Annotated in this window: 45 protein-coding genes and 1 pseudogene; 25 read left to right on the top strand and 21 right to left on the bottom strand. The window is 61.4% G+C overall.

The annotated features are described in order from the left end of the window. The 3 genes from BMZ46_RS28650 to BMZ46_RS28640 all read right to left on the bottom strand — a co-directional run. A partial coding sequence (locus BMZ46_RS28650) for an Ig-like domain-containing protein (RefSeq protein ID WP_074692301.1) occupies positions 1-3,572 on the bottom strand: 3,572 nt, incomplete at its 3' end. Positions 3,573-3,812: 240 nt separating this feature from the next. Beyond that, entirely contained in the window at positions 3,813-4,208 is a 396-nt protein-coding gene (locus BMZ46_RS28645; protein WP_074692298.1) for a YbaN family protein, read from the bottom strand. 10 nt (positions 4,209-4,218) lie between these two features. Next, complete coding sequence (locus tag BMZ46_RS28640; RefSeq protein WP_007958400.1) at positions 4,219-4,806, bottom strand: UPF0149 family protein; 588 nt, start codon at positions 4,804-4,806, stop codon at positions 4,219-4,221. Between the two features lie 277 nt (positions 4,807-5,083). On the opposite strand from BMZ46_RS28640, the gene recQ reads away from it, so the two are divergent. The 3 genes from recQ (at position 5,084) to BMZ46_RS28625 (ending at position 9,685) form a co-directional block, all read left to right on the top strand. Next, positions 5,084-7,213: a DNA helicase RecQ gene (gene recQ / locus BMZ46_RS28635; RefSeq protein WP_074692296.1), complete on the top strand. Its 2,130-nt coding sequence runs from the start codon at positions 5,084-5,086 to the stop codon at positions 7,211-7,213. 134 nt (positions 7,214-7,347) lie between these two features. Next, positions 7,348-7,782, top strand: coding sequence for a MarR family transcriptional regulator (locus BMZ46_RS28630; protein WP_039765478.1), 435 nt, complete (start codon positions 7,348-7,350; stop codon positions 7,780-7,782). Between the two features lie 127 nt (positions 7,783-7,909). After that, positions 7,910-9,685, top strand: a complete 1,776-nt coding sequence (locus BMZ46_RS28625; protein WP_074692303.1) for a motility hub landmark protein FimV — start codon at positions 7,910-7,912, stop codon at positions 9,683-9,685. Between the two features lie 6 nt (positions 9,686-9,691). Here the strand turns inward: BMZ46_RS28625 and BMZ46_RS28620 are convergent, their stop codons facing one another. Continuing rightward, positions 9,692-11,893: a patatin-like phospholipase family protein gene (locus BMZ46_RS28620; RefSeq protein ID WP_074692293.1), complete on the bottom strand. Its 2,202-nt coding sequence runs from the start codon at positions 11,891-11,893 to the stop codon at positions 9,692-9,694. Positions 11,894-11,964: 71 nt separating this feature from the next. Between BMZ46_RS28620 and BMZ46_RS28615 the strand changes: the two genes are divergently transcribed. Then, positions 11,965-12,252, top strand: coding sequence for an Rdx family protein (locus BMZ46_RS28615; RefSeq protein ID WP_039765482.1), 288 nt, complete (start codon positions 11,965-11,967; stop codon positions 12,250-12,252). Here the strand turns inward: BMZ46_RS28615 and BMZ46_RS28610 are convergent. Then, complete coding sequence (locus tag BMZ46_RS28610) at positions 12,246-13,139, bottom strand: DMT family transporter (protein WP_039765484.1); 894 nt, start codon at positions 13,137-13,139, stop codon at positions 12,246-12,248. The two genes, BMZ46_RS28615 and BMZ46_RS28610, sit on opposite strands and share 7 nt — an antisense overlap. 72 nt (positions 13,140-13,211) lie before the next feature. Next, the gene (locus BMZ46_RS28605; protein WP_039765486.1) at positions 13,212-13,976 is read right to left on the bottom strand and encodes an AraC family transcriptional regulator; all 765 of its coding nucleotides are present in this window, start codon (positions 13,974-13,976) and stop codon (positions 13,212-13,214) included. A 133-nt stretch (positions 13,977-14,109) separates the two neighbouring features. Between BMZ46_RS28605 and BMZ46_RS28600 the strand changes: the two genes are divergently transcribed. Next, entirely contained in the window at positions 14,110-14,925 is an 816-nt protein-coding gene (locus BMZ46_RS28600) for a UDP-2,3-diacylglucosamine diphosphatase (protein WP_039765488.1), read from the top strand. A 14-nt stretch (positions 14,926-14,939) separates the two neighbouring features. On the opposite strand, the gene BMZ46_RS28595 is transcribed toward BMZ46_RS28600, so the two are convergent. Next, complete coding sequence (locus BMZ46_RS28595) at positions 14,940-15,530, bottom strand: HD domain-containing protein (RefSeq protein WP_039765489.1); 591 nt, start codon at positions 15,528-15,530, stop codon at positions 14,940-14,942. Positions 15,531-15,554: 24 nt separating this feature from the next. Beyond that, positions 15,555-15,866 carry an Mpo1-like protein gene (locus tag BMZ46_RS28590; protein ID WP_039765490.1) on the bottom strand — a complete coding sequence of 104 codons (312 nt, stop codon included), beginning with the start codon at positions 15,864-15,866 and terminating at the stop codon, positions 15,555-15,557. Positions 15,867-16,033: 167 nt separating this feature from the next. Here BMZ46_RS28590 and BMZ46_RS28585 point away from each other — a divergent pair, with 167 nt between their 5' ends. Continuing rightward, entirely contained in the window at positions 16,034-17,095 is a 1,062-nt protein-coding gene (locus tag BMZ46_RS28585; RefSeq protein ID WP_011332998.1) for an AraC family transcriptional regulator, read from the top strand. Here the strand turns inward: BMZ46_RS28585 and BMZ46_RS28580 are convergent. Further along, positions 17,052-18,506, bottom strand: coding sequence for a TrkH family potassium uptake protein (locus BMZ46_RS28580; protein ID WP_039765494.1), 1,455 nt, complete (start codon positions 18,504-18,506; stop codon positions 17,052-17,054). The two genes, BMZ46_RS28585 and BMZ46_RS28580, sit on opposite strands and share 44 nt — an antisense overlap. A 121-nt stretch (positions 18,507-18,627) precedes the next feature. Here BMZ46_RS28580 and BMZ46_RS28575 point away from each other — a divergent pair, with 121 nt between their 5' ends. After that, complete coding sequence (locus BMZ46_RS28575) at positions 18,628-19,194, top strand: nitroreductase family protein (RefSeq protein WP_074692290.1); 567 nt, start codon at positions 18,628-18,630, stop codon at positions 19,192-19,194. A 107-nt stretch (positions 19,195-19,301) separates the two neighbouring features. On the opposite strand, the gene BMZ46_RS28570 is transcribed toward BMZ46_RS28575, so the two are convergent. From BMZ46_RS28570 to BMZ46_RS28545, 6 genes are all read right to left on the bottom strand, one after another. After that, positions 19,302-20,642, bottom strand: coding sequence for a sensor histidine kinase (locus BMZ46_RS28570; protein WP_074692287.1), 1,341 nt, complete (start codon positions 20,640-20,642; stop codon positions 19,302-19,304). Positions 20,643-20,709: 67 nt separating this feature from the next. Continuing rightward, positions 20,710-21,159, bottom strand: coding sequence for a Spy/CpxP family protein refolding chaperone (locus BMZ46_RS28565; protein WP_007958371.1), 450 nt, complete (start codon positions 21,157-21,159; stop codon positions 20,710-20,712). A 136-nt stretch (positions 21,160-21,295) separates the two neighbouring features. Beyond that, on the bottom strand, positions 21,296-21,973 hold the full coding sequence (locus tag BMZ46_RS28560) for a response regulator transcription factor (protein WP_007958370.1): 678 nt from the start codon (positions 21,971-21,973) through the stop codon (positions 21,296-21,298). 7 nt (positions 21,974-21,980) lie between these two features. After that, entirely contained in the window at positions 21,981-22,391 is a 411-nt protein-coding gene (locus BMZ46_RS28555; protein ID WP_039765500.1) for an SH3 domain-containing protein, read from the bottom strand. Positions 22,392-22,512: 121 nt separating this feature from the next. After that, complete coding sequence (locus tag BMZ46_RS28550; protein ID WP_039765503.1) at positions 22,513-22,812, bottom strand: YciI family protein; 300 nt, start codon at positions 22,810-22,812, stop codon at positions 22,513-22,515. Position 22,813: 1 nt separating this feature from the next. Then, on the bottom strand, positions 22,814-23,410 hold the full coding sequence (locus BMZ46_RS28545) for a septation protein A (RefSeq protein ID WP_011333003.1): 597 nt from the start codon (positions 23,408-23,410) through the stop codon (positions 22,814-22,816). Positions 23,411-23,497: 87 nt separating this feature from the next. On the opposite strand from BMZ46_RS28545, the gene BMZ46_RS28540 reads away from it, so the two are divergent. The 8 genes from BMZ46_RS28540 (at position 23,498) to arfB (ending at position 31,192) form a co-directional block, all read left to right on the top strand. Continuing rightward, the gene (locus BMZ46_RS28540) at positions 23,498-24,361 is read left to right on the top strand and encodes a PHP domain-containing protein (RefSeq protein WP_074692285.1); all 864 of its coding nucleotides are present in this window, start codon (positions 23,498-23,500) and stop codon (positions 24,359-24,361) included. A gap of 13 nt (positions 24,362-24,374) precedes the next feature. Further along, positions 24,375-25,004, top strand: coding sequence for an L-threonylcarbamoyladenylate synthase (locus BMZ46_RS28535; protein ID WP_039765617.1), 630 nt, complete (start codon positions 24,375-24,377; stop codon positions 25,002-25,004). Between the two features lie 120 nt (positions 25,005-25,124). Next, positions 25,125-25,823: a segregation and condensation protein A gene (locus BMZ46_RS28530; RefSeq protein WP_170844946.1), complete on the top strand. Its 699-nt coding sequence runs from the start codon at positions 25,125-25,127 to the stop codon at positions 25,821-25,823. Positions 25,824-25,834: 11 nt separating this feature from the next. Next, the gene (gene scpB, locus BMZ46_RS28525; protein ID WP_074692282.1) at positions 25,835-26,854 is read left to right on the top strand and encodes an SMC-Scp complex subunit ScpB; all 1,020 of its coding nucleotides are present in this window, start codon (positions 25,835-25,837) and stop codon (positions 26,852-26,854) included. A gap of 2 nt (positions 26,855-26,856) precedes the next feature. Next, positions 26,857-27,048, top strand: coding sequence for a DUF1289 domain-containing protein (locus BMZ46_RS28520; RefSeq protein WP_007958358.1), 192 nt, complete (start codon positions 26,857-26,859; stop codon positions 27,046-27,048). Positions 27,049-27,202: 154 nt separating this feature from the next. After that, positions 27,203-28,420: a 23S rRNA pseudouridine(2605) synthase RluB gene (gene rluB / locus BMZ46_RS28515; protein WP_007958356.1), complete on the top strand. Its 1,218-nt coding sequence runs from the start codon at positions 27,203-27,205 to the stop codon at positions 28,418-28,420. Positions 28,421-29,269: 849 nt separating this feature from the next. After that, positions 29,270-30,688: an amino acid permease gene (locus BMZ46_RS28510; protein ID WP_039765508.1), complete on the top strand. Its 1,419-nt coding sequence runs from the start codon at positions 29,270-29,272 to the stop codon at positions 30,686-30,688. Between the two features lie 90 nt (positions 30,689-30,778). Beyond that, on the top strand, positions 30,779-31,192 hold the full coding sequence (gene arfB / locus BMZ46_RS28505; protein ID WP_011333010.1) for an alternative ribosome rescue aminoacyl-tRNA hydrolase ArfB: 414 nt from the start codon (positions 30,779-30,781) through the stop codon (positions 31,190-31,192). Here arfB and BMZ46_RS28500 read toward each other — a convergent pair. From BMZ46_RS28500 to phhA, 6 genes are all read right to left on the bottom strand, one after another. Then, a complete protein-coding gene (locus BMZ46_RS28500) occupies positions 31,189-32,376 on the bottom strand; it encodes an MFS transporter (RefSeq protein ID WP_170844945.1) in 1,188 nt (395 codons plus the stop codon). The genes arfB and BMZ46_RS28500 overlap by 4 nt on opposite strands. 95 nt (positions 32,377-32,471) lie before the next feature. After that, entirely contained in the window at positions 32,472-32,651 is a 180-nt protein-coding gene (locus BMZ46_RS28495; protein ID WP_011333012.1) for a hypothetical protein, read from the bottom strand. A gap of 73 nt (positions 32,652-32,724) precedes the next feature. Further along, positions 32,725-32,856 carry a hypothetical protein gene (locus tag BMZ46_RS29640; protein ID WP_007958347.1) on the bottom strand — a complete coding sequence of 44 codons (132 nt, stop codon included), beginning with the start codon at positions 32,854-32,856 and terminating at the stop codon, positions 32,725-32,727. A gap of 334 nt (positions 32,857-33,190) precedes the next feature. After that, positions 33,191-34,384 (bottom strand): amino acid aminotransferase, encoded by a 1,194-nt coding sequence (locus BMZ46_RS28485; protein WP_074692280.1) that lies wholly within the window; start codon positions 34,382-34,384, stop codon positions 33,191-33,193. Further along, a complete protein-coding gene (locus BMZ46_RS28480; protein WP_003222798.1) occupies positions 34,384-34,740 on the bottom strand; it encodes a 4a-hydroxytetrahydrobiopterin dehydratase in 357 nt (118 codons plus the stop codon). The genes BMZ46_RS28485 and BMZ46_RS28480 overlap by 1 nt, the downstream gene beginning before the upstream one ends. Positions 34,741-34,850: 110 nt before the next feature. Beyond that, entirely contained in the window at positions 34,851-35,642 is a 792-nt protein-coding gene (phhA, locus tag BMZ46_RS28475; protein ID WP_011333014.1) for a phenylalanine 4-monooxygenase, read from the bottom strand. 280 nt (positions 35,643-35,922) lie between these two features. On the opposite strand from phhA, the gene BMZ46_RS28470 reads away from it, so the two are divergent. The 10 genes and pseudogenes from BMZ46_RS28470 to BMZ46_RS28425 form a co-directional block, all read left to right on the top strand. Beyond that, on the top strand, positions 35,923-37,488 hold the full coding sequence (locus BMZ46_RS28470; protein WP_039765517.1) for a sigma-54-dependent phenylalanine hydroxylase transcriptional regulator PhhR: 1,566 nt from the start codon (positions 35,923-35,925) through the stop codon (positions 37,486-37,488). Positions 37,489-37,847: 359 nt separating this feature from the next. Next, on the top strand, positions 37,848-38,588 hold the full coding sequence (locus BMZ46_RS28465) for a flagellar basal body rod protein FlgF (RefSeq protein ID WP_007958343.1): 741 nt from the start codon (positions 37,848-37,850) through the stop codon (positions 38,586-38,588). 45 nt (positions 38,589-38,633) lie between these two features. Continuing rightward, on the top strand, positions 38,634-39,419 hold the full coding sequence (gene flgG, locus BMZ46_RS28460; RefSeq protein ID WP_039765524.1) for a flagellar basal-body rod protein FlgG: 786 nt from the start codon (positions 38,634-38,636) through the stop codon (positions 39,417-39,419). A gap of 53 nt (positions 39,420-39,472) precedes the next feature. Further along, positions 39,473-40,168 carry a flagellar basal body L-ring protein FlgH gene (gene flgH / locus BMZ46_RS28455; protein ID WP_039765527.1) on the top strand — a complete coding sequence of 232 codons (696 nt, stop codon included), beginning with the start codon at positions 39,473-39,475 and terminating at the stop codon, positions 40,166-40,168. A gap of 27 nt (positions 40,169-40,195) precedes the next feature. Further along, positions 40,196-41,284 carry a flagellar basal body P-ring protein FlgI gene (locus BMZ46_RS28450; protein WP_074692277.1) on the top strand — a complete coding sequence of 363 codons (1,089 nt, stop codon included), beginning with the start codon at positions 40,196-40,198 and terminating at the stop codon, positions 41,282-41,284. An 11-nt stretch (positions 41,285-41,295) separates the two neighbouring features. Beyond that, positions 41,296-42,588 (top strand): flagellar assembly peptidoglycan hydrolase FlgJ, encoded by a 1,293-nt coding sequence (flgJ, locus tag BMZ46_RS28445; RefSeq protein WP_039765530.1) that lies wholly within the window; start codon positions 41,296-41,298, stop codon positions 42,586-42,588. Positions 42,589-42,609: 21 nt separating this feature from the next. Beyond that, complete coding sequence (flgK, locus tag BMZ46_RS28440; protein ID WP_039765533.1) at positions 42,610-44,655, top strand: flagellar hook-associated protein FlgK; 2,046 nt, start codon at positions 42,610-42,612, stop codon at positions 44,653-44,655. Between the two features lie 13 nt (positions 44,656-44,668). After that, positions 44,669-46,240, top strand: a complete 1,572-nt coding sequence (locus BMZ46_RS28435) for a flagellar hook-associated protein 3 (RefSeq protein WP_074692274.1) — start codon at positions 44,669-44,671, stop codon at positions 46,238-46,240. A 117-nt stretch (positions 46,241-46,357) separates the two neighbouring features. After that, complete coding sequence (locus tag BMZ46_RS28430; protein WP_074692271.1) at positions 46,358-49,951, top strand: glycosyltransferase; 3,594 nt, start codon at positions 46,358-46,360, stop codon at positions 49,949-49,951. 103 nt (positions 49,952-50,054) lie between these two features. After that, positions 50,055-50,773, top strand: a pseudogene (locus tag BMZ46_RS28425) (IS3 family transposase); the annotation flags it as partial.

The raw sequence follows: 50,773 nt of genomic DNA, 5'->3' as shown, positions 1-50,773 counted from the left end.
CCTTTGTTGTCGACGGGAGTATCGGGAGCGATGGGAGTAATGCCGTCGTAGATTTGCACACGCTGATTGGCGACGGCCGTACCGGTAATGGTCACACTGGTATCGAACGTGATGCCATTGGGTGGTACTTCGCCCAAGGAATCGGTGATGGATTTGATGGTCGGAGCCGAAGCAACCGCCACGGTAAAGGCTCGAACCGCAGACTCCGGTTGAGGGCCATACAGCGCCTTGACCTTGATGTTATGGGCTGTGGCGCTCAGGCCGTTCAGCGTTTTGGTCCATTCCCCTTTGTTGTCGATGAGAGTATCGGGAGCGATGGGAGTAGCGCCGTCGTAGATTTGCACACGCTGATTGGCGACGGCCGTACCGATGATGGTCACACTGTTATAGAAAGTGATGTCGTTGGGTGGGACTTCACCCAAAGCGTCGGTGATGGATTTGATGGTCGGAGCCGAAGCAGTCGCCACCTTGAAGATTCGAACTGCGGATTCGAGTTGGTCGCCATAGGTTGCCTTGGCTTTGAGTGTGTAAGTTTTCAGGCTCAGGCTCGATAGCTTGATACTTCCCGCGCCGCTTGCATCCAGAAGTATCGGGTTTCCAATCGCCGTAATTCCGTCGTAAAGCTGCACAGTCTGGTGACTATCCGCATGAACCGATACCGTGACCTCAGTAAAATAGGTTGTGTCGTTGTCATCAACCGGGCCGCTGGCGTCCGTAACGGCTGTAATGCTTGGCTTCGTAGCGACTGCAATTGTAAAGGTACGCGGATCGCTGACCTTGTCATCGGCGTCGTATTGGGCAATTGCCTCTACCCGGTGCAAACCCTCAATCAAATCCACCGTCAGTGTCCATTCGCTGCTGGCATCCACCTTTGGCATACCTTTGGGTACACCATTGATTTGAACATCGACTTTCTCGGCCCGAGTGGCTGTCCCTTCGATCGTCAAACGCTTGTCGTAGGTCTGACCTGCCTCAGGAATGACCGTACCCGATGGCGTTTTCACGGTGGTGATGACAGGCGTGACGTACTCGTAGTGCTGGCGGATGACCAGCGGCAGTTTCGGGAAAACGATGGCGGCATCTTCATCCGTGCTGTTATCGAAAATGACCTTGCAAACCACGGTGGCGTTGGAGCCGTGCAGCAGCTTCAGCAATTCCGTTTTGAGCAGGGTTTCATTCAACCCTTGTGTGAGCTGTGTTGAGTTCACTTCACGCGCGGTGAGTAGATCGATTCTATAGTCGCCCGTGCTGGCCTGGCCTTCGATATACAGCCAGATCAACTGCTTGAGGGCAATGAAAGGCCATGCCTTGACCAGAACCTTCGCGTTCCCGGCGAGCTCCATTACCAGCAGTTCACCTGCCGCTGCTTCTGGAACCTCGGGCCGCGGCAGTTCCGTTTCAGGATTCGGGAAGTTGAGAACCTTCAGCGGAAGGATTTCCGAGGGGGTCCACAAGCCATAGCGTTGGACGTCGTAATTGACCGCTACCTCACGGTTGATGTTGGCCCCGACGAAGGAGGGCGGCAGGTGGAATCTCACGGTGCCGGTGGCCTCGGCGGGTTTCTCCACGTCTTCCGAAGTCCCGGCGCCTGGCGAGCCCCGCCATTTCAATCCGAGTATGTCGAGCAGGGCGTCCATGGACGGGTAGCTGCAATCGATGTCCACGCCATTGATGGCGTGCATCGGATTCAGAGTGCCGCCAGGGGCCTGGGCGACCGTAGGCGGCGGTAATTTGCCCAGGGGAATGCCAACCAGCACCTCAAGAGGGTCTGAATAGCTGTATTTTCCGGTGGCCGCGTGCAGCAACGTGTAGATGACTTTCACGTAGTAGCCGATATTGGCCGAGACATATTGTTTGTCCACCCGGAATCGTACTGGTTGGCCAACTGTCGCCAACGTGATCGGCACGCAGCCGGATGTACTGCCGTAAAGGTTGATCCCGATCCAGCGGAAGGTGAGCGTATCGCCCTTGACCCAGTTCACTGGCAAGACCCGCACATGAACCAGCTTGTCAGTTTGCGAGGGGTCGATAATGTCATCCGGAGCCTCTTCAACTTTGGGTGCCGGATGCGTTGCCTGCCATGATCCCACGTTGACCCGCAGGAACTCGGACTCACTGGTGCCGTACTGGCCGGGATCATCGTTGAATACCCGGTATTGAAGTTTGAGACTGCCGTTTTCCAGGACTTTGACGTGCTCGCCCATGACGTAAATCGTCACTTCGCCTGCCTTCTGCTCTTCGCCCGATACGGTGTGTTCTTCTTCATGCAGGTAATCATCACCGTTGGATTTTTTACCCAGCCAGATCACCGTCAGGAAATCGCCATTGTTGATGGCGGGATATCTGATTACCACCGATGCCGCTTGTATCAGGGCGGGCAAAATGTTCCCGACCACTTCGCTGATGGCAGGTGCCGGCAGCAATGATGGATTGCCGATCACAGTGGCGAACGTACGCCTGGAATAAAGTGTCGGGCTGCCATCCTGTTTACGTAACGCATAAGAGGCATCGAGGGTGCCTTGTGCGAAGAGTTTGACGAATGCGTACTCAACCGGGATTTCATGAATATAAGGCGGGGTGCGTACTATGGCTTCAACGGTGAACGTTCGAGGTGGTCTGTCGGGAATCGGGGTGCCGATCACCGTGAACTTGAGAGTGTCACCCGCCGCGTAGACGTCGCCGGCCTTGATCAGTACCTGCAGGGTGACAGGGTTGGCGTCCAGGTCGGCAAGAATGATTTTTCCGTCATCTGCTTCCTTGATGATGAGTGCATTGAGGCGCGATACCCCGGCATCGACCTGCACGGAAGTGGACTTTGACCACTTCACACTCCAGTTATAAACGAGATCGCAGATGTTGTAGTGGATGATCAATGCGGCGCTGTCGCCGGCCGTCAGGATATCTTCGGGCCGGGCCATGACGATAATCTCTACGGTGCCATCCACTTCTGCCTGCGTCAAAATATGAGGCGGAAGAAACACGCTGCCCCACTTCACGAGGATGATGTCGCCCTCGGCGATGTTTGGATAACGCGTGATGATCAGGGGCACGCCGCTATCAAGCCATGGTTTGGTGACGCCGTTTTCGATGACATCTTGCGGTAGCCCGACGATAGGCAGCGCCGAGTGCCAAGGTTCAAAGGGCTCCTCATCGTCACCGGCCGGGTCGTCTACTTCCAGCAACAGCGTCAATGTGGCCGATGGGTCGTCGGGTTTGGTTTCGCCTGCCCGGGTCAATACGTAATGGCAGGTGAAAAGGCGGCCTGGTACAAGCCCGTCCGTGCGTACGAAAAAGAACCATCTCCGATCGAGGTCCTCATCCTTGACCTTGAGTTCGCCGACCTTTTTGTCATTCAGGATGACTTCCAGCAAGTCACCAATCGCCATATCCGGGTAAGGGTCGATAACGGCAAACAGCCCTGCCTCGTTCGCTTCGTATGCTTTTCTGTTGATTCCCCCGTCGGCACCCGGCACCGGGATGACCATGTCGGCGAAGTAGGGTGGGTACAATCCCGAAGACGGAGCGAACAGTTCATTACGACTGGGGAACAAGGACCGGCGGAAAGTGAACATGATCAACTCCATCCGAAGGGAAATACCAATGGCGTCAAGGGTTTCTGGTTTTGGACGCGAAGGCCGGCGATTACAGGATTACCGGGCATGAACGCACATCTGGACGTTCGAGCTGTGGATCCGGGACTGGAGTGATTTAAGGCGTGAAGCGAGGGAATTGTCGACTGTCAGAAATAACAGGTCGGCAAGCGTTTCCGATGAACGGTTCGTTGCTTTGAAAAGCTTGATGGCAGGGTGAGATCAGGGTTTGGACAACGTCTTCTGCCGCAAGATATAAACCGTCACCAGCACCGCACTGGTCAGCATGAACCCCCGCGCCCATGGCAGCGGCACCAAATAGCACGAGAACAGAATGCTCGCCCACATCAACCCGATCGCGTAGACCTTGCCCTTGAGCGGAATGCCGTTGCCATCGAGGTAGTCGCGGATCCATGGTCCGAGCCGGGGATGCTCGACCAGCCATTGATAGAAACGCGGAGAGCTGCGGGCGAAGCAGGCGGCTGCCAGCAGCAGGAAGGGTGTAGTGGGGAGAACAGGCAGGAAAATCCCGATCACCCCCAATGCCACGCTCAGCCAGCCGATGGCCAGCAGGATGTAGCGCAACATCAGGGAGCGGTTGCCTATGGGATTGTCCATAGGCCGGATCTTAGTGGTGACGTGGCTTGAGGATCGCCGGTTTTTCGTCGGGCGCCTGGCACAGCAGGTACAGCGCGGTCAGGGCTTCCGGGATCTGCACGATCATGTCGTCCATCAGGTTGGCGTCCTTGGCGATGTCTTCGAACTCGGGCTGTTCGTCGAACAGGCCCGAACCGACCATGATCGGCAGGAGCATTTCGCTGACTTCTTCTTCGGCGGTTTCGAACCAGGCCGCTTCGCGCAGGAACACGCCTTCCATGAAGCCGATGCACCAGCCGCGCAGTTCGGAATCGTCCGGGTCGTCGCCCAGGTCCAGTTCGCATGGCAGCTCGAACTCTTCGTCCGACGCCAGTTGGCGGGCGATGTGGGCCTTGAGTCCGATCAGCGTGGCTTCGATCTCTTCACGCTGCGCTTCGCTGCTGTAGTGCGGCTCTTCGGCGAACAGGGCGTCGATCCACTCACGATCCGGCACCACGTCGGCGCAGATCGACAGCGCAGTCAGGTAGCCGTGAGCGGCCACGTAGTCCAGCGCCTCTTCATGCAGCTCGTCGGCGTCGAGGAAGACTTGCAGGCGGGTTAGTTGCTCGGCGAAGGACATTAAAGGGCTACCTTGGGGGAATAAACAATGCGGGAATTCTAGGCCTTCTTGAGCCCTCAAGCCAGCCGCACGGCAGATTTGCCCGCACAAGCTTCTTATCGGCGGTGCCCTTTGCCGGGGAGGGCTCGGGTATACTGCCGCGCTTTGCGATCCCTGCCGGTGTCGCGGCTGATTATGTAGGGCGCGATGCAATGCGCGCTTACGTTTTGTTTAAAGCAGTCTCGGCTGTCTTGAACCAGCCTGTGCAGGGATGTTTCGGTGGATTTTTGGAGTTTTTATGCTCGAACAGGCTCAACGCGTCCTCAAGGACATCTTCGGCTACGACAGTTTCCGTGGCCGTCAGGGTGCAATCATTGAGCGCGTGGCCAGTGGCGGTGATGCCCTTGTCCTGATGCCGACCGGCGGCGGCAAGTCCCTGTGCTTCCAGGTGCCGGCGCTGTTGCGCGACGGCCTGGCGGTGGTGGTCTCGCCGCTGATCGCGTTGATGGACGATCAGGTCGCCACCCTCGAAGAGCTGGGCGTGGCCGCCGCCGCGTTGAACTCCACCCTGAGCGCCGAACAACAGCGCGACCTCGCCAACCGGATCAAGCGCGGCGAAGTGAAAATGCTGTATCTGGCGCCGGAGCGCCTGGTGCAGCCGCGCATGCTGTCGTTCCTGCAAGGCTTGAACATCGCGCTGTTCGCCATCGACGAAGCGCACTGCGTATCGCAATGGGGCCACGACTTCCGTCCGGAATACCTGCAACTGGGGCAGTTGGCGGAAATGTTCCCCGACGTGCCGCGCATCGCCCTGACCGCCACCGCCGACAAGCGTACCCGCGAAGAAATCGTCACTCGCCTGCATTTGCAGAATGCCGAGCGTTTCCTGTCGAGCTTCGACCGGCCGAACATCTTCTACCGCATCGTGCCCAAGGAGCAGCCGCGCAAGCAGTTGCTGGCGTTCCTCGCCGAGCGGCGCAGCGATGCCGGCATCGTTTACTGCCTGTCGCGCAAGAAGGTGGAAGAGGTGGCCGCGTTTCTCACCGAGCAGGGCTTCCCGGCGCTGCCGTATCACGCCGGTCTGCCCAACGATCTGCGCGCCTATCACCAGAAGCGCTTCCTCAACGAGGAAGGCCTGATCATGGTCGCCACCGTGGCGTTCGGCATGGGTATCGACAAACCCAACGTGCGCTTCGTCGCTCACCTCGATCTGCCGAAATCCCTTGAGGCGTATTACCAGGAAACCGGACGTGGCGGCCGTGACGGTCTGCCGGCGGACGCGTGGATGGCCTACGGTCTGCAAGACGTGGTGATGCTCAAGCAGATGCTGCAGAACTCCGAAGGCGACGAGCGCCACAAGCGTCTGGAGCAGCACAAGCTCGACGCCATGCTCTCGCTCTGCGAAGAAACCCGCTGCCGCCGTCAGGCGCTGCTGGCCTACTTCGACGAAGACATGCCCGAGCCGTGCGGTCACTGCGACAACTGCACCGACGGCGTGCAGACCTGGGACGCCACCGAGCCTGCGCGTCAGGCGCTGTCGGCGATCTACCGCACCGGCCAGCGTTATGGCGTCGGCCATCTGGTGGACGTGCTGCTGGGCAAGGACAACGAAAAGGTCCGCAGTTTCGGCCATCAGCACCTGTCGGTGTACGGCGTCGGCAAGGCGCTGAGCGAGAGCGAATGGCGCTCGCTGTTCCGTCAGTTGGTGGCCCGTGGTCTGGCGGATGTCGATCACGAAGGCTATGGCGGCCTGCGATTGAGTGATACCTGCCGGCCTTTGCTCAAGGGTGAAGTGACCCTTGAACTGCGCCGCGACCTCAAACCACAGATCACCGCCAAGAGCGGCAGCAAGAGCCCGGCCAGTCAACTGGTGCGCGGCGAAGAACGCGAACAGTGGGAAGCCTTGCGCGCCCTGCGGCGCAAACTGGCGGAAGAACACGGCGTGCCGCCGTACGTCATCTTCCCCGACTCGACCCTGCTGGAAATGCTCCGCAGCCAGCCGACCTCGCTGGCGGACATGGCCCGGGTCAGCGGCGTCGGCGCGCGCAAGCTGGAGCGTTACGGCGAGGCCTTCCTCGAAGTGCTCGGCGGCGAGGCCGAGGCGCCGAAAGTGGTGGCCGACGTGCGTCACGAACTGATCACCCTGGCCCGCGCCGGCATGACGCCGTTGCAGATCTCCGGTCAATTGCAGTGCTCGGAAAAGAACGTCTACGCCATGCTCGCCGAAGCCATCGGCAAGCAGCAGCTGTCGCTGGAACAGGCGCTGGATCTGCCGGAAGACCTGATGGGCGAAGTGCAGGATGCTTTCCTCGACGGCGAAGGCGAGTTGCCGTCGGTCGCCGAAGTGGCCGAGCTGTTTGCCGGTCGAGTGCCTGAAGGTGTGCTGTATTGCGTACGGGCTGCGCTGCAATCCGAGTTTGAAATGTGAGAGGGCGTTTGTGCCAACCGCTATACCGATGTAACGATTCAGTACAGGACGCCTCTTGCCTATAGCCAAATGTCATGCTTAGCTGACTAATAATTAGTTTTTCTCTATTTGTTCAGTCTAATCATGAGTGTTTTATGCCGTTAACCGATCAACACCGTTTTGGCATGCAATTGGCCCAGATGTCCCGTGGCTGGCGTGCCGAACTGGATCGCCGGCTGGCCGGTCTGGGCTTGTCCCAGGCACGCTGGCTGGTGCTGCTGCATCTGGCGCGTTTCGAAGAGGCGCCGACTCAGCGGGAGCTGGCGCAGAGCGTCGGCGTCGAAGGGCCGACCCTGGCCCGTCTGCTCGACAGCCTGGAAAGCCAGGGCCTGGTGCAACGCCAGTCCGTGATGGAAGACCGCCGGGCGAAAAAAATCGTGCTGTGCGCACCGGCCTTGCCGCTGATCGAGCAGATCGAAACCATCGCAACACAATTGCGCAAGGAATTGTTCGAAGGCGTCGACGAGGCGGATCTGAAGGTCTGCATGCGGGTTCACGGGCACATTCTGGCTAACCTGGAAAAGTCTTGAGGCATAACCGCGTGCCGTTTTTTTGAGAGATCGCGCTGGGCGGACTATAAGAACTACTGGGCAATATCGTGTTCGTACCGGATGTGCGAACGCATAGAAGTCGGTTTTGCTTATTCAAGGGATGCTCATGCTCGGAAGTCGGCACGTGGTAAAGCGTTGCGCCAACTCGCTGCTGGTGGCCGGTGTTCTCACCTGGTCCACCGCCTCATTGGCGCTGGGGCTCGGTGACATCACCGTGCATTCAGCCCTCAATCAGCCGCTCAAGGCTGACATCGCGCTGGTGGATGTCGGGGGCGTCAGCGAAAGCGAACTGGCGGTTCGTCTGGCCTCGGCGGACGAGTTTGGCCGCGCCGGCGTCGAGCGCGTGTTCTTTCTCAACAACCTCAAGTTCACCCCGATCCTGCGCGGCAATCGCAACATGATCCGGGTGACTTCGACCAAACCGGTCAACGAACCCTTTCTGAATTTCCTGGTGCAGCTCGATCAGCCCAACGGCCACCTGCTGCGCGAATACACCGTGCTGATCGACCCGCCGGGCTCACCGGGAATTGTTCCGGCCACCGACGAGCCGACGGCGCGCGCGCAATCCTCGGAATTCCCGACCCCCGAGACTCCCACCGCAACTACGCCGGCCAAACCTGCTGCGCCGGTGCAGCCACCGGCTCCGGTCGCCGACGCGCAGGCCGAGCAACTGGCGGCGAGCATTCTGCAGAACCAGCAACTGCAAAAAACCATCGATGCATTGAACGTGAAGCTTCAGGCGCAGGAAGTGCTGATCGCTGACGGCAAGAAACAGCTCGGTGATTTGCAGGCCCATCTGATTGAAGTGCAACAGGCGCCGCCGGCACCTGTCGCACCCGTGGCGCCTGTGCCTGCGCCGGTCATTGCCCCGGTTGAGTCCCCGGAGGATTCACTCAACTGGCCGCTGCTCGGCGGACTGCTGCTGGTACTGGGATTGCTGGTGGCAGGGCTGTATGTGCGTCGGCACCGCCAGCAGGAACAAGGGGCTGAGGCGCCGACACCGTTCCTGCCGGTTCGAAACGAACCCCCGGTCGACGACGCCGAACCGATGCAGCCGAGTGCCGTTCACAGTGCTGTCGAACATCGCGAGGAACACGCCAACGGTGATGTGCTGGAAGCGGTCGGCATTTATCTGGCCTACGGACGCTTGGGCGAGGCTGCCGGTCTGTTGCGCGATGCGTTGCAGCGGGAACCGGAGCGCATCGACCTTGGCGTGCAGTTGCTTGAAGTGCTGGGGCGGCAGGGCGACACGCCGATCTATGACGAGCAGGAAAACCGCCTGCGCCAGCTCGGGGTCGAGGATCAGCGCTTGCAGGAGATTCGCGCCCGCTACCCGAAACTGGCCAGCGCCGCACCTCTGGCGGCAGCGGCTCCGGTGATTGCTGCGCTGCCGATCGAACCCCCTGTGGAGCCGGAACCCGAAGACAATTTCGAACTGAACCTGGATCAGCTCTCGATGGCGTCGAGTTGGGATCTTGAGGAGACTCGCTCCACCACCGACGCACCTGAACAGGCGCCATCAACGCTCGGCTCCGATCTGCAGGTACTGCCACAGGATTTCGAACTGCCGGAAACCCTGCCCGACGACGCTGAAACCGCCGAACTGGAATGGATCGCCGAGCCGGAAGCGCAGCCGCTGGACGAGGACTTTCTCAACGAATTTGGCGATCCCGGCACGTCGCTCTCGCTGGAGCCACTGGAGCTGCAGGCGCCGGAATCCGAACCCTCGGACGCCGCAAACGCCGGCAAACTCGAACAGGCCCAGACCTGCATCGACGACGGCGATCTCGACAGCGCCATTGCCTTGCTCAACGAACTGCTCAAGGAAGCCGACGAACCCCTCAAGCAAACGGCGCGCACGCTGTTGGCGGGGATTCGCTGAGCGCCGTCAGAAGGTCTGCCCGAGGTTCAGGTACACCGCCTGCTCATCCGCATCGTTCAGTCCATAGCTGAAGTTCAGCGGCCCCAGCGGCGTATCGAAGCCGATGAACACGCTGGCGGCGTTGATGTAGCCACTGTCGAACTCGTTGTCGTTGTTCCACGCCCGGCCGCGTTCCAGCGAGGCGCCGGCGTACAGCGGGAAGTCCAGCGGCAGGTACGAGCGCGGGGTGAGACGGCGGTAATACACCGCGCGCATCAGACTGACGTTCTGCCCGGAGATGGCGTCCTCGCGGAAACCGGACAGTTGCCGGGCGCCGCCGAGCAGGAAACTGGAGGTCACCACGTTGGCATCGTCCAGCGTTCGACCGTAACGACCGCCCAGGATCAGCGTATCCGGGCCGCTGCTCATGGCCTTGTCCAGTTTGAATTCCCACTGCCGGTAGCGCGTGTCGGAACCCAGGCTCGGCTCGAACTGCACCAGGGTCAGGCCGATGTCTTCGCCTTCGTGGGGGTAGTAGACGTTGTCCAGCGAGTCGAAGGAGTACTTCAGCGCATAGAACCCTTCGTTGAAGTTTTCGCTCGGCAGGTCCTGATCGCCGATCCGTACATCGGCCTTGCCCCAAGCCTCGCCGACGCCGAAACGCACTTCGCCGCTGTTGCCGATCTGCCGGCCGACATTCAGGCCGAAGCCGTAGCGCTCGACGCGATACTGGGCAATCGGATCGTTGTCCAGAACCGAGTCGACGTTCTGCGCGGCGAACGATGCATAAGGCGCCACGAAGTAGCGAGAGCCCACGTCCAGCGGTTGATAGAACTCGCTGTATAACTCTTGTTTATCGCCGATCTGTGCCCGGGTCAGCCATTCCGCGCCGAGCCGGTTGATGCCGTTCATGCGGTAACTGGCGCCGAGGTTGAAGGCGCTGTCACCGCGCATGTCGTCCGACAGGCTGAGGCCGACCCGCAGGTAATCGGTGCCGGTGCGCTTGCCGCGCGCGCTGATCACCAGCGTGTGATCCGTGCCCTTGTGCACCACGCGGTATTGCACCTGCTCGAAATAATCGAGGCCGTACAGGGTGCCCATGTCGGTTTGCAGGCGACCCAGATCCAGCGGTTCGCCGATATGCTGGCGGATGTAATAGCGGATCACGTCATCGCCGACTTTCGAGTCGTTCTCGACCTTGATCGCAGTGATGATCGGCGTGCGCTGGCCCGGCGCGCGGGCAGCGTTGAGTTCGGCGTCCTGCGACTGCACGGGTTTGAGACGCGCGAGGCGCACGTTCAGGGCCTGGGTTGCGCGGTAGCCGGCGTCAATCATCTCCTGGCCGCGACCGAAATCGGTGGAACCGAAACTCGCCAGCGGCGGCTGGATCAGCACGTCGTCGGGATGCAGGGTCGCCAGTTGCTCTTCGGAGTTGCGTCGGGTCATCAGGGTGATCGACTGGTTCAGCACATCGACCACGGTCACCAGTTGCTTGCGGTTGCGCAGTGGGGTGCCGATGTCGACCACGATGGCCACGTCGACGCCCATTTCCCGCGCCACATCGAGGGGAATGTTGTCGGTCATGCCGCCATCCACCAGCAATCGGCCGTCGAGTTCGACCGGGGCGAATACCGCCGGGATCGACATGCTGGCGCGGATCACCTGGGGCAGATGGCCCTTGCGGAACACCACTTTTTCGCCGTTGGCGATGTCGGTGGTCACGGCGTGGAACGGGATCGGCAGTTTGTCGAAATCCCGGGTGTCGCTGGTGTGGGCCAGCAGGCTTTCGAGCAGCAGCGCGAGGTTCTGGCCCTGGATCACGCCCAAGGGCAGGCCGAGGCTGCCGTCGTCGCGAAAGCTCAGCTTCTGTTTCACCAGAAAATCGCGGTCGTCCTGCTTGCGCCGGAACGGTACGTCTTTGCGGGGCGGGGCGTCGGACAATGCCTGCTGCCAGTCGATGGTCAGGGCGAGTTTTTCCAGCTCGTCAATCTTGTAGCCCGAGGCGTACAACCCGCCGACCACCGCGCCCATGCTGGTGCCGGCAATCGCATCGATCTTGATACCTTGCTCTTCCAGCGCCTTGAGCACGCCGATGTGCGCCAGGCCACGGGCCGCGCCGCCGGACAGCACCAGGCCGACTTTCGGGCGTGTGGCCTCACTGGCATGGACGCTGACACCAGCGAACAGGGGTAGGAAACCAAGCAACAGGCAGATCAGCAGACGACGCATCGTGATTCTCGGGGCGAGCGATAAAGCCGGCTATTATAGCGGCGCCCTCTGGCTCAGGAGTTTCAGCAATCATGACCGTCACAAAACCGGAAATCGTCATCACCTATTGCACGCAATGCCAGTGGCTGTTGCGCGCCGCGTGGCTGGCGCAAGAGCTGCTCAGCACTTTCGGCGACGATCTCGGCAAAGTGTCCCTGGTGCCGGGCACCGGCGGGATATTCCACATCACCTGCAACGACGTGCAGATCTGGGAGCGCAAGGCCGACGGCGGTTTCCCCGAAGCCAAGGTGCTCAAGCAGCGGGTGCGCGACCGGATCGACCCTGACCGCGACCTCGGCCACAACGACCGTACTCAGTGAGAGGCGGCTTCGGCCGCGACGGTTTTCTTGTCGCTGCTGCCTGACAGCCGGCTCGACACCACGATGGCGACGATGATCAGTGCGCCGCCGATCAACATGCGCAGGGTCGGATCTTCATCGAACAGCAACCACGCCACGGTAATCCCGTACACCGGCTCCATGGCGAACACCACCGCGGCGGTGCGCGCCTTGATCACCGCGAGACTGGCGACGAACAGACTGTGGGCGACGCCGGTGCAGAACACCCCGAGCAGACCGATCCACAACCAGTCGATGGCCCGTACTTCGCTCAGTTGCGGCGCCGCCACCGGCAGCAGACACAACGCCACCACCACGTTCTGACACAGCGCTGCCTGCACCGCCGGGATGCGTCCTGAGCTGGCTCGGTTGGTCAGGGACAACAGGGAAAACAGCAGGCCGGACAGGATCGCCCAGAGCAGGCCGGTGGTCGCGCCGCTGGCCAGATCGAAGGCGGGGGTCACCAGCACCAGTCCGACACTGACCAGCACCACCAGCACGATTTCATTGATGCGGATGCGCTCGCGAAAGATCAGCCCTTCGAGGATCACCGTGAAGGCCGGGAAACTGGCGAAACCCAGGGTCGCGATGGCAACGCCCGCGACCTTGACCGCAATGAAGAAACTCACCCAATGCCCGGCCAGCAGCACGCCGCTCAGGGCCAGGCGCCGCCAGTCGACGGCCTGCAGTTTCTGCCAGCTACCCTGTTGGGCGAAACGGGCGAAAAACGCCAGGGCCAGCACGGCAAACGCGGCGCGCCCGAACACGATGACGGCGGGCGTTGCGGCCGCGAGTTTGCCGAAGACGCCGGTCAGGCCGAACATCAGTGCGCCGATATGCAGGGCGCCGAGGGCGGTACGGGGAGTCATTGCAGTCCTTTTTCCAAACACCATTACAGGCACACATTGAAGCGTGTAACGACGGAAAAGTCTGTCGGCAGGCTATCGACTTTTGTCGTCAGCCTCGCGTCGCAATTGTGTAGGAGACGTACCGAACTCACGCAGGACGGCGGCCGAGAACGCGCTTTGCGAGTTGTAGCCGACCCGGCTGGCCACTTCACCGACGGGCAGCGTGGTGTTGCGCAACAGCGCGACGGCTTTGTGCAGCCGGCGAGTGCGAATGTAGTCCATAGGCGTTTGCCCGCATTCGGCGACGAACCGCGCATGCAACCGGGCGCTGGACAATCCGGCGACACGCGCCAGATCCGCCACTTGCAGCGGATAGGCCGCGTACTGCTCGATGTGCGCGTCGAGTGCCGCGTAGGGCAGGCGGCGCGCGACGATCTCGGCGGGTGGCACGTGGTTCAGGCTCGCCAGCAGCAACACCGCGCCCTGTTGCGCAATCAACGGATCGTCCACCGGACTGTTCGCCAGCCAGTTGACCAGTTGACCTTGCCCGGCATCCAGCGACAACCGCGCGGCGTTGTCCAGCAGACGGCGGCTGGCATCGGCGTGATTGCCCAGCGAGCGCGTCAGCCATTGTGCGTCCGGCACATCCAGCACCAGACAACGGCTGCCCTTGGGACTGCCGCACGCGTGATGCGCGCCGGCGGGGATCACCACGAAGCTCTGCTGCAAGACCTGGCTGCCGTGCCCTTCGACTTCAAAATCCAGCGCGCCGGACAGGCCGAACACCAGTTGTGCGTGGTCGTGGCTGTGGGCGATCAGGTCGTGGCTGTAATGGCGCAGGGTCAGGATCGGTTGCATGGCGGTCTCCGGGCGAGCCGCCAGTCTACACCGGCACAGGGGGCGACGCGTTTGTCACACGACTGACGCACACCTGTCATGGTCGATTAACCGGGCGCGCGCACAGTGGCGAAAACATCGCAGAGGGTTGCCCATGACCAGCGCCGAGCTCGCCAGACCCAGCCGTAAACAACGGGTTCGCACCCTGTGGATCTCCGACGTGCACCTGGGCACGCGGGATTGCCAGGCCGAGCATCTGTCGCAATTTCTCAAGGGCTACCACGCCGACAAGATCTACCTGGTCGGTGACATCATCGACGGCTGGAAACTGCGCGGCGGCATGTACTGGCCCCAGGCGCACACCAACGTGATTCGCCGCTTGCTGACCATGAGCAAGCGTGGCACCGAGGTGATCTACGTCACCGGCAACCACGACGAATTCCTGCGCCGCTATTCGAAACTGATTCTGGGCAACATCCAGCTGGTCGACGAAGCCGTCCACGTCACCGCCGATGGCCGGCACCTGCTGGTGATTCACGGTGACCAGTTCGACGTGATCACCCGTTACCACCGCTGGCTCGCGTTCCTCGGCGATTCGGCCTACGAATTCACCCTGACCCTCAACCGCTGGCTCAATCACTGGCGGGCGAAATACGGTTACGGCTACTGGTCGCTGTCGGCCTATCTCAAGCACAAGGTGAAGACCGCAGTCAGCTTCATCAGCGACTTTGAAGAAGCCATCGCCCACGAATGTGTGAAACGCGAGTTGCACGGGGTCGTCTGCGGGCACATTCACCACGCCGAGATCCGCAAGGTCGGCGAGGTGGATTACCTCAATTGTGGCGATTGGGTGGAGTCGTGTACGGCGCTGATCGAGCACTGGGACGGCACGATCGAGTTGTATCGCCTGGCCGATGCGCAGGCGCGAGAGGCCGAGTTGAAAGCGGCGAAGGTTGCCGAGCTGGTCTGAGTTTTCAAATCGATTCAGGCCGGGCTGTGCTCTTCCATCGCCGCCTTGTAGATCGAGTTCTTCGGCTGGGCAAACAGCCTTTCCATCATCGGCTCGAAGAAGCTCAGCGGCAGGGTGTCGTACTCGGGGTCGAACGCCGCCGCGTCGTATTTGGCGCAGAACTCCGCGGTCGCCAGAAACTGCGGGTGCTCGCTGAACTGCTCGCGCAGGTGCCGATCCATGCCCAGGTGATGGAAGAAGTAGTAGCCCTGGAAGATCCCGTGCTTTTCCACCATCCACAGGTTCTCGGCACTGACGAACGGCTTGAGGATGGCGGCGGCAATGTCCGGGTGATTGTAGGAACCGAGGGTGTCGCCGATGTCGTGGAGCAGGGCGCAGACCACGTATTCCTCGTCGCGCCCGTCGCGAAAGGCGCGGGTCGCGGTTTGCAGCGAGTGGGTCAGGCGATCCACCGGGAAACCGCCGAAATCGCCTTCTAGCAGTTTCAGGTGGGCCATGATCCGGCCCGGCAACTGACGGGCATAGGCGCTGAAATCCGCCGCAATGATCGCCCAGTCGTCCGGTGTGCCGTCCTTCATGTGGGTGAAACGGGCATTGGCATTCATCGGCAATCCTCTTGGTCGGAATTTCTAGAACGGCACGCGGCCCAGGATCATGTCGCGGTACATGACGAAGTCGCCGAGCAGGCTGTAGAACGGGTGCTGGAAGGTGGCCGGGCGGTTTTTCTCGAAAAAGAAATGGCCGACCCAGGCAAAGCTGTAGCCCGCCAGCGGCAACGCAAGTAAAAGCAGCCAGGCGCCCTTGGCGATGGTCAGGGCGAGAATGAAGATCACCAGCGTCGTGCCGATGAAATGCAGGCGACGGCAGGTGCTGTTGCTGTGCTCGCTGAGGTAATACGGGTAGAACTCGGCGAAGCTGTTGAAAGGCTTGATGGTTTCCACGACTGCGATCTCTGTGGTTATTGTTCTGATTGCAAGTTGTTCGGCGGGTAGCTTATTTGAGTCTAGAGTGATCAATGGCGTCGGCCAGTGACAATCGGCGCCACTTTACTATCCTTGGGAAATCGGCCGTAGTATGCGGCTCACCATGTCATCCAAGAAAAAACGCCATGAGCGAACGAACGACATCTGCAAGCTGGGCGATGGGGATTGTCAAGGCACTGGAAATGGACGGCCTGGATTGCCGGGTTCTGTTCAGACAGCTGGGGCTCGACTACGCGGCGCTGGAGGATCCGGACGCGCGCTTCCCACAGGATTCCATGACCCGACTCTGGCAACGGGCGGTCGAGCTGTCCGGGAATCCGGCGATCGGCCTGAACATGGGCAAGGTGGTGCGGCCGGCTTCGTTCCATGTCGCGGGCTATGCACTGATGTCCAGTAATACGCTGGCGGAAGGTTTTCAGCGTCTGGTGCGTTATCAGCGGATCATCGCCGAAAGTGCCGACCTGAGTTTTCGCCTGCTCGATGAAGGTTATGCGCTGATTCTGACGGTGCATGGCGATCACCTGCCGCCGACCCGCCAAAGTGCAGAAGCCTCGCTGGCCTGCGCACTCGCGCTGTGCGGCTGGCTGACCGGACGCACGCTGCACCCGCGCAAAGTGCTGGTGCAGGGCGACGAGCCGGATGATCTTGAACCCTACAAACAAGCCTTCCATGCACCGCTGGTGTTCAACGCGCCGTATGACGCGCTGATCTTCGAGCGGGCCGACATGGAGGCGCCACTGCCCACCGCCAACGAGGCGATGGCGCTGCTGCACGACCGGTTCGCCGGGGAGTATCTGGCGCGTTTTTCCGAAAGCCGCGTGACCCACAAGGCGCGTCAGGTGTTGTGCCGCCTGCTGCCGCAGGGCGAACCCAAGCGCGACACGGTGGCGCAGACCCTGCACCTGTCCCAGCGTACCTTGCAACGACGCTTGCAGGAGGAGGGCACCAGTTTTCAGCAGTTGCTCGATGACACCCGCCGCGAACTCGCCGAGCAATACCTGGCGCAACCGAGCATGACCTTGCTGGAGATTGCCTATCTGTTGGGGTTTGCCGATCCGAGCAATTTCTTCCGCGCCTTCCGTCGCTGGTTCGACACCACGCCCGGCGATTACCGGGCGCGGTTGCTGGAGGCGCCGAAGGCGATCAGTGACGCCAGAACGCCGGAATACACAGTACAAACACCGTAATGATCTCCAGTCGGCCGAGCAGCATGCCGAACGACAGAATCCACTTGGCCGCATCCGGCAGGCTGGCGAAGTTGCCGGCCGGGCCGATGGTCTCGCCCAGGCCCGGGCCTACGCCGGACACGGTGCTGGCGGCGCCGGTCAACGCGGTCATCCAGTCCACGCCCAACAGCGACAGCAGCAGGGCGATCACGCAGATGGTGATCGCGAAGAAGAACGAAAAGGTCAGAATCGAACGAACGATTTCTTCGTCGAGGCGATGACCGTTGTACTTCTGCTTGATCACCGCACGCGGGTGAATCAATTGGTTAAGGTTGGCCTTGAGCAAAATGTAGGCGACCTGGAAACGGAAGATCTTGATCCCGCCCGCCGTCGAACCGGAACAGCCACCGACGAAGCCCAGATAGAAGAACAGCATCAGCGAGAAATTGCCCCACAGGCTGTAGTCCCCCAGCGCAAACCCCGTGGTAGTGACCACCGACGTCACGTTCAGCGCCACATGGCGCAGCGCGTCCAGCCAGTGCAGGTTGGTGGTCCACCAGTACCAGGTGCCGAGCACCAGCCAGGTCGCCAGCAACATGCCGAGCAAACCCTGCACCTGTTGATCCTTGATCAGCGCCCGACGGTTGCCGCGCAGCGTCGCCACGTACAGGGTGAACGGCAGACTGCCGAGAATCATCACCACCACCGCGACCCAGTGCACCGCCGGTTGCGTCCACTTGGCCAGGGACTGGTCGGAGGTCGAGAACCCGCCGGTGGAAATCGCTGACATCGCGTGGTTGATCGCATCGAACGGGCTCATCCCGGCCCACCAGAACGCCAGGCTGCCGAGAATCGTGATGCCGACGTAGGCCGCCACGATCAGCCGCGCCACCATGTGCGAGCGGGGCATGACCTTTTCCGAGCGGTCCGAGGATTCGGTCTGGAACAGCCGCATGCCACCGATGCGCAGCAGCGGCAGGATCGCCACCGCCATGCCGATGAAGCCGATACCGCCGATCCAGTGCAGCAGCGAGCGCCACATCAGGATGCCGGGGGACATGTCGTCCAGGTGGTTGAGCACGGTCGACCCGGTGGCCGTGATGCCGGACATGCTTTCGAAGAACGAGTCGGTGTAGCTGATGTGCTGGGTCAGCAAAAACGGCAGTGCGGCGAAAATGCACACCACCAGCCAGCTGCTGACGGTCAGCAGGTACATGTCGCGAGGGCGCAGGTGAATGTGTTCCGGGCGACCGGGAATGACCAGCGCGAGGCCGGCGACGAAGGTGATCATGCTCGCCCAGAGGAACGACGGCAGATCGCCGGTGCGCTCGAAAATCACCAGGGTGGCCATGGGCACGACCATGGCGACGGCCAGGGTGATCAGGAAGATGCCGATGATGAAACCAATGATCCGTAAGGTCGGCAACGCCATGAAGTCCGCTCGGGCTGATGTGGGAAGGGCGCCATTCTACCTGCGGTGCAAGGCATGTAAACCGACGCGTCTGGATCACTTGCAGCTAGAATAGCCGGACATTTTTTTCAGGAGGTGGCCGATGCAGGCTCTCGACGCTTTGCTCAACCGTGTTTCCGTTCCACGACTGATCGATCCGGCCCCCACTGCCGCACAGCGCGAAGTGCTGTTCGCCGCCGCGACCCGCGCACCGGATCACGGCCATTTGCAGCCGTATCGCTTCCTGACCGTCGAAGGCGCGGCGCGTGAGCAGATGGGCGAGTTGCTGGCCGAAGCTGCACAGATGCAGGAAGGCGAAGTCACCGAAGCGATGATTGACAAGGCTCGCAACGGCCCGCTGCGGGCGCCGCTGGTGGTCGTGGTCATCGCCAAGTTGCAGGATCACGTCAAATACCCCAAGGCCGAGCAGTTGCTGGCCGCAGGCTGTGCGGCGCACGGGATTCTGCTGGCGGCTTACGCGCAGGGGATTGGCGCGGTGTGGCGCACCGGTGATCTGGCTTATTCGAAACATGTCGCCAGGGGTTTGGGCCTGACGGATGACGAAGAGGTGATTGCGTTTCTGTACCTCGGCACGCCGCAGAAAGAACCGCGGGTGGCGGAGAAGGTTGATTTGGCGGAGTTTGTCAGCGCCTGGCCGGCAAAGGCCTGACAACTAAATAAATGTGGGGCCGAGCCTGCTCGCGATAGGGGGCAGCCAGTCACATCACCATTGACTGACAAAAAGCTATCGCGAGCAGGCTCGCTCCCACATTGGTTTCACGGTTGGACAATTGCCCCCGGTACGAGAGGCAATTCAAGACTCGCCACAAATCCGCCCTGCGGGTGATTGGCCAGCACCAGCGTCCCGCCATGCCGCTCCGCCGCCCGCCGGGCAATCGCCAGTCCCAGGCCATGACCCGCAGCAGTCTGCCCCGGCGCCCGATAAAACGGTTCGCCCAACTGGCTCAGATGTTCAGCCTGCACCCCCGGCCCGTGGTCACGCACGCTGACCACGATCCGCTCGCCCTGACGTGACGCCTGCATTTCAATCGACTGCCCGACCGGGTTGAAGCGCTGGGCATTGCGCAGCAGGTTGTCCACGGCTCGTTCGATCATGGTCGGCCAGCCTATCAGATTAAGTGCCGGCTCGGCCTCCAGACGCACGGTCTGCTCTGGCGAACCCAATTGAGCGTCTTTTTGCAGGGTGGCGAGCAGGGCATTCAAATCCACCCCTTCGGCGCTGGCGTTGTCGGCATCGACTCGCGCCAGCACCAAGATTTCACTGATCAACGCTTCCAGCCGATCACACTCGCGGGTCAGGCGCGGCCAGAGTTTTTCCCGTTCTTCGGGGCTCGCCCGTTCGGCCAGTGCCAGTGCGATGCGCAGGCGTGCCAGCGGTGAACGCAACTCGTGGGACACGTCGCGCAGCAACTGGCGCTGACTGCCGATCAGGCTTTGCAGGCGTGCGCCCATGCGGTTGAAGTCGTTGGCCAGCACGCCGAACTCATCGCGGCGGTTGGCCAGTTGCGCCAGGCTGTTCTGCTGATAGGTGGTCTGGCCGAGGTCATGCACCGCGCCGCGCAAACGGCTGAGCGGGCGAGTGATGGAAAACGTCACCAGCAGGCTGAACAGGGTCAGCACCACCAGCGCGATACCCAGTGCACTCAACGGCCAGAGCAGGCTTTCGCGGTGCCAGGCGTCGAGTTCCGGGTGCGGGATGCGGTAGATGAAGAGGTAGGTGTCGCCGCTTTTGTCGCTGGTGAATTCGTCGGTCAGACGGCGCCAGGGCAGGCGTCGGTCATCGTTGTTCTGCCGCGCCTCGAAGGCTGCCGCACGCCGGGGGAAGGTGCCGCGCACCACCGGGTCGCCGCTTTCGTTCAGCACTTGCACGTCGATGTGGTACTGGCGTTTGCGCTGTTCGAGGATGTCTTGGGCGGCGTCTTCGCCTTGGGCTTCGTAGGTCTGCGTCCATTCGGCGGCAAGGGTGTTGAGGCCCGGATGGCGGCTGAGGATCCACGCGTCCTGGTTGAGCATGTGCCCCAGCAGAATGGAAAGCCCTGCAACCAGAGCGATGGCCAGCCAGAAGCTGGCGAGGATACGCCAGAACAATGAACGCACAGAAAATCCTCAAACAAAGAAAACCCAACGGAGGTGAGCCGTTGGGTCGGGGCGTGACGCTAGAACATTATTGCGCCTTTTGCGGCTGTTGCGCTTTCCAGGCTTTGAACTCGGCCCATTCGGCGCGACGTTCGGCCTGTTTCTTCTGGATCTCGTCGAATTTCTTCTGTTGATCCGGTTTCAACACGGCGCGGACATCGGATTCGGCTTTCTTGTGGTTGGCCGCCATCTCGTCCTTCATGGCTTTCTGGTCGGCTGGCGAGAGTTTCTCCAGGTATTTTTCGACCGTCTGCTTACGCTCGTGCATCTGCTCGCCCATGATCTTGCGGATCTGCTCGCGCTGTTCGCGGGACAGGTCCAGCTGGCTGTACGGGCCTTTGCCGTGCATGCCGTGCATCTGACCGCCATGGCGCGGGCCGTCCAGCGGGCCACCCATCGGGCCGCCATCCTGTGGCATGGCCATGGCGACGGTCGGCAGGGCAGCGGCGAACATCAGAGCGATAAGAGTCTTGCGCATGGTGAATCTCCTTTGTCTCGTTCCCGGTACGTTCCGGATGAGTACAGATTACGGAGATCAAGGTCAGCGGCGGTCAGCGCTGTGTAAAGCTTGGGTAAACACGCTTTCGCGCCGACCTGACAAAACTGACAGACGATCAGAGGCTGTAGTAGTAGCCACGGCTGCGCAGGGCAACGATGCGCGGGCGGCCGTCGGGGTGCGGGCCGATCTTTTTGCGCAGGTTGCTGACGTGCATGTCCAGGCTGCGGTCGTACAGGGTCAGCTTGCGGCCGAGGGCGATCTGCGCCAGTTCCTGTTTGTCCAGCGGCTCGCCCGGTTGCTTGAGCAGGGCTTCGAGCAGGCGGCTTTCGGAGACGGTGAGGGTGAATTCCTTTTCGTCGATGCTGACCACGCCGCGCACCGGGCTGAAGCTCAGGTCGCCCAGCTCGAGCTGGGTCGACACGGCGGCCGGATGACTGCGGCGCAGCACGGCGCGCAGGCGGGCGGTCAGTTCGCGTGGATCACAGGGTTTGGCCAGGTAATCGTCGGCGCCCAGTTCCAGGCCGAGGATCCGGTCCAGCGGCTCGCCCCGGGCCGAAAGCATCAGCACCGGCAGGTCGGCGTGATCGCTGCGCAGTTGCTTGAGCAGTTCCAGACCGCTGCCGTCGGGCAGCATCACGTCCAGTACCACGGCTGCCGGCGCGGTTTCGGCCAGCGCCTTGCGGGCGCTCTGGCCATCGTGACAGGCCCGGACCTGAAAGCCTTCCTGGCTCAGCCAGCTACTCAGGAGTTCACACAACTCCTGGTCATCATCAATCAGTAACAGCTCGCTCATGACTCACTCAATTTAGCCATTGCCGACGTTTTCGGCTTGCTCCACTGGCAAAGATACCGCAGAGCAGCGCCAATAGCGCTACCCCGGCCCCGGTGACGAACCATTGCTGCTGTTCGGTCAGCAGGCGTGGCAGCGGGCTGGCCTGGGCTTCCTTGAGTTGCAGCTTCAGACGCTGGTTCTCCTGGCGCAACCGGGCGAGCTGGGCGCTTTCGCGGGTGTTGTCGGCATTTTGCAGTTGTTTGCTCAGTTCTTCCCGTTGCTGCTCGCTGGCCTTCAGGCGCTGCTGCAACTCGGTGATCTGGCTGCCGGCGCTCAATGAAAGCGGCGTGGAGCTGTTGCCTTCGGTGCTTTCTTCACCATGGGCGGGCGCCATGATCGACAACGTGACCAACATCAGACACAACGGACCCTTGCGCATCGCGACTCCTGTTTCCAAATGGATATTGGGCAGGTTGTCGGCCGGCAAACGAGAATAATGAGCGATTGAGAACGCGATGAACCGACAAGGTTCATCGCGCTGAGGGCTTTTGCGGGGGAGGTTACGGCAGGACTTGCTTGAACGGCTTCACGACAACATTGGCGTATACGCCGGCGGCGACGTACGGGTCGGCATCGGCCCAGGCTTGCGCCGCGCTCAGGGAGTCGAATTCGGCGACGATCAGGCTGCCGCTGAAACCTGCTGCGCCCGGATCATTGCTGTCGACCGCCGGGTGCGGGCCGGCCAGCACGATGCGGCCTTCGCCCTTGAGCACTTGCAGGCGTTCAAGGTGTGCCGGGCGCGCAGCGAGGCGGGCTTCCAGGGAGTTGGCGACGTCGGTGGCAATGATGGCGTAGAGCATGTCAGTCCTCGGTTTTTGGCGTTGTGGTATCGGCGTCGTGCAGGTGACGGGACAGGTAGATGCCCTGACCGACCAGGAACAGCACGGTCATGCCCAGGCTGCCGAACACCTTGAAGTCCACCCAGATGCTCTGGAAGGTGAAGGCGACGAACAGGTTGGCGGCCCCGCAGAACAGGAAAAAGGCGATCCAGGCGATGTTAAGGCGGGTCCAGACCGGATCCGGCAGGGTCAACGCGTGGCCCATGATGCGCTTGATCAGCAGGCGGTCACCGATGAAATGGCTGCCGATGAAGGCCAGGGCGAACAGCCAGTTGACGACCGGGGCTTTCCATTTCAGGAAGGTTTCGCTGTGAAAGGCCAGGGTCAGGCTGCCGAACACCAGGCAGGCGATCAGGGTCAGCCACTGGCTCTTCTCCAGCTTGCGCTGCTTGATGAAGAGCGCGCCGTACACCACCAGGGAGCTGATGATCAGCATGGCGGTGGCACTGTAAATGCCGCCTACCGTCAGTTCATGGCCGGCAACGTCGACGGTGCGTGGATCGAGTTTGTAGACGATGAAGAACAGCAGAAGCGGGATGAAATCGATGAATTGTTTCACAGTGAGAGCCAGAAGCTGGATGTGGCGGCATAATAACAAACATATGGGCGCGCGATAGCGCCAGCTGATTTGAGGTAACACATCCCCGTGAACGTTGATTTGCACTGCCACAGCACGGCCTCCGATGGCGCCCTGGCGCCTGCGGCACTGGTTGCGCGTGCGTTCGAGAACGGCGTGCGAGTCCTGGCCCTGACCGATCACGATACCCTCGAAGGCCTCGCCGAAGCGCGCACGGCCGCCGAGGGGCTGGGCATGCAACTGGTCAACGGCGTCGAATTGTCCTGCACCTGGGGCGGGGCGACCATTCACGTGCTCGGCTACGGTTTTGACGTCAATGCCGCGCCGTTGGTCGAGGCGATTGCGCAGTTGCACGACGGCCGCTGGCTGCGGTCTGAAGAAATAAGCCGCAAGCTCGCCCTCAAGGGCATGCCGAATGCGCTCGACGGCGCGCGGCAGATCCAGCAGGAATTGGGCGACAGCGGCAACGCGCCGGCCCGCCCGCATTTCGCCGACTGGATGGTGCGTGAAGGTTTTGTAAAGGATCGCGCCGAGGCGTTTCGCAAATGGCTCGGCGCCGGCAAGCTGGGGGACGTCAAGCAGCACTGGCCGACCCTGGAAGATACCGTCGGCACGTTGCGCGCCGCCGGCGCCTGGGTCAGCCTGGCGCATCCGTGGCACTACGATTTCACCCGCAGCAAGCGCCGAAAGCTGATTGCCGACTATATTCAAGCGGGCGGGCATGCGATCGAAGTGGTCAATGGCCATCAGCCTGCGGAACAGGTGGGCAGCCTGGCGATTCTTGCCCGTGAGTTCGGTCTGCTGGTCAGCGCCGGCAGTGATTTCCATGGCCCTGGTGGCTGGTCCGAGATCGGCCAGTACCGGCCGGTGCCGGAGGACCTTCCACCCCTGTGGGGTCGGTTCAAACATGACCCAGTTATTGCCGCCGTCTGAACAGGTAGAGAATGTGAGTCAATTTTTCCAGATTCATCCGGAAAACCCGCAAGCGCGCCTGATCAAACAGGCGGTCGAGATCATCCGCAAGGGCGGAGTGGTGGTCTATCCCACGGACTCTTCCTACGCAATCGGCTGCCAGATCGGCGACAAGAACGCCATCGAGCGCGTTCGACGCCTGCGTCAGCTCGACGAGAAACACAACTTCGCACTGATCTGTAGCGACCTGTCGCAGCTGGGCAATTACGCCAAGATCGACACCGGGACCTTTCGAATCCTCAAAGCCCACCTGCCGGGGCCGTACACCTTCATTCTCAACGCCACCCGCGAAGTGCCGCGCCTGTTGCTGCATCCGAAGAAGCGCACCATCGGTCTGCGGGTGCCGAGCCATCCGATCGCGCTGGCGCTGCTGGCCGAACTGGACGAGCCGTTGATGAGCGTGACCCTGATCATGCCGGGCGATGAAGACCCGTTGAGCGACCCGTACGAAATGCGCCAGTTGCTCGAGCATCAGGTGGACCTGATCATCGACGGCGGTTCCGGCGGTATCAAGGCCTCCACCGTGATCGACCTCACGGGCGACGATCCGGAAGTGACCCGCGTCGGTTGCGGCGATCCCGCTCCATTCATGGTCGAGGCCTGAATGTCTGCAGTGGAAACCGTTGATCCCCAGGCCGGTGCCCAACAGGAACTGCCGTTTGCCATGGTCTACGGCCAGGCCGTCACGGAAATGCCGCTGGACCTGTACATCCCGCCGGATGCGCTGGAAGTCTTCCTCGAAGCCTTCGAAGGCCCGCTCGACCTGTTGCTGTACCTGATCCGCAAACAGAACATCAACATCCTCGACATCCCCGTGGCGGAAATTACCCGCCAGTACATGGGCTATGTCGAGCTGATGCAGTCGGTGCGCCTGGAACTGGCCGCCGAGTACCTGGTAATGGCCGCGATGCTGGCCGAGATCAAGTCGCGGATGCTGCTGCCCCGGGCCGAAACCGTCGAGGACGAAGAGGACGACCCGCGCGCCGAACTGATTCGCCGCCTGCAGGAGTACGAACGGTTCAAGGCCGCCGCCGAAGGCATCGATGGCCTGAGCCGGGTCGGTCGCGACGTGATCGTGCCCAAGCTCGACGCCCCGGAAGCCCGCGCGCGCAAGCTGTTGCCGGACGTGGCGCTGGAAGAAATCCTGATGTCCATGGCCGAAGTGCTGCGCCGGGGCGACATGTTCGAAAGCCATCAGGTCAGCCGCGAGGCGCTGTCCACCCGCGAGCGCATGAGCGACGTGCTGGAGCGGCTCAAGGGCGGCGGGTTTGTGCCGTTCGTCGAGCTGTTCACCGCCGAGGAGGGCAAGCTCGGGGTGGTGGTGACCTTCATGGCGATCCTTGAACTGGTCAAGGAATCCCTGATCGAGCTGGTGCAGAATGAGCCGTTCGCCGCGATCCACGTGCGAGCCCGAGCCGAATAACGAGTCCCGATATGAACCTGACTGAACCCCGCGAGCTGGCGTCCCTGCTTGAAGCCTTTCTGTTGGCCTCGGGAAAGCCGCAGTCCCTTGAGCGCCTGTATGAACTGTTCGAAGAAGGCGAGCGCCCGGAACCGCCGGTTTTCAAGAAAGCCCTGACCCTGCTCGGCAAATCCTGCGAGGGCCGGGCGTTCGAGCTCAAGGAAGTCGCCTCCGGTTATCGCCTGCAAATCCGTGAAAAGTTCGCACCGTGGGTCGGTCGCTTGTGGGAGGAGCGTCCGCAGCGCTATTCCCGCGCGCTGCTGGAAACCATGGCGCTGATCGCCTACCGCCAGCCGATCACCCGGGGCGAAATCGAGGACGTGCGGGGCGTGGCGGTCAACACCAACATCGTCAAGACGCTGCTCGAGCGCGAGTGGATTCGCATCGTCGGTTACCGCGACGTGCCGGGCAAACCGGCGATGTTCGCCACCACCAAGGCGTTTCTCGACCACTTCAACCTGAAGAACCTCGACGACCTGCCGCCGCTGGCCGAGCTGCGCGAGATCGAGGCGGAACCGGTGCTCGACTTCGACGACGCTCCGGTGCCACCGGGCTTGCAGGAACTGGCCGACGCCAGCGCCGAGTCGGAAGAGCCGAAGGAGGAAACCAGTTTCCATACCTTGCTGCTGGAACTGGACAGCATGGAGGAGGGGATCAAGACCGACTTCGACGACTTGCTGCGTGACGGGTTGGACGGCGAATCGATGCCGACCGGGGTTGAGTCCGATCCGCTCGAGCCGCCGCACGAGGGTGAGCCAGAACCTGAATTCGAGCCTGAATTTGAGCATGAACCTGAATTCGAGCACGAACCTGAGCAGGAAGACGATGTGCTCGGCGTGGCCGAAGCCCGGGAAAAACTGCTGGCCGCCGTCGCCCGGCTTGAACAGCCCGCCCCGGAACCCGCCGCCGAGGAAGAGCTGAGCGAAGAAGAAGCCGAAGCCCGCGCCCTGGCCGAAGCCATTGAAGCCGAACGCCGCGAGTTCGAGGATTGAGCATGAGCTCGACCAAGGACCCGTGCATCAGCGTCTGCAAGTTCAGCGACGACATCTGCCTCGGCTGCGGCCGCAGCAAGCGCGAGATCCGGGCCTGGAAGAAACTCGACAAGGACGACAAGCGCACCGTACTGGCCGAAGCCGCGCTGCGTCTGATCAAGCTCGGGGCCACCGGTCGGCGGAAAAAGAAATAACCTTGGCCTGATCGACTAGTCTCTGATGCGCGCGCGGCCACATCCGCGTATGATTCGCGACCCTTCGGCGATCCCTTCGCCCGAAAACCCAGATTTCAACGCTTCAGCGGCTCAATTCAGCGCCGCTGAACAGACCACACCGGGAGGTGCCCAGATGAGTGACATCAATCAGAAAGACGACCAGGAAATCGGCCCAGCAGGCGAAAAGCTGCAGAAAGTCCTCGCCCGTATCGGCGTCGGCTCGCGCCGTGACGTCGAATCCTGGATCGCTGCCGGCCGGATCAAGGTCAATGGCAAAGACGCCACCCTGGGCCTGCGTGTCGACATGCACGACGCCATCACCATTGATGGCAAGGTCATCAAGCGTGAAGAAGCCGCCGAGTCGGTTCGCCGCGTGATCATGTACAACAAGCCCGATGGCGAGATCTGCACCCGTGACGACCCGGAAGGCCGTCCGACCGTGTTCGACAAGCTGCCGCGTCCGAAAGAAGGCCGCTGGATCAACATCGGTCGTCTCGACATCAACACCACCGGTCTGCTGATGTTCACCACCGACGGTGAACTGGCCAACCGCCTGATGCACCCGTCCTATGAGATGGACCGCGAGTACGCGGTGCGTGTACGCGGCGAAGTCGATGACGAAATGATCGAACGCCTGAAGGCCGGCGTGGTGCTGGAAGACGGCCCGGCGCGTTTCACCGACATTCAACAGGCACCGGGCGGCGAAGGCTTCAACCACTGGTATCACTGCGTGGTGATGGAAGGTCGTAACCGTGAAGTACGTCGACTTTGGGAATCCCAAGGCCTGGTGGTCAGCCGTCTGAAGCGCGTGCGTTTCGGTCCGGTGTTCCTCAACTCCGACCTGCCGATGGGCCGCTGGCGCGAAATGAGCCAGTACGAAGTCGACGTACTGAGCGCCGAAGTCGGCCTGACCCCGGTGGCCATGCCGCAACTGAATGCCAAGAGCAAAGACAAGCTCGACCGCATGCAACGCAAGTCGTCGCGTCCGATGGCCCGTACCGAGCGCGTGCGTACCCTGCGTCCGGCCAACGGTGCGCCGATTGGCGCCGGTCCGCGTCCGGTTCGCGAGCCGCAGATCGAAGGCGAGCGTCCAGGTCGCAAACCGGCAGCGCGTCCGGATGGCGAGCGCGGTCCACGCACTCCGCGTCCGGCCAATGGCCGTACCGAGCGTGGCGAAGGTCGCGGTACGCCGGTGGCGGATCGTCCAGTCGACACCAAGCGTCCGTCCAAGCCATCGCCGAAGCGTCCAGGCATCAAGCTGGCTGACGATGACAAACCGTCGGGCAAGCGCCGTGGCGCACCGGCCGGTTCCGGTCAGCGTCCGGGTTTCGGTCGCAAGAAGCCGGAATAACGCGGTTGTAAGCTTCGAGCGGCAAGCTTCAAGCTGAAAACAGAAAACGCCAACCTCAGGGTTGGCGTTTTTTTTTGGACTTTTTATTTCTTTTTTTCGGGCGTGTTTTTCTTGTTTTTAAACAAAAAACTTAACGCCTTTCAAATAGTTAGCCAGCTAACGTCAATCACCGGACGCCTCTTCGAGGGGTCTGGAGTGGAAACTTTACGTTACGCGCTGTCAGTGGATGTTTACGAAAAAGCCCTCGCCGTCCCATGAATCGGGTGGCTTTGCCTGGGTGTAAGGAAAATCTGCCGGAGCCAGGCTCACCGGGCCTTGCGCAGCGCTCTGGCGCGCTTGTTTCAGTGTCGTTTGGAGGGTGAGATGCGCTCCATGCCTGTCGTGCAGGTGCATAACAAGAAGGAGGCGCAATGAACGCCGTTATCCATTTTCACTTCTCCACGTGGGGCGAATCTTCCATCGTCCACGCCGATGGCCTGCAAAGGCCTGACTCAAATTTTGCAGCCGCCCGGGCTTCCCGGGGTGGACACATGCAATCCCGGCAACCGACACGCTGATCCGGCGAGGTCTGGCAGCAGGGGGTTAGCGGTGTACAATGCGCCGCGTTTTAACTGTGACCCTCTGCGTAATCGCGCAAACCTCAAGGTTTATCCGCCTTGTTCACTCCGCCGCGTCACAAGCGTGTCGGGTTCGATTTCGTCACAGATAAAAACAAACAGGTGACGCATGACCGTTGTAAAAAAGCTGAATTCCTGGTGCCTGCGCTGGGGTTTGATCAAGGTTGGCTGAAATCGCAACCTTGCAGCAACGTCTACTGAACATCATCAAACCTTGCGTGAGACCTTTTTCATGAGTGGACAAAACTCGCAATCAGGCGAGCTGAAACGCGGCCTGAAAAATCGCCATATTCAACTGATCGCCCTCGGTGGCGCGATCGGTACCGGACTGTTCCTCGGCTCGGCCGGGGTGCTGAAATCCGCCGGTCCGTCGATGATCCTCGGCTATGCCATCTGCGGCTTCATCGCCTTCATGATCATGCGCCAGCTCGGCGAAATGATCGTCGAAGAGCCGGTGGCCGGCTCCTTCAGCCACTTTGCGCACAAATACTGGGGCGGTTTCGCCGGCTTCCTGTCGGGCTGGAACTGCTGGATTCTGTACATCCTGGTGGGCATGTCGGAGCTGACCGCGGTCGGCAAATACATCCACTACTGGGCGCCGGAGATCCCGAGCTGGGTCACTGCCGCGGCGTTCTTTGTGCTGATCAACGCGATCAACCTGGCCAACGTCAAAGTCTTCGGTGAAGCCGAATTCTGGTTCGCGATCATCAAGGTCGTGGCGATCGTCGGCATGATCGCCCTGGGCAGCTACCTGCTGGTCAGCGGCCATGGCGGTGAGCAGGCGGCCGTGAGCAACCTGTGGTCCCACGGTGGTTTCTTCCCGAACGGCGTCAGCGGCCTGGTGATGGCCATGGCGATCATCATGTTTTCCTTCGGCGGTCTGGAAATGCTCGGTTTCACCGCAGCCGAAGCCGACAAGCCGAAAACCGTGATCCCGAAAGCGATCAACCAGGTGATCTACCGGATCCTGATTTTCTACATCGGCGCACTGGTGATCCTGCTGTCGCTGACCCCATGGGACAGCCTGCTGGAAACCCTCAACGCTTCGGGCGATTCCTACAGCGGCAGCCCGTTCGTGCAGGTGTTCTCGATGCTTGGCAGCAACACCGCTGCGCACATCCTCAACTTCGTGGTTCTGACCGCGGCATTGTCGGTGTACAACAGCGGCACCTATTGCAACAGCCGCATGCTGCTGGGCATGGCCGAGCAGGGCGACGCGCCGAAAGCGCTGGCGAAGATCGACAAGCGCGGCGTACCGGTACGTTCGATCCTCGCGTCGGCGGCTGTGACTCTGGTGGCCGTGCTGCTCAACTACCTGATCCCGCAACATGCGCTGGAACTGCTGATGTCGCTGGTGGTTGCGACGCTGGTGATCAACTGGGCGATGATCAGCTTCTCGCACTTCAAGTTCCGCCAGCACATGAACAAGACCCACCAGAAGCCGCTGTTCAAGGCGCTGTGGTACCCGTACGGCAACTACATCTGCCTGGCGTTCGTCCTGTTCATCCTCGGCGTGATGCTGCTGATCCCGGGCATTCAGATCTCGGTGTACGCGATTCCGGTGTGGGTCGTGTTCATGTGGGTCTGCTACGTGATCAAGAACAAGCGTGGTGCGCAACAGGCACTGCACGCAGCGAGCGCAGCCAAGTAAGCGTCGTTGCAAAAACAACAAACCCGGCCAAGTGCCGGGTTTTTTGTGCTTTCGCGGTATCCTGCGGGTTCTGATTACGGACGTTTTTCCATGCTGGTGATTTCAAACAACGTGCATCTGCCGGATGCCGAGATCGAACTGACGTACATCCGCGCCCAGGGCGCCGGTGGGCAGAACGTCAACAAGGTCTCCAGCGCCGTGCACCTGCGCTTCGACATTCCGGCCTCGTCCTTGCCCGAGTTCTACAAGGAGCGGCTGCTGGCGCTGCGCGACAGTCGCATCACCGGCGACGGCGTGCTGATCATCAAGGCCCAGCAGTACCGCACGCAGGAACAGAACCGCGCCGATGCACTGGAGCGTCTGACCGAGCTGATCCTCAGCGCCACCAAGGTTGAGAAGAAGCGCCGGCCGACCAAGCCGACGCTGGGTTCCAAGAAGCGTCGGCTCGAATCGAAGACCAAGCGCGGCAGCATCAAGGCCGGGCGCGGCAAGGTGGATTTCTAGTCTTCGCGGTACTTCGCCGTGTGGCGGTAGAGATAGACGCTCAGTGCCAGGCCGCTCAAAGAGGCGAGGGCGGCGAACAGGAAGATCGAGGCAAATCCGAAGCCCGCTGCAATCGCCCCTGCCAGCGGCCCGGTGATGCCCAGCGACAAGTCGATGAACAAAGAATATGCCCCGACCGCCGCGCCACGGCTGGAGGCCGGCACCAGGTTCACGGCTTCCACGCCCAACGCCGGGAACACCAGCGAGAAACCGAAACCGCTCAATGCCGCACCGGCCAATGCCCAGTGCGCGTCCGGTGCCAGCCACAGCAACAGCAGGCCCAGGGTTTCCACCGACAGGCAGGCAATCGCCACGCGGAAGCCGCCGAGACGGTTGATCAGGTTGCCGAACAGCAGTCGCGCGCCGATGAAGCTGGCGCCGAACAGGCTCAGGCACAGCACCGCGTTATCCCAGTGCTGCGTGGCGTAATACAGAGTGATGAAGGTGGCGATGGTGCCGAAACCGATCGAGCCCAAGGCCAGTCCGCAGCCGTGCGGGAAGACGCGACCGAGTACGTGCATGAACGGAAGACGCTCGCCAGCCACGATCGGCGCGGCGGTTTTCGGCCAGGCCAGCAGCAGCCCCAGCGTGGCCAGCAGCAGAATGCTCACACCCATGCTCCACAGACCGAAACGGCTGACCAGCCATACCCCGAGCGGCGCACCGACGGCCAGCGCGCCGTAACTGGCGATGCCGTTCCACGAGATGACCTTGGCGGTGTTGGCGGCGCCGACCCGGCCGATGCCCCAGCCGATCGATCCCGAGCCGACCAGACTTTCCGCGCTGCCCAGCACCAGACGGCCAACGAACAGGCTGATCAGGCTCAGCAGCGGCAGGTTGGGCGTCCACGCCGAAATCAGCATGAACACGCCGCTCAAGCCACACCCGGCCAGACCGATCATCACCGCACGTTTGCTGCCCTGGTTGTCGATGATCTTGCCGGCATACGGGCGGCTGAGCAGGGTGGCGAGGTATTGCACGCTGATCACCAGCCCGGCGATGACCGCGCCGAAGCCCAGGTCGCTGTGTACATAGCCGGGCAACACCGCCAGCGGAATGCCGATGTTCAGGTAGCCGATGAAGGTGAACAGGACGATGGAAACGACTTGCAGCGTGACCGCCAGGGGGCGCTGGGGTTCTGGCATAGAGGACGACATGAATTACGATCCACGGGAAGAGCAGAATAGATAGGCTGCTCATGATACCGATGCGGACGCGTCCAGGGCGGGGAAAAGTAAAACTATTTGGCCGGGGCGACCAATTGCGTGGTGACCAGGGCGGCCAGCGCGTTTTCTTCGCTGCCGAAACGGGCGAGCAGGGCGGCCTGTTTCTCGGGCGAGAGACGGCTCCAGATCTCGATCATCTTTTCGGTGGCACCGATCAGGGTCTCGGCCTGTTGTTCATCGAATTCTTTGGACATGGCAACTCAGGTTTCAGGCAGTGTGGAAAGCGCATGTTAGCGCTTTCCACACGGTCTGTACGGCGGGTGTTGCTTACTCTTCGCTGTCGGCCGGACGGCTCTCGGCGGCTTCTTTCGGCTCGGGCTGTTGGGCACCGGCTTGTTGCGTGGTCGTCTGCTCAGTTTCGTGCAGGCTTGGGAAGGGGAGATTCGGAATCTCGTGCATGGTTGCGCTCCTCGCTAAGTCTGTTGATAGATCTGGTAGATCCGCGCTTTCAGAAAGCCTGCGCAGGATACAGCAAGAAAAATGACAATCAGACTTTTAAATCCATTTGGTTCGACGGGCGGGATTGTCTAGACAAGTGCGACAGGGTGACGCAGGGCAAATGCAGGGGCGAGCCTGCTCGCGATGAGTGCGCCTGATCGTTCCCACGTCGAGGCGTCGAACCGTCCGCGTGGGAATGCAGCCCGGGACGCTCTGCGTCCCTGCCGAAGCGGACGCGGAGCGTCCATTGAGGCATTCCCACGCGGAGCGTGGGAACGATCAAGACCAGGGGGAGTTATTTGCAGACGTTGGCGATCGCTTCGGCCAGCAGGTCGAGGCGCGTCGCATCAATCCCGGCAACGTTGGCCCGGCCCGAGCTGACCATGTACACACTGTGATGCTCGCGCAGGTTCTTCACCTGTTCCGGCGACAGACCGGTGTAGGAGAACATCCCGCGTTGCACGCCGATGTGTGCAAAACGCTCGCGCAGACCGTGCGGTTCCAGCGCTTCCACCAGACCGCTGCGCAACTGGGCGATGCGCAGACGCATGGCTTCCACTTCGTCGGCCCAGCGGCGTTTCAGCTCCGGGTCGGCGAGGATCGTAGCGACCACGGCCGCGCCGTGATCCGGTGGCGTCGACCACAGGTTGCGGGCAATGTGCGCCAACTGGCTGCGGATGTCGATGAGCTTGTCAGCGCTTTTCGCGCAGACGATCAGCGCACCGGTGCGGTCGCGGTACAGGCCGAAATTCTTCGAGCAGGAACTGGTGATCAGCAGCTCGGGCAACTCGGCGGCGAACAGCCGGGTTGACCATGCATCCTGCTCCAGACCGTCGCCAAAGCCCTGGTAGGCAAAGTCGATCAGCGGCAGCAGGTCACGGCGGCGTACCACCTCCAGCACTCGCTGCCAGTCGTCGTGGCTCAGGTCGAAACCGGTCGGGTTGTGGCAGCACGCATGCAGCAGCACCACATCACCTTTCGGCACTTCGTTGAGCACGGCGAGCATCGCATCGACGTCGAGGCGGTTGTCGCTGCCGACGTACGGGTAATGGCTGATCTTGACCCCGGCGGCCGCGAAAATCGTTTCGTGGATCGGCCAGGTCGGGTTGCTCAGCCATACGCCTTTGCCCGGCAGGCATTGGGCGATGAAGTCCGCCGCCAGACGCAGGGCGCCAGTGCCGCCCGGCGTCTGAGTGGCGCCGGCACGTTGCTCGGCGATCAGCTTCGAATCGACGCCAAGCACCAGCTCATTGATGACCTTGCCGAACAGCGGATTGCCGTGGCCACCGATGTAGGTCTTGGTGTCCTGGCTCTCGACCAGCCGCGCCTCGGCGATTTTCACCGCCTCGGGGATCGGCGTCAGGCCCTGGGCATCCTTGTAGACGCCGACGCCGAGGTCGAACTTGCGCGGGTTGGAGTCCTGCGCGTAGGCCTCCATCAGACCGAGGATCGGGTCGCCGGGCACCCGGCCGATGGCGTCGAAGTGCATTACTTGCGTCCTTCTGCAGTCTTGGCCACTTCGTCAGTGCGCGCGGCCATGATGAAGTCGTTGCGGTGCAGGCCCTTGATCGAGTGGCTCCACCAGGTCACGGTGACTTTGCCCCACTCGGTGAGCAGGCCCGGGTGGTGACCTTCGGCCTCGGAGATCTCGCCGACGGCGTTGGTGAACGCCAGCGCGTGCTTGAAATTCTTGAACAGGAAGACTTTTTCCAGCTGCATGATGCTGTCGCGTACTTCGATGTTCCAGTCAGGGATCTGCTTGATCAGGATCGGCAGTTCTTCATCGCTGACTTGTGGGGCATCGGCACGGCAGGCTTCGCAATGGGCTTGGTTCAAAGTGGACATGGTGGACTTCCTGAAATCTGAAGGTGTTTTTTTATATTGGCCGTCAAAGTCGCCACGCTAAACCAAAGTGGCGACGACTGACAGACTCACTTGTAAGCAAAAGTCGCGGGTCACGCGGCTTTCGGTTTTGGCGGAAACTTCGGTGCGTGCAGACCCAGCTGCATGCCTTGCTTGACCATGGCCATGATGTCTTCGTGGGCCAGGTCGAACAGGCGCTTGAGGTTCGGCAGGACAAAGTACAGCGGTTGCAGGATGTCGATGCGATACGGCGTGCGCATGGCTTCCAGCGGATCGAAGGCCTGATGCTCGGGCTCGTCCGACAGCGAATAAACAGTTTCTTTTGGCGAGGACAGGATGCCGCCGCCGTAGATGCGTTTGCCTTGCGGGGTGTCGACCAGGCCGAACTCGATGGTCATCCAGTACAGGCGCGCCAGGTAAACGCGTTCTTCCTTGGTCGCCTGCAGGCCGAGCTTGCCGTAGGTGTGGGTGAATTCGGCGAACCACGGATTGGTCAGCAGCGGGCAGTGGCCAAAGATCTCGTGGAAAATGTCCGGCTCCTGCAGGTAGTCCAGTTCTTCACGGGTGCGGATGAACGTGGCCACCGGAAACTGCTTGCTGGCGAGCAATTCGAAAAAGGTCTGGAAAGGGATCAGCGCCGGGACGCGGGCAACCTGCCAACCGGTGGTCTCGCCGAGCACCTTGTTGATCTCGCCCAGTTGAGGAATGCGGTCGTGGGGCAGACCGAGTTTTTCGATACCGTCCAGGTATTCCTGGCACGCGCGACCCTCGATCACTTTCAACTGGCGGGTGATCAGCGTGTTCCACACCGCGTGTTCTTCGGCGGGGTAGTCGATAAAACCTTGCGCATCGGGCTCGCGGGCCACGTATTGCGTCTGCTTCATACTGCTCTCCTGCGAGGGGAATTTCGTTCTTGTTATGTCCTGCGATGGACTGAGAAATACCCCGGAATGCTCGTTGTTGCAGCAGGTTGAAGACTGGTCGAGTAGGAAAACTCTCTTTAATTCGTAAAATTTTCGTTACGCTTCGTGCGATAAGTCGTGTTTGCGGTGACTGTCGGGTTTGAAAAGGCCAATGGCTGTCACATAATCTTGACGACTATCTTGCGCACTGCGCAGAAAATTCCGGCGTCAGACCGCCTCTTCACCTGTTTCGGGCCTTTATATGCGTATCAAAGTCCACTGCCAGAACCGCATCGGCATCCTGCGCGACATTCTCAATCTGCTGGTGGAGTACGGGATCAACGTCGCCCGTGGCGAGGTGGGCGGTGAGCATGGCAACGCGATCTACCTGCATTGCCCGAACCTGATCAACATTCAGTTCCAGGCGTTGCGACCCAAGTTCGAGGCGATTGCCGGGGTGTTTGGCGTCAAGCGGGTAGGGTTGATGCCCAGCGAGCGGCGGCACATGGAGTTGAATGCGTTGCTCGGCGCGCTGGAGTTTCCGGTGCTGTCGATCGACATGGGCGGCTCCATCGTTGCCGCCAACCGTGCGGCGGCGCAGTTGCTCGGGGTGCGGGTGGACGAGGTGCCGGGGATTCCGTTGTCGCGTTACGCCGAGGATTTCGATCTGCCGGAACTGGTGCGCGCCAACAAATCGCGAATCAACGGCATGCGGGTCAAGGTCAAGGGCGACATCTTTCTGGCCGACATCGCGCCGCTGCAATCTGAACACGACGACAGCGAAGCCATGGCCGGTGCTGTGCTCACCTTGCACCGCGCGGACCGCGTCGGCGAGCGGATCTACAACGTGCGCAAACAGGAGTTGCGCGGTTTCGACAGCATCTTCCAGAGCTCGAAAGTGATGGCAGCGGTGGTGCGCGAGGCCCGGCGCATGGCGCCGCTGGATGCGCCGTTGTTGATTGAGGGCGAAACCGGCACCGGCAAGGAATTGCTGGCGCGGGCCTGCCACCTGGCGAGCCCGCGTGGTCAGTCGCCGCTGATGGCGCTCAACTGCGCGGGGCTGCCGGAGTCGATGGCCGAGACCGAACTGTTCGGCTACGGCCCCGGTGCCTTTGAAGGCGCTCGGGCCGAAGGCAAGCTCGGGCTGCTGGAGCTGACGGCGGGCGGCACGCTGTTCCTCGATGGTGTCGGCGAAATGAGCCCGCGCTTGCAGGTGAAACTGCTGCGCTTCCTGCAGGACGGCTGCTTCCGCCGTGTGGGCAGTGATGAAGAGGTTTACCTGGATGTGCGGGTGATCTGCGCAACCCAGGTGGATTTGTCGGAGCTGTGCGCGCGCGGCGAATTTCGCCAGGATCTGTATCACCGCTTGAACGTGCTTTCGCTGCACATCCCGCCACTGCGCGAATGCCTCGACGGTTTGACGCCGCTGGTGGAGCACTTCCTCGATCAGGCCAGTCGACAGATCGGCTGCCCGCTGCCGAAACTGGCACCGGCGGCGATGGATCGGCTCAGTCACTACCATTGGCCGGGCAATGTGCGGCAACTGGAGAACGTGCTGTTCCAGGCGGTTTCGCTGTGCGACGGTGGCACGGTCAAGGCCGAGCACATTCGCCTGCCGGATTACGGTGTGCGTCAGCCGCTTGGCGATTTCTCCCTCGAAGGCGGGCTCGACGAGATTGTCGGGCGCTTCGAGAAGGCGGTGCTGGAGCGCTTGTATTCCGAGCATCCGAGCAGCCGGCAACTGGGTAAGCGGCTCGGGGTTTCGCACACTACGATTGCCAACAAGCTGCGTGAGTATGAAGTCGGCAAGGAGTCAGGCAGCGCCTAATCAGCCCCACGCTGATCGTTCCCACGCTCTGCGTGGGAATGCCTCAATGGACGCTCTGCGTCCGCTTTGGGACGCGGAGCGTCCCGGGCTGCGTTCCCACGCGGACGGTTCGACGCCTCGACGTGGGAACGATCCGCGATCCGCGATCAGCAATCAGCAATCAGGGTCAGGTGTTTGCCGCCAAGCGGCATGACACCGCCGGTTTTTCGTCTTCGATACATTTCCCTCCTCCCCGCAAAATCCATCAAGTCCTTTGTTTACCGGGTCGTGGGCCGCCAGAAAAAAGTTGGTCTGCAAATTGCTTATGGCTCAGCAGTACAGCGGTGGGCGGCAAACGTCCGGCATGCAGAGGAAAGAGTGTGGACAAGTACCTTTATGTGGCAATGACCGGCGCCAGCCAGAACGCACTGGCGCAAAAGGCTCATGCCAACAACCTGGCGAACATCTCCACCAACGGTTTTCAGCGCGACCTGGAGCAGGCGCGTTCGATGCCGGTGTTCGGTGACAGCTTTCCGGCGCGTGCGTTTGCCATGAGCGAACGGCCCGCCACCGACTTCACGCCGGGCTCGCTGGTGCAGACCGGTCGTGACCTCGACGTCGCCGTGTCGGGTAACGGCTGGATCGCCGTGCAGAACCCAAATGGCGGTGAAAGCTACGTGCGCACCGGCAGCCTCAACATCGATGCCCTCGGCGTGTTGCGTGCCGGCAACGGCATGCCGGTCATGGGCAATGGCGGGCCGATCGCGGTGCCGCCGGAGCAGCAGGTGGAAGTCGGCGAAGACGGCACCATCAGTATTCGAGCGATGGGCGAGGGCCCGCGCGTCATGGCCGAAGTCGACCGCATCAAGCTGGTCAATCCGGACATCAAGAACATGAACAAGGGCCTGGACGGTTCGATTTACACCAAGGACGGCCAGCCTGCGCCGGCCGATGCCAACGTCAAACTGGTGTCGGGTTTCCTGGAATCGAGCAACGTCAATGCCGTGGAAGAAATGACGTCGGTGCTGGCCCTGGCCAAGCAATTCGAATTGCACGTCAAGATGATGAACACCGCCAAAGACGACGACCAGGCCATGGCTCGGGTCTTGCAGATCAGCTAATTATCAGAACGTCGCGCCGTAAAACAGGCGCACGAGGAGAATCGAATGCTTCCGGCTCTATGGGTTGCCAAAACCGGTCTGTCCGCCCAGGACACCAACCTGACCACCATTTCCAACAACCTGGCGAACGTGTCGACCACGGGTTTCAAACGTGACCGCGCCGAGTTCCAGGACCTGCTGTACCAGATCAAGCGTCAGCCAGGCGCTCAGTCGACCCAGGACAGCGAACTGCCGTCGGGTCTGCAAGTGGGTACCGGTGTGCGCATCGTCGGCACCCAGAAAAACTTCACCGCCGGCAGCCTGCAAACCACCGAGCAGCCGCTGGACATGGCCATCGACGGTCGCGGTTTCTTCCAGATCCTGCAGCCGGACGGCACCACGTCCTACACCCGTGACGGTACTTTCCACCTCGACTCCAACGGCCAGATCGTCAACGCCAGCGGTTTCGCCCTGGAACCGGCCATCGTCATCCCGAACAACGCCCAGACCTTCACTGTGGGCCGTGACGGCACCGTGTCGATCACCACCGCCGGCAACGCCGCATCGCAAGTGATCGGCAACCTGCAAACCGCCGACTTCATCAACCCGGCCGGTCTGCAAGCGGTGGGCAACAACCTGTTCCTGGAAACCGCCGCCTCCGGTGCGCCGCAAGTCGGTACGCCGGGCCTGAACGGTTTCGGTACCACCCTGCAGAACACCCTGGAAACCTCCAACGTCAGCACCGTGGAAGAGATGGTCAACATGATCACTACTCAGCGCGCGTACGAGATGAACTCCAAGGTGATCTCCACCGCCGACCAGATGCTCTCGTTCGTAACGCAGAATCTGTAATCAAGTCTATGAGGCGGCCATGAGGCTGCCTGCAACACCGTGAGGTAAGGGTCATGAAGCGCTTTGTATCTGTTGTGGCATTGAGCGGGGTCGTCTCGCTCGCGGGCTGCGTCGCTCCGACGCCCAAGCCCAATGATCCTTACTACGCCCCGGTGTTGCCGCGCACACCGTTGCCGTCGGCCGCCAACAACGGCTCGATCTATCAGGCCGGTTTCGAGCAGAACCTGTACAGCGACCGCAAGGCGTTCCGGGTCGGTGACATCATCACCATCACCCTGAACGAGAGAACCCAGGCCAGCAAGAACGCCAACTCTCAGGTGGCCAAGAACAGCAAGACCGGCATCGGCCTGACATCGCTGTTCGGCAGCAGTGCAACCACCAACAACCCGATCGGCGGCAATGATCTGAGCCTGAGCGCCAGCTATGAAGGCGATCGCGCGACCAAAGGTGACAGCAAGGCCGCCCAGGGCAACACCCTGACCGGCTCGATCACCGTGACCGTCGCCGACGTGCTGCCCAACGGCATCATCGCCGTGCGTGGCGAGAAGTGGATGACCCTCAACACCGGCGACGAGCTGGTGCGGATCGCCGGTCTCGTGCGGGCCGATGACATCGCCACCGACAACACCGTGTCCTCGACTCGGGTCGCCGATGCGCGCATCACCTACTCGGGCACCGGTTCGTTCGCCGATGCGAGTCAGCCAGGCTGGTTCGACCGTTTCTTCCTCAGCCCGCTGTTCCCTTTCTAGGTGGCTACGTTGAATTTCAGAAGCCTCATGATGGCCGCGTTTTTGTTGTCGGCGGCCTTCAATGCACAAGCCGAACGGTTGAAGGACATCGCCAGTATTTCCGGCGTGCGTTCCAACCAGTTGATCGGCTACGGCCTGGTGGTCGGCCTCAATGGCACCGGCGACCAGACCACGCAAACCCCGTTCACCCTGCAGACCTTCAACAACATGCTCTCGCAGTTCGGCATCAAGGTGCCGCCGGGATCGGGCAACGTGCAGCTGAAAAACGTTGCGGCGGTATCGGTGAGTGCCGATCTGCCGGCGTTCGCCAAACCGGGTCAACAGGTCGACATCACCGTGTCGTCCATCGGTAACTCCAAGAGCCTGCGCGGCGGCACGCTGTTGCTGACCCCGCTCAAGGGTATCGACGGCAACGTCTACGCCATCGCTCAGGGCAACCTGGTGGTCGGTGGTTTCGATGCTGAAGGTCGTGACGGTTCGAAGATCACCGTCAACGTTCCGTCGGCCGGTCGCATCCCTGGCGGTGCGTCGGTCGAGCGTTCGGTGCCGAGCGGTTTCAACCAGGGCAACAGCCTGACGCTGAACCTCAACCGTTCCGACTTCACCACCGCCAAGCGCATCGTCGACAAGATCAACGACATGCTCGGCCCAGGCGTGGCCCAGGCCATCGACGGCGGTTCGATCCGTGTGACCGCGCCGCTCGATCCGAGCCAGCGCGTCGACTATCTGTCGATCCTGGAAAACCTCGAAGTCGATCCGGGTCAGGCGGTGGCGAAAGTCATCATCAACTCGCGTACCGGCACCATCGTCATCGGCCAGAACGTGAAGGTGTCGCCGGCCGCCGTGACCCACGGCAGCCTGACCGTGACCATCACTGAAGACCCGATCGTCAGCCAGCCGGGCCCGCTGTCCAACGGCCAGACCGCCGTCGTGCCGCGCTCGCGGGTGAATGCCGAACAGGAAGCCAAGCCGATGTTCAAGTTCGGCCCGGGTACCACCCTCGACGAGATCGTCCGTGCGGTGAACCAGGTCGGCGCAGCGCCGGGTGACCTGATGGCCATCCTTGAAGCACTGAAGCAGGCCGGCGCGTTGCAAGCCGACCTGATCGTGATCTGAGGACGCCGATCATGGATATGCGCAAAAGCGGTCTGGTCAGCAGCAGCGATTCGGGTTCGTACTCCGACCTCAATCGTCTGAACCAGCTCAAGGTCGGCGACAAGAACAGCGACGCGAACATGCGCAAGGTTGCGCAGGAATTCGAATCGCTGTTCCTCGGTGAAATGCTCAAGTCGATGCGCTCGGCCACCGAAGCGCTGGGCCAGGACAACCCGCTCAACACGCCGGCAGCCAAGCAGTATCAGGAAATGTACGACCAGCAACTGGCGGTCTCCATGTCCCGCGAGGGCGGGGGTATCGGCCTGGCCGACGTGCTGATGCGCCAGATGTCGAAGAACAAACCGATGGCGCCGGGCGAGGCTGCGGCCGCGTCCGCCGCCAAGCAGGAAGAAGCCAAAGCCAAGGCCGCTGCCGTGGCCACGCCGATTGCTGCCGGCACCGTGGCTACGAATGGCCCGTTGTCGCGACTCAATGGCGAGCGTCCGCTGTGGGCGTCGCGTTCGGTGCATGCGCCGAGCACCGAACTGACCCATCGCAATGACATGGAAATGATCAACCAGCGTCGTCTGGCACTGCCGCCGAAACTGGCGGATCGCTTGCTCGCCGGTCTGGTGCCGTCGGCCACGCCGGCGGCGACCACTCAACTGCCGCAACGCGCCACGACCGCCGCTGTCACCGGTTCCGGCCCGCTGTACAATGGCGACTGGCTGGAGCGCGCCGAGGCCGATAAAGCCTCGGGCGGGCAGATGCAGATTTACGGCCGCGCCATGGCGCAGATCCCGCTGGCACCGGCGAAGAAAGCGTTCGGCAACGCCGACGAATTCGTCAACACCATGCTGCCGATGGCGCAGGAAGCTGCGGCACGCATCGGCGTCGATCCGCGTTATCTGGTGGCTCAGGCTGCGCTGGAAACCGGCTGGGGCAAATCGGTCATGCGCGCCCAGGACGGCAGCAGCAGTCACAACCTGTTCGGCATCAAGGCGAGCAGCAACTGGAAGGGCGATTCGGCCCGGGCGATCACCAGCGAGTTCCGCAACGGGCAGATGGTCAAGGAGACGGCCGAGTTCCGTTCCTATGCCTCGTACAAGGACAGCTTCCACGATCTGGTGACTTTGCTGCAGAGCAATAATCGCTATCAAGATGTGCTGAAGTCGGCCGATAACCCAGAACAGTTTGTACGCGAATTGCAAAAGGCCGGTTACGCGACCGACCCGAACTACGCGACGAAGATTTCGCAGATTGCCAGGCAGATGACGGTCAATCAGAACTACGCTGCGGCCGGCGTTTCAACAACGCCCTTATAAACACAAGGTAAGGTTTGAATCATGAGTTTGCTCAATATCGGGATGTCGGGGTTGGCCGCGAGTTCATCCTCTCTGGCTGTGACGGGTAACAACATTGCCAACGTCGACACCGCCGGTTATTCACGCCAGCAAACCGTGCAGGGCACCAAGTCCTCGATTCAATACGGTAACGTGTTCATCGGTACCGGTACGACCCTGGCCGACGTGCGCCGGGTGTACAACTCCTACCTCGAATCTCAGCTGCGTACCGCCACGTCGCTCAATAGCGAAGCCGCCGCTTTCGGTGCGCAGGCGACCGCACTGGACGGCTCGCTGTCCGACACCAACACCGGCCTGACCGGCGTGCTGCAGAAATTCTTCACCTCGATGCAAGGCGTATCGACCTCGGCCACCGACGACACTTCCCGTCAGTCGGTACTGACCGGCGCGCAGGCCCTGACCAGTCGCTTCAATGCACTGGCCAAGCAGATGAACGATCAGAACGCCACGCTCAATGGCAACCTGTCCGACATGGCGTCCCAGGTGAACAAGCTGGCAACCTCGATTGCCACGCTGAACCAGAAGATCGGCGAGATCTCCACCAGCGGCGGCCAGCCGAACGATCTGCTCGACAGCCGTAACGAAGCCGTGCGTCAGCTCTCCGAGCTGACCGGCGCGCAAGTCGTTGAGCGTGGCACCAGCTTCGACATCTACATCGGCAGCGGCCAGCCGTTGGTCATCGGCAATACCACCAATACCCTGAGCACCGTGCCGCTCAAGGGTGACCCATCGCGCATGGGCATCCAGATGGATCGTGGTTCGAGCACCATCGACATCACCTCGGCGATGACCGGCGGTGAAATCGGTGGTCTGCTGACTTATCGCAAGGAAGTGCTCGATCCTGCACTCAACGAGCTGGGCCGTGTGGCACTGGTCGTTGCCGACCAGATCAACCGCCAGCAAGCCCAGGGCATCGACAAGAACGGTGACTTCGGCGCAGCGATTTTCAACAACATCAACAGTGCCGCCCTGATCAGCCAGCGCAGTATTGCCCAGTCCGGCAATAGCGCAGGTTCGGGCAACCTTGATGTCACCATCAAGGACACCGGCAAGCTGACCACCAGCGACTACCAGGTCACCTTCACCAGCGCGACCAACTACACGGTCAAGCGCTCCGACGGCACCGACATGGGTTCGTTCAGCACCACGACCACGCCGCCTCCGGTAATCGACGGCTTTACCCTGGCCCTTAACGGTGGTGCCCTGAGTGCCGGCGACACGTTCAAGGTCACCCCGACGCGCAACGCGGCGGCCAGCATCCAGACCGTGCTCACCGATCCGAAGAAAATCGCGGCAGCCGCACCGTTGACCGGCGTGGCCAGTGCCAACAACTCAGGCACCTACACCCAGCCGACGCTGACAGACGTCGTCGATATCTACAACCCGGCGTCCCAGGCGGAGCTGCAGAACGCGCTCAAGTATTCGACTCCGGTCAAGCTGGTATTCGGTGCCACCACCAGCGGCAGCCAGACTTACAACATGGTTGATGCCAAGGGTGCCACGATCGGTTCCGGCGTCATCGTTCCCGGTCAGGCGAACACCCTGAACCTGAAGATCGGCATGGTCGACTCCACCGGGGCTCCGGTGATGGACACCACCGTCATCCCGAACGTGCAAAAGACCTTCACCGTGCAGACCACCGTGGGCGCGACGCCGAAGTCCGGCGAAACCTTCACCATCAACCTGACCGGCGCAGCCTCTTCGGACAACCGCAACGCCCAGGCACTGGTCGGTCTGCAGACCAAGCAGACCGTCGACACCGGCACGGCGAGCAAGGGCATCAGCCTGACCGACGCCTACAACAAACTGGTGACCAACGTCGGTACCCAGGCCGCCCAGAGCAAGTCCGACGGTGCGGCCACCACGGTGATCCTGGATCAGGCCCAGGGTGCGCGGGACTCGCTGTCCCAGGTCAACCTGGATGAAGAGACCGGCAACCTGGTCAAGTATCAGCAGTACTACACAGCGTCTTCGCAGATCATCAAGGCTGCGCAGGAAACTTTCGCCACGCTGATCAACAGCCTTTAAGGAGCCGTAATTCATGCGCATTTCCACCGCCCAGTATTACGCGACACAAGCTGCCCAATATCAGCGCAACTACAGCAAGACGGTCGCGACCGCCAACGAAGCCAGCAGCCTGCAGCGCATCAACACCGCCGCCGACGATCCGATCGGGGCTGGTCGTTTGCTGCGCCTGGGTCAGCAGGCCGCGATGCTCGATCAGTACAAAGGCAACATCGACACCACCAAGAGCTCGCTGACTGTTCAGGAATCTACGCTGACGGCCATCACCGACGCTTTGCAGCGCGCCAAGGAAATCGGGCTGGCAGCCAATAACGGCATCGCCACCGACAAGGACCGCCAGGCTTACGCCGCCGAACTGAGCCAGATCCAGCAACAAGTGCTGGGCCTGATGAACTCCAAGGACGCCAACGGCAACTACCTGTTCTCCGGCTCGAAGACCGATACCGCGCCGTACTCGCAGAACGCCGATGGCACCTACACCTACAACGGTGACCAGACCCAGATCAACCTGGGCATTGGCGATGGTTTGTCGGTGGCCACTAACACCACCGGTTGGGATGCTTTCCAGCAGACCATCAATACTGCGCGCACCCAGACCAACATGACGGCTCCGGCCGTTGATGACGGTCGCGTTGTGCTGACCAACGGTGTCGTTGGCAACGCGGCGACGTACAACTCCAAGTTCACGGCCGGCCAGCCGTACACCGTGGACTTCATCAGCAGCACTCAGCTGAAGATTACCGATGCCTTGGGCAACGATGTGACGGCCGAAGCCAGCCAGAACGGTCTGATCAGCAACAGCAACGGCGCCAACCAGACGGTCAGCTTCCGCGGTGTCGATCTGAAGCTGAACATCAATCTCAAGGCTGGTGATACCAACCCGGATGCGGTGATTGCCGGCCACAGCTTCCAGCTGTCGGCCACGCCGGACACTTTCAATACCGCACGCAGCCCGGGCAACCCGTCCACTGCGGTTATCACCGGTTCCAGCGTGACCAACCAGGCAGCCTACAACGCGGCCTTCCCGTCGGGCGGCGGTGCAGTCTTGAAATTCACCAGCGCCACCGCGTTCGACTTGTATGCGGCGCCTGTCACCGCTGACAGCAAGCCGATCTCGTCGGGCACCGTGGCTGGCGGCAACGCGACGGCGGCCGGTGTGACCTTCGCTCTCGGTGGCACGCCCGCGGCCGGTGACCAGTTCTCGATCCAGTCCAACAACCACCAGACCCAGAACGTGCTCGACACCCTGGGCCAGATGGTCGCGGCGCTGAACACCCCGATCGACGGTGATCCGGTGGCCAAGCAGAAATTCCAGGGGGCAATGGAGTCGGCACTGGGCAACATCGACAGTGCCGCCAACCAGATCGGCAGTGCGGTGACGTCCATCGGTGCCCGCGGGCAGTCGCTGGATGACCAGAGCACCACCAACCAGAGCCTGCAACTGGCGAACGCCACCACCCAGGGCACGATCCGTGATTCGGATCCGGCCGAAGTGATGACCCGCCTGACCTTGCAGCAGACCATGCTGCAGGCCTCGCAGCTGGCGTTCAGCAAAATCTCTCAGTTGGGCCTGTTCAACAAGATCTGAAGCCTGAGCGGGCGCGCAAGCGCCCGCTTGCTCCGTTCGCTCTGTATCATTTGTCTTTTTCTGCGGTTTCAAAGGGCTCGCTGTTCCGGGCGGGTTCCCGCCGCTTGCGAGTCCGCCGTGAATTCACTTCCTCTTGTCAGCCTCGTCATTCCTGCCTTCAATCCGCGCTTCTTCGAGCGGACATTGAACAGTGCTGTCAGCCAGACTTACAGCCCTCTGGAAATCATCGTCTGCGATGACAGTCGGGGTTCCGAGATCGAACGCATCGTCGCGTCGGTCATCGAGCAGTCCGGCGTCGAGGTGCGCTACGTGCGCAATCCGCGCACCCTGGGAATGATCGGCAACCTCAAGGCGTGCCTGAGTCAGGCGCAGGGCGAGTTCATCAAGTTCCTGTGCGACGACGATCACTTGTATGCCGACTGCATCCGGCAGCAGGCCCAGGAGATGATGCGTGAAGAGGTCAGGCTGGTACTGGCCCAGCGACTGTTCTGGGATGCGCAGGACATCATCCTGCCCGCTCGCCTGGAAAACACGTCGTTGTCGCCGCACAGCGGTCTGTTCAAGGGCGACGATCTGCTGGGCATCTTCGAGAAATTCCCGGTCAACGTCCTCGGTGGATTCACCAACGCACTGTTCCGGCGTGCCGACGTTGAAGAGCTGTTGCCGGCGCTGACTCAGGAAGGTCACTGCTTCGTCGCGTCGCTGGATTTTGCCCTGTACGTCTGCCTGCTGCGGCGCGGCAATCTGGCCGTCTCCAACAACGTGCTCAGCGCCGAGCGGCTCTACCCGGAACGTCTGAGTGCGCAACAGCCGATGAAAGACGCGCTCGAGGTCGAGCGTGAGTGGATGCTGCAGATGCTCAAATCGCGCAGCGGCGAAGCCGCGCCGGCGCCGGGATGGGTTCGCTATGTTCCGCTGAGCAAGGCCGATGAGTCTCCGCGGGTCTGGGAAGAGCTGCCGCTGAGTCGCACCCTGGGCTCCAAACAGAGCCGTCAGGAGTGGAGTGTCGGCATCGACAGCTGGAGTTTTGCCGAGCTCTACGCGCAGTGGCTCAACTGCCGGGTACTGACCGAAGGTCAGCGCACGTTGCTGCCGGAAACCCTGGCCGGCTGGTCGCATCAACCCCGGATCGTGCCGATCGTCATCGACGGGCAGGGCAGTCGTGACAGTGTCGAACGCACACTGGCGTCGCTCGCCGCTCAGGATTATCCGCCGGAGCTGATCCTTGTCCTGTCCGCCTCGTGTACCGAAACCGAGCTGGACGGGCGGGTGTTCCGCATGCCTTTGCAAGACGACGGCATGGAGCAGATCAATGCGCTGCTGCCGCAACTGGCGGGAGCCGACTGGTTCTACCTGCTGCAGGCGGGTGATCGGCTGGTGGCGCCGGCGTTGCTGGTCATGGCCGAGCGCATCGTGCATTCCCCGTCACTGAAATGTCTGTACAGCGACGAGGGCAGCTTGCGTGACGGGGAGTCGGCAGAACCTGCGTTCAAGCCGGATTTCAACCTCGACCTGATGCGCAGCTACCCTTATGTGGGCCGGGCACTGGCGTTCGAGCGTGAGCGTTTTCTGGCGCTCGGTGGTTTTGCACCTGACTTCGCTCAGCTCGCGCCGCACGATGTGTTGTGGCGTCTGGTCGAGAGCGATGGCACACAGGTTGTCGGCCACATTGCCGAGGTCATGCTGGAGTCGCCTTTCGACCTGTCGAAGTGGCTGGCGGCCCCGGGCGTCCTCGAACAGAATCCGCGCGTGCTCGAAGCGCATCTGCAGCGTCTGGGTCTGGCCCACGACATTCGCCGTGGCAGCTGCGAGCTGCTCAATCGTGTCGACTATCATCACGCCCGGCGTCCGCTGGTGTCGGTCATCATTGTGACCCGGGACCAGACCGCCGCCTTGCAGCGTTGCGTCGAGACGCTGCTGGAAAAAACCGCCTACACCGAGTACGAGCTGCTGCTGGTCGATAACGGCAGCACCAGTGCCGAGGCGCTGGCCTGGCTGGACGGCATGGCGCAACTGGGCAGCGACCGGGTTCGCGTGCTGAGCTTCGCGCAACAGGGCAATGCAGCCGCCACGCACAACTTTGCGGTAGGGCAGGCCCGCGGCGAATACGTGCTGATGCTCAATACCTTTGCGGTGATCACCCAGTCCGACTGGCTGGACGAACTGCTCAATCATGCGCAGCGCCCGGAAGTCGGGGTCGTCGGCGCCAAGTTGTACAATCCGGACGGTTGTGTGCTGCATGCCGGCCTGATTCTGGGTATGCAGGGCGCCGTGGGATTGCCCTTCTATGGTCAGTCGCTGCAGGCGGACGGGTACATGTTCCGCTTGCAGGCGGTGCATGACCTGAGTGCGGTCGGCGGTGATTGCCTGATGATTCGCAAGGCTGTCTTTGATGCTGTCGACGGGCTCGACGAACAGGATCTGGCGCAGGCCCTCAATGTGGCGGATCTGTGTCTGCGCGTCGGCCGGGAAGGTTACCTGGTGGTCTGGACTCCTTATGCCATGCTGGCCCTGGGCGCGCGGCCGACGGCCGAGGCCACGGCAGAAGAAGAGCAACTGCAGATTCAGGAACACGAAACGTTCTACAAGCGCTGGTTGCCACTGATTGCGCGCGATCCTGCGTTCAACGTCAATCTGGCGGTGCAGGGTGTCGGTGCGACCAGCTTCAGTCTGGAGCCGGGCCTGCGTACCGGCTGGAGTCCGTTTTCGCGCAAACAGTTGCCGAATGTGCTGGCGGTGCCCATCAACGCTTCCGCCATTGGTCACTATCGCATCAGCCAACCGATGATCGAACTGGAGGCGGCCAACCGTGCCGAGGGGCGGATCTGCTACGGTTTGCCTTCGATCATCGACATCGAGCGGCAGGCTCCCGATGTGATCGTATTGCAGGGGCGCTATTCGGAAAGTGCCATCGATGAAATTCCACCGCTGAAAAACTTTTTCAACGCCCGGCGGATCTACGAGCTCGATGACTATGTCATCGATGTCCCTCATCGCAACGCGCACATTCGCAACATGCCGAACAAGCAGGAAATGGAGCGGCTGGTGCGGCGGGCGATCGGTCTGTGCGATCGGGTGGTGGTGTCTACCCAACCGCTGGCCAACGTTCTGTCGGACATGCATCACGACATCCGGGTCGTACCGAACATGTTGTCGCGGCACTTGTGGACCGACTTGCGCAGCCAGCGTCGCACCTCGAAAAAGCCGCGGGTCGGCTGGGGCGGCGGCACCAGCCACCACGGTGATCTGGCGGTGATTGCCGATGTGGTCCGTGAACTGGCAAACGAGGTCGACTGGGTGTTCTTCGGCATGTGCCCGGATGACTTGCGTCCGTACATGCATGAATTCCATGGCGTGATCCCGCTGGATGTGTATCCGGCGAAACTGGCCAGCCTCAACCTCGACCTGGCCCTGGCACCGCTGGAGTTCCACATCTTCAACGACTGCAAGAGCAATCTGCGCCTGCTGGAGTACGGCGCGTGCGGCTACCCGGTGGTCTGCACCGATACCGAGGCCTATCAGGGTTACCTGCCGTGCACCCGGGTCAAGACCAACTCCACGCAGGAGTGGCTGCAAGCGATCCGCATGCACCTGGCTGATCCGGATGCCAGTTACCGCATGGGTGATCAGCTGCGTGAAGTCGTACTGCGCGACTACGTGCTGCGCGGCGACAACCTGCGGTACTGGGAAAACGGCTGGCTGGCCGACTGACCGGCACTGCTGAAAAAAGGCGACTTTCGAGTCGCCTTTTTTGCGTCTTCTGTCTCGTCCTGAATAAGGTTTACACCTTCTGGCTTCTTATCAGGAGGGTGCAATGGATTCGGGCGCAAAACGCAGTCAACGCGATTACACGCTGACTTTTAAATTGTCGGTTGTCGACCAAGTCGAAAAAGGCGAGTTGAGTTATAAAGAGGCTCAACGGCGCTACGGAATTCAGGGTCGGTCGACGGTGTTGGTTTGGTTACGCAAGCATGGTCGGCAAGACTGGAGCCAAGGCGCCTCCATTCGTTCCCAAAGGAACCGACCGATGGACGAGCCCACTTTGCCCTTAACTCCCGAGCAGAGAATCAAAGAGCTTGAGGAGCAGTTGGCGCTGGCGAATCAGAAAGCCAAGTTTTTTGAAGACGTGGTGGATGTACTGAAGAACGACTACGGCGTTTCTGTCGTAAAAAAGCGGCCCGGCAAGTCGTTGCGCAGACCCAAACCCTGAGTGTCAGCAGGGCTTGCCAGTTTATGGGGATCAGTCGCCAAGCCTTTTACAAACGTAATCGCGTCTATCGGGCTCGTATCGAGCAAGATCAGAAACTCATCCAGTTTGTGCAGACAATCCGAGTACGCCAACCCTGCATTGGCGCCCGCAAATTGCACTCGTTGATGCACGCGGAGCGTGAGAAACAGGAGCTGCATGTCGGCCGCGATCGGTTATTGGCGGTCTTGCGTGATTACCGCCAACTGGTCCGCAGGAAGCGGGCTTATCACAAAACGACCGACAGTCATCATCACTTCCGCTGCCATCCCAATCTGCTCAAACCA

Origin of the sequence: Pseudomonas sp. NFIX49 (genome assembly GCF_900115915.1) — a bacterium.
Taxonomy (GTDB): domain Bacteria; phylum Pseudomonadota; class Gammaproteobacteria; order Pseudomonadales; family Pseudomonadaceae; genus Aquipseudomonas; species Aquipseudomonas pharyngis.
The sequence above is the reverse complement of the archived record's forward strand: the minus strand, read 5'-3'. Positions and strand labels throughout refer to the sequence as shown.

Excerpts from the sequence above, each read along its gene's own strand:
- BMZ46_RS28485 (WP_074692280.1), bottom strand. The coding sequence starts at position 34,384 with ATGCACTTCGACGCCATCGGCCGGGTGCCCGGCGACCCGATCCTCGGT.
- rluB (WP_007958356.1), top strand. The coding sequence starts at position 27,203 with ATGAGTGACATCAATCAGAAAGACGACCAGGAAATCGGCCCAGCAGGC.
- BMZ46_RS28550 (WP_039765503.1), bottom strand. The coding sequence starts at position 22,812 with ATGCTCTACGCCATCATTGCCACCGACGTCGCCAACTCCCTGGAAGCC.
- BMZ46_RS28480 (WP_003222798.1), bottom strand. The coding sequence starts at position 34,740 with ATGTCCACTTTGAACCAAGCCCATTGCGAAGCCTGCCGTGCCGATGCC.
- recQ (WP_074692296.1), top strand. The coding sequence starts at position 5,084 with ATGCTCGAACAGGCTCAACGCGTCCTCAAGGACATCTTCGGCTACGAC.
- BMZ46_RS28610 (WP_039765484.1), bottom strand. The coding sequence starts at position 13,139 with ATGACTCCCCGTACCGCCCTCGGCGCCCTGCATATCGGCGCACTGATG.
- BMZ46_RS28645 (WP_074692298.1), bottom strand. The coding sequence starts at position 4,208 with ATGGACAATCCCATAGGCAACCGCTCCCTGATGTTGCGCTACATCCTG.
- BMZ46_RS28585 (WP_011332998.1), top strand. The coding sequence starts at position 16,034 with ATGAGCGAACGAACGACATCTGCAAGCTGGGCGATGGGGATTGTCAAG.
- BMZ46_RS28435 (WP_074692274.1), top strand. The coding sequence starts at position 44,669 with ATGCGCATTTCCACCGCCCAGTATTACGCGACACAAGCTGCCCAATAT.
- BMZ46_RS28615 (WP_039765482.1), top strand. The coding sequence starts at position 11,965 with ATGACCGTCACAAAACCGGAAATCGTCATCACCTATTGCACGCAATGC.
- BMZ46_RS28640 (WP_007958400.1), bottom strand. The coding sequence starts at position 4,806 with ATGTCCTTCGCCGAGCAACTAACCCGCCTGCAAGTCTTCCTCGACGCC.
- BMZ46_RS28595 (WP_039765489.1), bottom strand. The coding sequence starts at position 15,530 with ATGAATGCCAATGCCCGTTTCACCCACATGAAGGACGGCACACCGGAC.
- BMZ46_RS28575 (WP_074692290.1), top strand. The coding sequence starts at position 18,628 with ATGCAGGCTCTCGACGCTTTGCTCAACCGTGTTTCCGTTCCACGACTG.
- flgJ (WP_039765530.1), top strand. The coding sequence starts at position 41,296 with ATGGATATGCGCAAAAGCGGTCTGGTCAGCAGCAGCGATTCGGGTTCG.
- BMZ46_RS28520 (WP_007958358.1), top strand. The coding sequence starts at position 26,857 with ATGAGCTCGACCAAGGACCCGTGCATCAGCGTCTGCAAGTTCAGCGAC.
- BMZ46_RS28630 (WP_039765478.1), top strand. The coding sequence starts at position 7,348 with ATGCCGTTAACCGATCAACACCGTTTTGGCATGCAATTGGCCCAGATG.
- BMZ46_RS28495 (WP_011333012.1), bottom strand. The coding sequence starts at position 32,651 with ATGTCCAAAGAATTCGATGAACAACAGGCCGAGACCCTGATCGGTGCC.
- BMZ46_RS28500 (WP_170844945.1), bottom strand. The coding sequence starts at position 32,376 with ATGCCAGAACCCCAGCGCCCCCTGGCGGTCACGCTGCAAGTCGTTTCC.
- BMZ46_RS28450 (WP_074692277.1), top strand. The coding sequence starts at position 40,196 with ATGATGGCCGCGTTTTTGTTGTCGGCGGCCTTCAATGCACAAGCCGAA.
- BMZ46_RS28510 (WP_039765508.1), top strand. The coding sequence starts at position 29,270 with ATGAGTGGACAAAACTCGCAATCAGGCGAGCTGAAACGCGGCCTGAAA.
- arfB (WP_011333010.1), top strand. The coding sequence starts at position 30,779 with ATGCTGGTGATTTCAAACAACGTGCATCTGCCGGATGCCGAGATCGAA.
- flgG (WP_039765524.1), top strand. The coding sequence starts at position 38,634 with ATGCTTCCGGCTCTATGGGTTGCCAAAACCGGTCTGTCCGCCCAGGAC.
- BMZ46_RS28560 (WP_007958370.1), bottom strand. The coding sequence starts at position 21,973 with ATGAGCGAGCTGTTACTGATTGATGATGACCAGGAGTTGTGTGAACTC.
- BMZ46_RS28565 (WP_007958371.1), bottom strand. The coding sequence starts at position 21,159 with ATGCGCAAGACTCTTATCGCTCTGATGTTCGCCGCTGCCCTGCCGACC.
- BMZ46_RS28620 (WP_074692293.1), bottom strand. The coding sequence starts at position 11,893 with ATGCGTCGTCTGCTGATCTGCCTGTTGCTTGGTTTCCTACCCCTGTTC.
- BMZ46_RS29640 (WP_007958347.1), bottom strand. The coding sequence starts at position 32,856 with ATGCACGAGATTCCGAATCTCCCCTTCCCAAGCCTGCACGAAACTGAG.
- BMZ46_RS28470 (WP_039765517.1), top strand. The coding sequence starts at position 35,923 with ATGCGTATCAAAGTCCACTGCCAGAACCGCATCGGCATCCTGCGCGAC.
- BMZ46_RS28555 (WP_039765500.1), bottom strand. The coding sequence starts at position 22,391 with ATGCGCAAGGGTCCGTTGTGTCTGATGTTGGTCACGTTGTCGATCATG.
- BMZ46_RS28625 (WP_074692303.1), top strand. The coding sequence starts at position 7,910 with ATGCTCGGAAGTCGGCACGTGGTAAAGCGTTGCGCCAACTCGCTGCTG.
- BMZ46_RS28600 (WP_039765488.1), top strand. The coding sequence starts at position 14,110 with ATGACCAGCGCCGAGCTCGCCAGACCCAGCCGTAAACAACGGGTTCGC.
- scpB (WP_074692282.1), top strand. The coding sequence starts at position 25,835 with ATGAACCTGACTGAACCCCGCGAGCTGGCGTCCCTGCTTGAAGCCTTT.
- phhA (WP_011333014.1), bottom strand. The coding sequence starts at position 35,642 with ATGAAGCAGACGCAATACGTGGCCCGCGAGCCCGATGCGCAAGGTTTT.
- BMZ46_RS28605 (WP_039765486.1), bottom strand. The coding sequence starts at position 13,976 with ATGCAACCGATCCTGACCCTGCGCCATTACAGCCACGACCTGATCGCC.
- flgH (WP_039765527.1), top strand. The coding sequence starts at position 39,473 with ATGAAGCGCTTTGTATCTGTTGTGGCATTGAGCGGGGTCGTCTCGCTC.
- BMZ46_RS28580 (WP_039765494.1), bottom strand. The coding sequence starts at position 18,506 with ATGGCGTTGCCGACCTTACGGATCATTGGTTTCATCATCGGCATCTTC.
- flgK (WP_039765533.1), top strand. The coding sequence starts at position 42,610 with ATGAGTTTGCTCAATATCGGGATGTCGGGGTTGGCCGCGAGTTCATCC.